This is a genomic window from Celeribacter halophilus (genome assembly GCF_900114135.1).
Taxonomy (GTDB): Bacteria; Pseudomonadota; Alphaproteobacteria; order Rhodobacterales; family Rhodobacteraceae; genus Celeribacter; species Celeribacter halophilus.
In genome coordinates this window covers 1-56,544 of sequence record NZ_FORY01000017.1, presented here as the reverse complement: position 1 = coordinate 56,544, position 56,544 = coordinate 1, and the positions used below count along the sequence as shown (strand labels likewise).

55 protein-coding genes, 1 tRNA gene, 1 other RNA gene and 1 riboswitch are annotated in these 56,544 nt (G+C 56.8%); of the genes, 23 read left to right on the top strand and 34 right to left on the bottom strand.

From position 1 onward, the window contains the following. Positions 1-17: 17 nt before the first annotated feature. The 3 genes from BM152_RS15180 to thiB are packed head-to-tail and all read right to left on the bottom strand — an operon-like array spanning position 18 to position 3,200. On the bottom strand, positions 18-713 hold the full coding sequence (locus BM152_RS15180) for a thiamine ABC transporter ATP-binding protein (RefSeq protein ID WP_066602283.1): 696 nt from the start codon (positions 711-713) through the stop codon (positions 18-20). After that, the gene (locus BM152_RS15175) at positions 706-2,250 is read right to left on the bottom strand and encodes an ABC transporter permease family protein (RefSeq protein ID WP_066602285.1); all 1,545 of its coding nucleotides are present in this window, start codon (positions 2,248-2,250) and stop codon (positions 706-708) included. Before BM152_RS15175 ends, BM152_RS15180 begins: the two co-directional genes overlap by 8 nt. Then, entirely contained in the window at positions 2,226-3,200 is a 975-nt protein-coding gene (thiB, locus tag BM152_RS15170) for a thiamine ABC transporter substrate binding subunit (RefSeq protein ID WP_066602287.1), read from the bottom strand. Before thiB ends, BM152_RS15175 begins: the two co-directional genes overlap by 25 nt. 40 nt (positions 3,201-3,240) lie before the next feature. Continuing rightward, positions 3,241-3,346, bottom strand: a riboswitch (TPP riboswitch). A 194-nt stretch (positions 3,347-3,540) separates the two neighbouring features. Here thiB and BM152_RS15165 point away from each other — a divergent pair. Beyond that, the gene (locus BM152_RS15165; RefSeq protein WP_158527964.1) at positions 3,541-4,410 is read left to right on the top strand and encodes an META domain-containing protein; all 870 of its coding nucleotides are present in this window, start codon (positions 3,541-3,543) and stop codon (positions 4,408-4,410) included. 100 nt (positions 4,411-4,510) lie between these two features. Here BM152_RS15165 and ilvD read toward each other — a convergent pair whose 3' ends face one another. The 8 genes from ilvD to BM152_RS15125 all read right to left on the bottom strand — a co-directional run bounded on the left by ilvD (position 4,511) and on the right by BM152_RS15125 (position 14,327). Further along, on the bottom strand, positions 4,511-6,358 hold the full coding sequence (gene ilvD / locus BM152_RS15160; RefSeq protein WP_066602293.1) for a dihydroxy-acid dehydratase: 1,848 nt from the start codon (positions 6,356-6,358) through the stop codon (positions 4,511-4,513). A 163-nt stretch (positions 6,359-6,521) separates the two neighbouring features. Next, positions 6,522-7,580 (bottom strand): LacI family DNA-binding transcriptional regulator, encoded by a 1,059-nt coding sequence (locus BM152_RS15155; protein WP_066602301.1) that lies wholly within the window; start codon positions 7,578-7,580, stop codon positions 6,522-6,524. Positions 7,581-7,720: 140 nt separating this feature from the next. Beyond that, positions 7,721-7,797 (bottom strand) — tRNA-Arg (locus tag BM152_RS15150). A 105-nt stretch (positions 7,798-7,902) separates the two neighbouring features. Further along, positions 7,903-9,510, bottom strand: a complete 1,608-nt coding sequence (locus BM152_RS15145; protein WP_066602304.1) for an ABC transporter ATP-binding protein — start codon at positions 9,508-9,510, stop codon at positions 7,903-7,905. After that, on the bottom strand, positions 9,507-10,613 hold the full coding sequence (locus tag BM152_RS15140) for an ABC transporter permease (protein WP_066602307.1): 1,107 nt from the start codon (positions 10,611-10,613) through the stop codon (positions 9,507-9,509). Before BM152_RS15140 ends, BM152_RS15145 begins: the two co-directional genes overlap by 4 nt. After that, entirely contained in the window at positions 10,610-11,707 is a 1,098-nt protein-coding gene (locus tag BM152_RS15135; protein WP_066602310.1) for a microcin C ABC transporter permease YejB, read from the bottom strand. Before BM152_RS15135 ends, BM152_RS15140 begins: the two co-directional genes overlap by 4 nt. 50 nt (positions 11,708-11,757) lie before the next feature. Then, positions 11,758-13,629 (bottom strand): extracellular solute-binding protein, encoded by a 1,872-nt coding sequence (locus BM152_RS15130; RefSeq protein WP_066602315.1) that lies wholly within the window; start codon positions 13,627-13,629, stop codon positions 11,758-11,760. Between the two features lie 179 nt (positions 13,630-13,808). Next, positions 13,809-14,327 carry a c-type cytochrome gene (locus tag BM152_RS15125; protein WP_066602318.1) on the bottom strand — a complete coding sequence of 173 codons (519 nt, stop codon included), beginning with the start codon at positions 14,325-14,327 and terminating at the stop codon, positions 13,809-13,811. Positions 14,328-14,449: 122 nt separating this feature from the next. Between BM152_RS15125 and BM152_RS15120 the strand changes: the two genes are divergently transcribed. After that, positions 14,450-15,280 carry a prephenate dehydratase gene (locus BM152_RS15120; RefSeq protein WP_066602327.1) on the top strand — a complete coding sequence of 277 codons (831 nt, stop codon included), beginning with the start codon at positions 14,450-14,452 and terminating at the stop codon, positions 15,278-15,280. A 40-nt stretch (positions 15,281-15,320) separates the two neighbouring features. Here BM152_RS15120 and BM152_RS15115 read toward each other — a convergent pair whose 3' ends face one another. Continuing rightward, a complete protein-coding gene (locus tag BM152_RS15115) occupies positions 15,321-15,794 on the bottom strand; it encodes an SRPBCC family protein (protein WP_066602332.1) in 474 nt (157 codons plus the stop codon). A gap of 39 nt (positions 15,795-15,833) precedes the next feature. Further along, a complete protein-coding gene (gene nudC / locus BM152_RS15110) occupies positions 15,834-16,781 on the bottom strand; it encodes an NAD(+) diphosphatase (RefSeq protein WP_066602448.1) in 948 nt (315 codons plus the stop codon). A gap of 262 nt (positions 16,782-17,043) precedes the next feature. Between nudC and BM152_RS15105 the strand changes: the two genes are divergently transcribed. The 9 genes from BM152_RS15105 (at position 17,044) to recR (ending at position 26,116) form a co-directional block, all read left to right on the top strand. Next, positions 17,044-19,020 carry a bifunctional 2',3'-cyclic-nucleotide 2'-phosphodiesterase/3'-nucleotidase gene (locus tag BM152_RS15105; protein ID WP_066602334.1) on the top strand — a complete coding sequence of 659 codons (1,977 nt, stop codon included), beginning with the start codon at positions 17,044-17,046 and terminating at the stop codon, positions 19,018-19,020. A gap of 188 nt (positions 19,021-19,208) precedes the next feature. Then, positions 19,209-20,216, top strand: a complete 1,008-nt coding sequence (locus BM152_RS15100) for an ABC transporter substrate-binding protein (protein WP_066602341.1) — start codon at positions 19,209-19,211, stop codon at positions 20,214-20,216. A gap of 72 nt (positions 20,217-20,288) precedes the next feature. Continuing rightward, positions 20,289-21,083, top strand: a complete 795-nt coding sequence (locus BM152_RS15095; protein ID WP_066602344.1) for an ABC transporter ATP-binding protein — start codon at positions 20,289-20,291, stop codon at positions 21,081-21,083. Beyond that, entirely contained in the window at positions 21,083-21,847 is a 765-nt protein-coding gene (locus BM152_RS15090; protein WP_066602347.1) for an ABC transporter permease, read from the top strand. The genes BM152_RS15095 and BM152_RS15090 overlap by 1 nt, the downstream gene beginning before the upstream one ends. Before the next feature lie 64 nt (positions 21,848-21,911). Then, positions 21,912-22,008: signal recognition particle sRNA small type (ffs, locus tag BM152_RS15085), an RNA gene on the top strand. A 103-nt stretch (positions 22,009-22,111) separates the two neighbouring features. Then, positions 22,112-23,155 carry a ribosome small subunit-dependent GTPase A gene (gene rsgA / locus BM152_RS15080; RefSeq protein ID WP_066602354.1) on the top strand — a complete coding sequence of 348 codons (1,044 nt, stop codon included), beginning with the start codon at positions 22,112-22,114 and terminating at the stop codon, positions 23,153-23,155. A gap of 217 nt (positions 23,156-23,372) precedes the next feature. Then, the gene (locus BM152_RS15075) at positions 23,373-25,136 is read left to right on the top strand and encodes a DNA polymerase III subunit gamma/tau (protein ID WP_066602357.1); all 1,764 of its coding nucleotides are present in this window, start codon (positions 23,373-23,375) and stop codon (positions 25,134-25,136) included. Between the two features lie 31 nt (positions 25,137-25,167). Continuing rightward, the gene (locus tag BM152_RS15070; protein WP_066602450.1) at positions 25,168-25,512 is read left to right on the top strand and encodes a YbaB/EbfC family nucleoid-associated protein; all 345 of its coding nucleotides are present in this window, start codon (positions 25,168-25,170) and stop codon (positions 25,510-25,512) included. A gap of 7 nt (positions 25,513-25,519) precedes the next feature. Further along, positions 25,520-26,116, top strand: a complete 597-nt coding sequence (gene recR / locus BM152_RS15065) for a recombination mediator RecR (RefSeq protein WP_066602358.1) — start codon at positions 25,520-25,522, stop codon at positions 26,114-26,116. 51 nt (positions 26,117-26,167) lie between these two features. Here the strand turns inward: recR and BM152_RS15060 are convergent, their stop codons facing one another. Continuing rightward, a complete protein-coding gene (locus BM152_RS15060) occupies positions 26,168-26,899 on the bottom strand; it encodes a DUF1013 domain-containing protein (protein WP_066602366.1) in 732 nt (243 codons plus the stop codon). 142 nt (positions 26,900-27,041) lie between these two features. Here BM152_RS15060 and BM152_RS15055 point away from each other — a divergent pair, with 142 nt between their 5' ends. Further along, positions 27,042-27,683 carry a ribonuclease T2 family protein gene (locus BM152_RS15055; RefSeq protein WP_066602369.1) on the top strand — a complete coding sequence of 214 codons (642 nt, stop codon included), beginning with the start codon at positions 27,042-27,044 and terminating at the stop codon, positions 27,681-27,683. Positions 27,684-27,734: 51 nt separating this feature from the next. Here BM152_RS15055 and BM152_RS15050 read toward each other — a convergent pair whose 3' ends face one another. Both BM152_RS15050 and BM152_RS15045 read right to left on the bottom strand, forming a co-directional pair. After that, positions 27,735-28,715: an NAD(P)H-quinone oxidoreductase gene (locus BM152_RS15050; RefSeq protein WP_066602451.1), complete on the bottom strand. Its 981-nt coding sequence runs from the start codon at positions 28,713-28,715 to the stop codon at positions 27,735-27,737. A gap of 2 nt (positions 28,716-28,717) precedes the next feature. Continuing rightward, positions 28,718-29,428: a COQ9 family protein gene (locus BM152_RS15045; protein ID WP_066602371.1), complete on the bottom strand. Its 711-nt coding sequence runs from the start codon at positions 29,426-29,428 to the stop codon at positions 28,718-28,720. A gap of 112 nt (positions 29,429-29,540) precedes the next feature. Between BM152_RS15045 and rpsU the strand changes: the two genes are divergently transcribed. Next, the gene (rpsU, locus tag BM152_RS15040; protein ID WP_066602373.1) at positions 29,541-29,747 is read left to right on the top strand and encodes a 30S ribosomal protein S21; all 207 of its coding nucleotides are present in this window, start codon (positions 29,541-29,543) and stop codon (positions 29,745-29,747) included. A gap of 179 nt (positions 29,748-29,926) precedes the next feature. Here rpsU and BM152_RS15035 read toward each other — a convergent pair whose 3' ends face one another. The 6 genes from BM152_RS15035 to mscL all read right to left on the bottom strand — a co-directional run bounded on the left by BM152_RS15035 (position 29,927) and on the right by mscL (position 36,357). After that, the gene (locus BM152_RS15035) at positions 29,927-31,837 is read right to left on the bottom strand and encodes a DEAD/DEAH box helicase (protein ID WP_066602376.1); all 1,911 of its coding nucleotides are present in this window, start codon (positions 31,835-31,837) and stop codon (positions 29,927-29,929) included. Positions 31,838-32,067: 230 nt separating this feature from the next. Beyond that, positions 32,068-32,436 (bottom strand): DUF779 domain-containing protein, encoded by a 369-nt coding sequence (locus BM152_RS15030; protein ID WP_066602379.1) that lies wholly within the window; start codon positions 32,434-32,436, stop codon positions 32,068-32,070. Between the two features lie 112 nt (positions 32,437-32,548). Then, positions 32,549-34,069 carry an aldehyde dehydrogenase gene (adh, locus tag BM152_RS15025; RefSeq protein ID WP_066602382.1) on the bottom strand — a complete coding sequence of 507 codons (1,521 nt, stop codon included), beginning with the start codon at positions 34,067-34,069 and terminating at the stop codon, positions 32,549-32,551. A 135-nt stretch (positions 34,070-34,204) separates the two neighbouring features. After that, complete coding sequence (locus BM152_RS15020; protein ID WP_170845881.1) at positions 34,205-35,161, bottom strand: GAF domain-containing protein; 957 nt, start codon at positions 35,159-35,161, stop codon at positions 34,205-34,207. A 110-nt stretch (positions 35,162-35,271) separates the two neighbouring features. Then, positions 35,272-35,727 (bottom strand): Lrp/AsnC family transcriptional regulator, encoded by a 456-nt coding sequence (locus BM152_RS15015; RefSeq protein WP_066602458.1) that lies wholly within the window; start codon positions 35,725-35,727, stop codon positions 35,272-35,274. Between the two features lie 195 nt (positions 35,728-35,922). Next, positions 35,923-36,357 (bottom strand): large conductance mechanosensitive channel protein MscL, encoded by a 435-nt coding sequence (mscL, locus tag BM152_RS15010; RefSeq protein ID WP_066602384.1) that lies wholly within the window; start codon positions 36,355-36,357, stop codon positions 35,923-35,925. 166 nt (positions 36,358-36,523) lie between these two features. Between mscL and BM152_RS15005 the strand changes: the two genes are divergently transcribed. The 3 genes from BM152_RS15005 to BM152_RS14995 all read left to right on the top strand — a co-directional run bounded on the left by BM152_RS15005 (position 36,524) and on the right by BM152_RS14995 (position 40,350). Next, positions 36,524-37,225, top strand: a complete 702-nt coding sequence (locus tag BM152_RS15005) for a glutathione S-transferase N-terminal domain-containing protein (RefSeq protein ID WP_066602387.1) — start codon at positions 36,524-36,526, stop codon at positions 37,223-37,225. A gap of 143 nt (positions 37,226-37,368) precedes the next feature. Continuing rightward, positions 37,369-38,853 carry an ArnT family glycosyltransferase gene (locus BM152_RS15000; RefSeq protein WP_066602391.1) on the top strand — a complete coding sequence of 495 codons (1,485 nt, stop codon included), beginning with the start codon at positions 37,369-37,371 and terminating at the stop codon, positions 38,851-38,853. Positions 38,854-38,868: 15 nt separating this feature from the next. Continuing rightward, positions 38,869-40,350: an ArnT family glycosyltransferase gene (locus BM152_RS14995; RefSeq protein ID WP_066602399.1), complete on the top strand. Its 1,482-nt coding sequence runs from the start codon at positions 38,869-38,871 to the stop codon at positions 40,348-40,350. A 50-nt stretch (positions 40,351-40,400) separates the two neighbouring features. Here BM152_RS14995 and pheT read toward each other — a convergent pair whose 3' ends face one another. The 7 genes from pheT to pyk all read right to left on the bottom strand — a co-directional run bounded on the left by pheT (position 40,401) and on the right by pyk (position 46,885). Then, positions 40,401-42,794 (bottom strand): phenylalanine--tRNA ligase subunit beta, encoded by a 2,394-nt coding sequence (gene pheT / locus BM152_RS14990; RefSeq protein ID WP_066602402.1) that lies wholly within the window; start codon positions 42,792-42,794, stop codon positions 40,401-40,403. Continuing rightward, positions 42,791-43,303: a hypothetical protein gene (locus tag BM152_RS14985; protein ID WP_066602405.1), complete on the bottom strand. Its 513-nt coding sequence runs from the start codon at positions 43,301-43,303 to the stop codon at positions 42,791-42,793. Before BM152_RS14985 ends, pheT begins: the two co-directional genes overlap by 4 nt. Further along, a complete protein-coding gene (gene pheS / locus BM152_RS14980; RefSeq protein ID WP_066602409.1) occupies positions 43,300-44,370 on the bottom strand; it encodes a phenylalanine--tRNA ligase subunit alpha in 1,071 nt (356 codons plus the stop codon). The genes BM152_RS14985 and pheS overlap by 4 nt, the downstream gene beginning before the upstream one ends. Before the next feature lie 117 nt (positions 44,371-44,487). Next, positions 44,488-44,850, bottom strand: coding sequence for a 50S ribosomal protein L20 (gene rplT, locus BM152_RS14975; protein WP_066602411.1), 363 nt, complete (start codon positions 44,848-44,850; stop codon positions 44,488-44,490). A gap of 14 nt (positions 44,851-44,864) precedes the next feature. Further along, entirely contained in the window at positions 44,865-45,065 is a 201-nt protein-coding gene (rpmI, locus tag BM152_RS14970) for a 50S ribosomal protein L35 (RefSeq protein ID WP_066602414.1), read from the bottom strand. Between the two features lie 119 nt (positions 45,066-45,184). Next, positions 45,185-45,421, bottom strand: coding sequence for a hypothetical protein (locus BM152_RS14965; RefSeq protein ID WP_066602416.1), 237 nt, complete (start codon positions 45,419-45,421; stop codon positions 45,185-45,187). A 15-nt stretch (positions 45,422-45,436) separates the two neighbouring features. Then, positions 45,437-46,885, bottom strand: a complete 1,449-nt coding sequence (gene pyk / locus BM152_RS14960) for a pyruvate kinase (RefSeq protein ID WP_066602424.1) — start codon at positions 46,883-46,885, stop codon at positions 45,437-45,439. 136 nt (positions 46,886-47,021) lie between these two features. On the opposite strand from pyk, the gene BM152_RS14955 reads away from it, so the two are divergent. Genes BM152_RS14955 through BM152_RS14935 form a run of 5 tightly spaced genes read left to right on the top strand, consistent with a single transcriptional unit; the run spans position 47,022 to position 49,477 of the window. Further along, positions 47,022-47,795, top strand: coding sequence for an N-formylglutamate amidohydrolase (locus tag BM152_RS14955; RefSeq protein ID WP_066602463.1), 774 nt, complete (start codon positions 47,022-47,024; stop codon positions 47,793-47,795). Between the two features lie 2 nt (positions 47,796-47,797). Continuing rightward, positions 47,798-48,142: a 5-carboxymethyl-2-hydroxymuconate Delta-isomerase gene (locus tag BM152_RS14950; protein WP_066602430.1), complete on the top strand. Its 345-nt coding sequence runs from the start codon at positions 47,798-47,800 to the stop codon at positions 48,140-48,142. 12 nt (positions 48,143-48,154) lie between these two features. Next, positions 48,155-48,475: a DUF1244 domain-containing protein gene (locus BM152_RS14945; protein ID WP_066602464.1), complete on the top strand. Its 321-nt coding sequence runs from the start codon at positions 48,155-48,157 to the stop codon at positions 48,473-48,475. Continuing rightward, on the top strand, positions 48,472-49,098 hold the full coding sequence (locus BM152_RS14940; RefSeq protein WP_066602431.1) for a DUF5671 domain-containing protein: 627 nt from the start codon (positions 48,472-48,474) through the stop codon (positions 49,096-49,098). The genes BM152_RS14945 and BM152_RS14940 overlap by 4 nt, the downstream gene beginning before the upstream one ends. After that, positions 49,088-49,477, top strand: a complete 390-nt coding sequence (locus tag BM152_RS14935) for a hypothetical protein (protein WP_066602433.1) — start codon at positions 49,088-49,090, stop codon at positions 49,475-49,477. The genes BM152_RS14940 and BM152_RS14935 overlap by 11 nt, the downstream gene beginning before the upstream one ends. A 58-nt stretch (positions 49,478-49,535) precedes the next feature. Here BM152_RS14935 and BM152_RS14930 read toward each other — a convergent pair whose 3' ends face one another. The 3 genes from BM152_RS14930 to dgcN form a co-directional block, all read right to left on the bottom strand. Then, a complete protein-coding gene (locus tag BM152_RS14930; RefSeq protein WP_066602434.1) occupies positions 49,536-50,396 on the bottom strand; it encodes a D-amino-acid transaminase in 861 nt (286 codons plus the stop codon). Positions 50,397-50,415: 19 nt separating this feature from the next. Then, positions 50,416-51,384, bottom strand: coding sequence for an N-acetyl-D-Glu racemase DgcA (gene dgcA / locus BM152_RS14925; protein WP_066602435.1), 969 nt, complete (start codon positions 51,382-51,384; stop codon positions 50,416-50,418). Between the two features lie 63 nt (positions 51,385-51,447). Then, on the bottom strand, positions 51,448-52,449 hold the full coding sequence (dgcN, locus tag BM152_RS14920) for an N-acetyltransferase DgcN (RefSeq protein WP_066602438.1): 1,002 nt from the start codon (positions 52,447-52,449) through the stop codon (positions 51,448-51,450). A 282-nt stretch (positions 52,450-52,731) separates the two neighbouring features. On the opposite strand from dgcN, the gene BM152_RS14915 reads away from it, so the two are divergent. Beyond that, positions 52,732-53,691, top strand: a complete 960-nt coding sequence (locus BM152_RS14915) for an L-malyl-CoA/beta-methylmalyl-CoA lyase (protein ID WP_066602439.1) — start codon at positions 52,732-52,734, stop codon at positions 53,689-53,691. Positions 53,692-53,897: 206 nt separating this feature from the next. Beyond that, positions 53,898-54,860 carry an acetyl-CoA carboxylase carboxyltransferase subunit alpha gene (locus BM152_RS14910; protein ID WP_066602441.1) on the top strand — a complete coding sequence of 321 codons (963 nt, stop codon included), beginning with the start codon at positions 53,898-53,900 and terminating at the stop codon, positions 54,858-54,860. A gap of 194 nt (positions 54,861-55,054) precedes the next feature. Here BM152_RS14910 and BM152_RS14905 read toward each other — a convergent pair whose 3' ends face one another. Next, a complete protein-coding gene (locus tag BM152_RS14905) occupies positions 55,055-55,978 on the bottom strand; it encodes an N-acetylneuraminate synthase family protein (RefSeq protein WP_066602442.1) in 924 nt (307 codons plus the stop codon). Between the two features lie 252 nt (positions 55,979-56,230). Further along, a partial coding sequence (locus BM152_RS14900; RefSeq protein WP_139222517.1) for a transposase domain-containing protein occupies positions 56,231-56,544 on the bottom strand: 314 nt, incomplete at its 5' end.

Sequence of the window (56,544 nt, the reverse complement as noted above, 5' to 3'; positions counted from 1 at the left end):
GATTTGGGGCGCTTTTTTCATGTTCCAATGTAGCTTTTGAGCCCCTGTGGCGGATTGGCTTTCATCTCACCCCAGTCGCGCGGTGGCTGACACTGACCATCCTCGATCCAAATCACCAGATCGGCAAACCGGTCCACATCCGCAATGTCATGGGTGACCATCAACATCGTCGCGCCAAGACGTTCACTAACCTCTTTGGCCAAACCGATCATCTCGCCGCGCATGGCTGGCCCGAGTGCCGAGAACGGCTCGTCCAGCAGGATGATAGGCTTTTCCTGCACCAGCACCCGCGCAAGCGCGACACGGCTTTGTTGCCCGCCGGACAGCTCTGCCGGGCGCCGCCCCTCCAGACCGGACAAACCAACCGCAGCCAGTGCATCCGTGACGCGGGCTTTCTCCGCTTCGGTTAGGCGCAGATTTGGCCTTATCCCCAAGCCGACATTTTCAGCCGCCGACATATGAGCGAAAAGGTTGTTATCCTGAAACAGATGCGCAATCGGGCGCTCATGCGGCAACGCTTGCGTCAGGTCCACCCCGTCCCATAACATGCGGCCTGCGTCAGGGGTTTCAAATCCGCCGATCACGGACAGCAACGTGGACTTACCCGCGCCAGACGGCCCGATCACCGCCACGCGCGCACCCGCAGGAATCACACAATCCGCAGATAGTGTGAAATCCCCCTGCGTGAGGCGGATGGATTGCAATTCAAGCACGATGCTTCCCCCAACGATCAAAGATATAAAACAGACCCAAACTCAGCCCTAGAAGCAGCAATGCCGCTCCCATCGCTTGGTCTATGCGATAGGACCCCATGAGACGGTAGATTTGCAAAGGTAGTGTCGCAGCTTCAGGTCTGGCGAAAAGCGCGATCACTCCCAAGTCACCCATCGAGAGGGCCGCCGCCAATCCGGCAGAGAACCCCATCGCAACGCGCAAACGCGGCAGAAGGATGAGACGCAGCCGGTTCAGCCCCGTCACGCCAAGACTATTCGCCAAACGCCCGTAATCCCGCTCAGCACCCGCCAGCGCCGGCCCCAATGCGCGCAAGATAAACGGCATCGACATCACCGCATTGACCAGAGCCGTGATGGGCAGCGCCCAATCCGCCGGATCGGTCAAGGCAAAGAGCACGATATAAAGCCCTGTGCCCATCACCAGAGGAGACGCGGCAATAGACGACATGCCGATGATCTCCAGCCCTCGCCAGCGCATCGCAGAAAGCGCCAGAGCGAGCGACAGGAGAATCGCCAAAGCAGCAGAGCCCAATGCCGTCGCAATGGATCGGAGCGCCGCCCCCCAGATCGAGGCAGGCAGATCGGCCATCCCCGCCGCACCACGCAGCGCAATGGCCAGAAGCGGCATCAGGAGGAACAGGCTGACAGCGACAATCCAGAACAGATCAACCACTCGCGTCCGCAAGGTCATGGCATCAAACCTCTGCACCACCCTGTTGAGACCGCCCGCACCCATCTGTGGCACTCTGAATTTAAGCGAGGCAGCAACAGCCAGCGCACAGATCACTACCTGAACAAGCGCGAGGAGCGATGCTTTTCCGAGATTGAAGTCATAGCGGAAGGCCTCGTAGATCGCGAGTTCAACAGTCGTCGCCTTCGGCCCTCCACCAAAGGTCAATGCTACGGCGAAAGATGTTGTGCAAATCAGGAAGATAACGGTGAAGGCGCCGGGGATAATCTCTTTGAGCATCGGTCGCTCAATATGGCGAAAGACTTCCGACGGTCCGAAATGCAGGGAAGATGCGAGACGAAACCGCTCTGCGGGGATCGCCCCCCAGCCCTGAAGGAGCAGTCGCGTTGCCAGTGGCAGGTTGTAGAACACATGCGCCAAGATCACGCCGTGAAAACCATAGATAGAAATCGGCTCCAATCCGGCCCAAAGCAGCAGTTTGGAGACGAAACCGGACTGGCCGAATACAGCCGTCAAACCGAGGATTGCAACAATCGTCGGCAGGATAAACGGTGCGCCCAGCAAAGTAATCAACACACCCCGCCCCGGAAAGCTCCGACGCGCCAAGGCACGGGCGGCGGGGATGGCGAAAGCGACCGAGAGAAACGCCGAGAGCAGCGCCTGCGCCACGGTAAACCGCACCGCCATCCAGTCGAATTCCGAGAGCGCAGAGAAACTCTCCGCGCGCAAGGCAACCGCAACCAGTGTCCCGAAACTCAAAGCGGCGACCAGAGCCGCCGCAATGAGACCAGGCCAGAGCGCTATCGGGAAAATGCGGCGCGCCATTCGGCAATCGCTTCATCGCGCAAGGCCGCAGCCTCGTCTTCTCCCAGAAGGATGGCTTTCTCCGGATAGTTCAACTGTGAAAAAGCATCAGGCCATTGTTCCTTCGGCAAGGCCGCAGGATAGGACCAGTTGGCGGTAGGGATGATCTCCTGAAACGCGGGGGAGAGCACAAAATTCATGAAGGCATCCGCCAGTTCCGGCTGATCCGTGCCCGCAAGCTTCGCGGTCAACTCAACCGACATATAATGCCCTTCGTCGAACAAAGCCGCCGACTTGGTCTCGTCCTCTTCCGCGATGATATGATAGGCAGGCGAGACGGTATAGGAGAGCACCATATCCACCTGCCCGTCGGTGAACATGCCATAGGCTTCGGACCAGCCCTTGGTCACGGTGGTCACTTTGGGGGCAAGCTTGGCCCATGCCTCTTCCACATCATCGCCAAAGACCTCATGCCCCCACAGCACAAGCGTCAGACCAGAGCTTGATGTGCGCGGGTCCTGAATGGCAATTTTCCAGTCTTCTTCCGAATTCACCAATTCCTCGAAAGACGTCGGCGGATTGGTGATTTTCGTATTGTCATAGACGAAAGCCGCAAAAGACCAGTCAAACGGCAGGAATGTCTCGTCTGTCCACTCAATCGGCATGGTCAACGGCGACAGGTCAACGTCGTGCGGCGCAAAGAGCCCCGTTTCGCGCGCCTGTTTCATCGCATCCACATTGATACCAATGGCGACATCGGCCTTCGTGCGCGCACCTTCAAGACGCAGACGCGGCAGGACATCTCCGGTCACATATTCAAGTTCGCAATCACATTGCGCCTCGAATGCTGCCTTGATCGCAGGACCGGGGCCCCATTCGGAAGCAAAGTAATCTGGCGCATAAACAGTAAGCGTTTCTGCCGAAGCAGAGGTCGCAGCCAGCATGGCTGCTAGGGTTAGACCATATTTCATGGCTCGCTCCATACAATATGGGCGAAGAAAAAGGGCAGCCGTAAAGTGCTGATACCTTCCCTCCGCCGGTGTTAGCCGGTTCAGGTTCAACGGGTTCGCAGTGTGCATCTCAGCCGTGTCAGACACGGGCACCCCGAGGTGAGGGCGAAGCTAGGGCGCATTTGACAGAAGTGCAAGCCCTACGCGGCTTTGTGCCTGTGGCGGGAAATGACCGACGCAAAGACGTGATGTGTCTCATCATGGACGCCCTTCGGGCTTTCCCCTATTCTTCGAGGGGTTTGATATAAGTGAGGACGTCATGCAGGTTTCTGGTCTTTTTTATTGTCTTGGTTTTTTAACTGTGTCCGCGCCGGCTCTGGCGGGCGGTATGCCGACAGGCTTTAACACACAGGTTCTTTGTGATGGCGCCTTTGGTCGTGTCGGATTTGCACAGGACGCAGCGATCCTTGATCTGGGCGGACGTGTTCTGATTTTGGAAGAGGCCATCTCTGCCTCCGGTGCCCGCTATGTCAACGAGGCGGAGAAAGCCGAATTCTGGAGCAAAGGCAATAAAGCGCGTTTGACATGGGGGGAGGCGGATATGGACTGCACCCTGCAAACATCCGATCACCCGTGGGTGGCGCATGGCAATGAACCCGGATGGCGTATCTCTGTTGAAGAGGGCCGGTTTCGCGCCGAATTGGACTATGGCGAAACGGTAATTGAGGGCGATCTGCCGCCCGCACAGGTTGCCGTGCATGGGCTGACCTATGACATGGAGACCTTCGGCCTCACGATCCGTTCCGAAATCTGCCACGACGACATGAGTGGCCAGACCTACCCCGAAAGTGCTGTCCTCAGTCTGGGCGAAACCACGCTGCGCGGCTGCGCCGGTGCGCCCGCCGATTTGCTATCCGGCCCTGAATGGCAGATCGAAGAAGTTGCCGGAACCGAGGTTATCGACGCCACTCCTGCCACCCTCGCCTTTCAGGACATGCAAGTGTCCGGCTCCACAGGCTGCAACCGTTTCACGGGCGGCTTCGAACTAACCGGCGAAGGGTTGAGGTTCGGTCCTTTGGCTGCAACGAGAATGATGTGTCCGGAAGCGCAGATGCAGCAGGAGGCTCGTGTTCTGGACGCTCTGTCCAACGTAGACCGCTTTGACATTGACGAAACGGGTGCGCTGATCCTCTACGGTGCCGATCAGCCATTGATGACCGCCCGCCGCTAAGGCCCGCGTGAGAACCAGCAACACCGAGTTGGTGAGGCCCCAAAGCAAAACGCCGCCCTGAACAGAGCGGCGTTTCGTAATCTATGACAGGATAAAAGCCTTATTCCGCCTCATCCGGCAAGATTCGCACACCGCCCTTGTCTGCCGAAGAGGCAAACATCGCGTAGGCCTTGAGGGCGGTGGACACGGCACGCGGACGCGGTTTCGCGGGTTTCCATGGTAGCGGACCTTTGGCCTCGCGGCGCGCGGCCAGTGTGGCATCGTCAACCTTGAGCTGGATCGAGCGGTTCGGAATGTCGATCTCGATCACATCGCCGCTCTCGACCAACCCGATCACACCGCCCTCGGCGGCTTCGGGAGACGCGTGTCCGATGGAAAGACCGGAGGTCCCGCCAGAGAACCGTCCGTCGGTCAAAAGCGCGCATTTCTTGCCGAGACCTTTGGATTTCAGATAGGAGGTCGGGTAAAGCATTTCCTGCATCCCCGGACCGCCTTGCGGACCTTCGTAGCGAATGATGACAATCTCGCCGGCTTTGACCTTGCGCGTCAGAATGCCTTCAACAGCGTCGTCCTGTGATTCAAACACATGAGCGGTGCCCGTGAATTTCAGGATGCTGTCATCCACACCCGCCGTTTTCACGATACAGCCACGCTCGGCGATATTGCCGAACAGGACAGCCAATCCGCCCTCTTTAGAGAAAGCATGTTCGACGGAACGGATCACGCCGTTTTCGCGGTCGGTATCAAGTTCCTTGTAGCGGTTCTCCGTGGAGAATGCCTGTGTCGTGCGTACACCACCGGGCGCCGCTTTGAACAGCGTCTCGGCCTCGGGATTGTTGGCAACCTTGATGTCCCACTTGGCAATCGCAGCCGCCAGGCTTTCCGAATGCACCGTGCGGGCATCTCCATGAAGTAAGCCGCCGCGCAACATCTCGCCCAGAATGGAGAATATACCACCTGCACGGTGCACGTCTTCCATATGGACGTTCGGAATGTTGGGGGCGACCTTACACAAACAGGGCACTTTGCGAGACAAGCGGTCAATGTCCTGCATGGTGAAATCGACCTTACCCTCATGCGCAATTGCCAAGAGGTGCAGAACCGTGTTCGTGGAGCCGCCCATCGCAATGTCCAAAGACATGGCGTTCTCGAAGGCTTCGAATGTCGCAATCTCGCGCGGCAAGAACCCTTTTTCCTCGCCCTCATAGTGGCGCTTGGTGATCTCGACGATCTTGCGACCGGCTTCGAGGAACAGGTTTTTGCGGTCCGCATGGGTTGCAAGCGTCGAACCGTTCCCCGGCAGCGCGAGACCCAGCGCTTCGGCCAGACAGTTCATCGAGTTGGCGGTAAACATACCCGAGCACGACCCGCAGGTCGGGCAGGCATTCTCTTCAATATGTTGAACCTGCGCATCGGTGAAATCGTCATTGGCCGCCGCAACCATTGCATCGACGAGATCGACCTTTGTCATATCGAGGTCGGCAATATCGATTTTGCCCGCTTCCATCGGACCACCGGAGACGAAGATCACAGGAATGTTCAGGCGCATCGCGGCCATCATCATACCAGGCGTGATCTTGTCGCAGTTGGAGATACAGACCATCGCATCCGCACAATGGGCGTTGACCATATATTCCACGCTATCCGCGATGACTTCGCGCGACGGCAGGGAATAGAGCATCCCGTCATGCCCCATGGCGATGCCATCATCGACAGCAATGGTGTTGAACTCCTTCGCCACACCGCCGGACTTCTCGATCTCGCGGGCAACCATCTGGCCGAGATCCTTGAGATGGACGTGGCCGGGCACGAATTGCGTGAAGGAGTTCACGACCGCGATAATCGGCTTACCAAAGTCTCCATCGGTCATGCCGGTTGCGCGCCAAAGTCCGCGGGCACCGGCCATATTCCTGCCATGGGTCGAGCGGCGGGATCTGTAATGTGGCATGGTGTTGGCTTTCGTTATGTGTACGTCATTTATCCGCCTTAACGGACGGGGTTGTCGTTGCATAAGGCTTTCGTCGCGACATTTCCAGTCACGAACGCCTGTGCGCAGATGAATAAAGTTGCTGGAATCGTCGCAAATGCAGACAGTTTGCGGTCTTAACGTCTCAAACCGGCTTTTTCTTCCGCTTCAACGTATCACCGATTTCGAGCGATGGCTCCAATGTGATGATCTCGCCGCCGGCGGACCCGTCACTTTCGACGCGCTTGGCAATAATCTCCGCCGCAGCACGCCCGATTTCAAGACGACAGGCATCCATCGTCGCCAGCTTGCGCGGCAAACCGTCGAGAAATTCGATCCCGTTGAACCCCGCAAGCCCGATGTCCCCCGGCACATCTATGCCGTTGTCGAGACAATACATAAGGCCGCCAGCTCCAATCATATCGTTGGAATAATACAGGAAATCCAAAGGCTCTTCGACGTTTCTCTTGAGAATGGCCTCGGTCATCTCGCGCCCCTTCTTGAGCGCGGAGCCGCCGGAATAGAATTCGCTATCGGAGATCTCCAGACCGGATTTGGCGAGAACTTCGGTGAAGCCCTCGAACCGTTTGCGGGCACGGTGATCAAGCGGCATTTTTGTGCCCAGAAACCCGATCCGCTTGTAACCCGCATCAATGATCGCCTGCGCCATTTTCCGGCCCGCGCGCCGATGGGAAATGCCGACTGCGGAATCGATCGCCTCACCATCAGTATCCATGATTTCGACAATCGGAATACCCGCTGCGCCCATCATGGCTTTGGCCGCTTCGGTATGTTCCAACCCTGCGATGATCACACCGGAGGGGCGCCACGAGAGCATCTGATACAAAACCGTTTCTTCGCGCTCCGGTTTGTAATTCGTGATGCCCACAACCGCCTGAAGCTCCGTTCCCTCAAGTACGTCATTGATGCCGGTCATTACTTCTGGAAAGACCATGTTCGACATGGACGGGATAATCACGGCCACAAGGTTCACCCGACTGGACGCAAGTGCGCCCGCAATCTTGTTCGGCACATACCCGAGTTCCCGGGCCGCTTCCAAAACTTTCGCGCGTGTAGCCTCGGAAACATCACCGCGATTTCTGAGGACGCGACTGACGGTCATCTCGGAAACGCCGGAAGCTTCGGACACATCGCGGAGGGTAAGCGGCCTTTTGGGAGGTGTATTTCCTGAACCTTGCGACATGACCTGACCCTCCAGCCTGTTTATAACATCTACAGTTTACATCAAAAAACGGGCTTGTCCATCTGGGGCGCATAAAAGCCGTTAACGCTAACATGCTGTAGTTGAGGCTATTACCCTTAACGCGCACCGTTATGCGGGAATGGTGGGCCGTGCGGGACTCGAACCTGCTGCCTCCAAATTAGGAATTTGGCGCTCTATCCAGATGAGCTAACGGCCCTGAAACCTGTTATCTTTTCAGGGAAGAACCAAGCGATGTCAATGGTCACAACCCGTCACGTTTCAACACACGCACAGTCAAGGTCGCAAAAGAGACAGGTGGTTCTTAGACCCCTGCCCCGTCTTCCACCTTCAAATCCAGCGCTGCACTGACGAGCGCGCGGGTGTAGGGTTCTTTCGGCGCATTGAAAATCTCTTCGGCCGAGCCCGCCTCGACCACATCGCCGCGTTTCATCACAAGCACCTTATGAGACAGCGCCCGCACCACGCGCAGGTCATGGGAGATGAAGAGATAGGCGAGCTTGTGGCTTACCTGAAGGCGGCGCAACAGTTCCACAATTTGCACCTGAACCGTCATGTCGAGCGCCGATGTCGGCTCATCCAGCACCAGCAGACGCGGACGCAGGATCATGGCCCGCGCAATGGCGATCCTCTGACGCTGACCGCCGGAAAACTCATGTGGATACCGGTGGCGCGTTTCGGGATCGAGACCAACCTCACGCATAATGTCGATCACGGCCTGCTCTTGCGAGGCATAGCCCTCGACATGATGCACCCCCAGACCCTCGGCAATGATCTGCTCCACCGTCATACGGGGCGACAGAGAGCCATAGGGATCCTGAAACACAATCTGCATATCCGCCCGCATCGCGCGCAATTGACGGTTGGACCAGCCCTGAATGTCTTTGCCCAACACCACCACAGGCCCTTGCGACGAAATCAGCCGCATCATGGCCAGCGCAAGCGTGGTTTTGCCCGAGCCGGATTCCCCGACAATGCCGATGGTCTCGCCTTCGCGCACAGAAAGGGTCGCGGCATTCACCGCCTTCACATGACCCACAGTTTTGCGCAGGAAACCGCGCTGGATCGGGAACCAGATGCGCAAATCCTTGGTCTCGGCCACGACCTCTGCGCCTTCGGGCACGGGGGCGGGGTGGCCCGTGGCCTCGGCGGCCAGAAGCATTTGCGTGTAAGGATGCTGCGGATTGTCGAAAATTTCCGTCGTCACGCCGGTCTCGACAATTTCACCATCCTTCATCACACAGACCCGATCCGCGATTTTGCGCACGATGTTGAGATCGTGGGTGATGAAGAGCATGGACATGCCCAACTCGCTTTTGAGATCACGCAAGAGTTCGAGAATCTGCGCCTGAATGGTCACATCAAGCGCCGTGGTCGGCTCGTCCGCAATCAAGAGATCAGGCCGGTTCGCAAGCGCCATAGCAATCATGATCCGCTGCCTCTGCCCGCCGGAGAGCTGGTGCGGGTAGTCTTTGAGACGGCTTTCCGGCTCATGTATGCCGACCTGAGTGAGCAATTCGATCACCCGCTGACGGGCAGGCTCTCCGGTCATGCCGTGGTGGATCAGCAAAACCTCGGTCAACTGTTTTTCCAGCGTATGCAGCGGGTTGAGCGAGGTCATCGGCTCTTGGAAAATAAAGCTGATGTCATTGCCCCTGAGCTTGCGTAGAGCTTTCTCCGAGGCTCCCACAAGCTCTTGGCCCTGATAGGTGATCGAGCCGGTGGTCACGGAAGTGTCCGGCAAGAGGTTCACACAGGACAGCGCGGTCACGGATTTGCCGGAACCGGATTCGCCCACAAGCGCCACGGTTTCGCCCTTCTCGATGGAAAAGCTCACGCCTTTCACCGCCTCGACGGTCTGTCCGTCCTGCTGGAATCCCACACGCAGGTCTTTATATTCCAAAAGGCTCATCGAAAGGTTTTCCTTGGATCAAACGCATCCCGCACGCCTTCGAATATGAAGACCAGAAGCGAGAGCATGATGGCATAGGTGAAAAAGGCCGTGAAACCGAGCCACGGGGCCTGAAGGTTCTGCTTGGCCTGTAGAGTCAACTCGCCCAGAGAGGGGTAAGAGCTAGGCAAGCCGAAGCCCAGAAAATCCAGCGCGGCCAGCGTGCCGATATTTCCCGTCACGATGAAGGGCAGCATGGTCAGCGTTGCCACCATCGCATTGGGCAGCATGTGACGGAACATGATGGTCCAGCTTCCAACCCCCAAGGCCCGCGCCGCGCGAATATATTCGAAATTCCGCGCCCGCAGGAATTCGGCACGCACCACCCCGACCAGAGCGGTCCAGCCGAACAGAATGGTGACAAAGACCAAGAGCCAGAAACTTCGCCCCAGAATGGCAAAGAGAATGATGATCACATAGAGCGAGGGCATCGCCCCCCAGATTTCCAGCACGCGTTGGAAAATCAAATCCGTGCGGCCACCGAAAAAGCCCTGAATGGCGCCTGCGACAACCCCGACAAGCGAAGACGCGACGGAGACCACAAGTGTGAAAAAGATCGACAGGCGGAAGCCATAGATCACCCGCGCGACCACATCGCGCTTGGTGTCATCCGTGCCCAGCCAGTTCTGCGAAGTGGGCGGCGATGGCGCGGCTCCCGGTCCTTCGACCTGGGTGTTGAAGGAATAGCGAATGGGCGGCCAAAGCATCCAGCCCTTCTCGATCTTCTCGCCATTGATCTCGCCGTCTTGCGCGTCTTCGATATAGCCTTCGGGATCGTCGAAACAGTCCACCAGACCACCCGTTTCAATGAGACATTGCACTTCGGGATAGCGGTAAACGGCTTCCGTCCTGAAATCGCCGCCAAACTCCGTCTCGGGATAGAATTTGAAGACCGGCGTGTAGTAGCTGCCGCGATATTGCACGAGGATCGGTTTGTCATTGGCCAGAAACTCGGCAAAGAGCGAGAGGCCGAACAGGATCGAGAAGATGATCAGCGACCAATAGGAACGCCGGTTCGATTTGAAATTCCGCCAGCGGCGGCGGTTGAGTTCGGACAGTCTCATGTATCCCTCCGCTCAAAGTCGATACGCGGATCCACGAAGACATACATCAGGTCCGAAAGGATGCCGATGAGCAAACCGATGAGACCGAAAAAGAACAACGTCCCGAAGATCACCGGATAGTCGCGGGCGAGTGCCGCCTCATAGCCCATGCGGCCCAAGCCATCCAAAGAGAACAGCGTTTCGATAATCACCGAACCGCCGAAAAAGACCCCGAGGAACAGCCCCGGAAAACCCGCAATCACGATCATCATCGCATTGCGGAACACATGACCATAAAGAACGCGGCTTTCGGGTAGCCCCTTGGCCTTGGCCGTCACCACATATTGTTTGCGGATTTCGTCGAGGAAAGAGTTCTTCGTCAAAAGCGTCAGAGTTGCGAAAGACGAGATCACAGAGGCCACCACAGGCAGGGTGATGTGCCAGAAATAGTCCCCGATCTTGCCCAAAAGCGACAACTCGTCCCAGTTGGGCGAGGTCAGGCCACGCAGCGGGAAAATCTGCCAATAGGAGCCACCGGCAAAGAGCACCAGAAGCATGATGGCAAACAGAAACCCGGGGATCGCATAGGCCGCGATGATGATGCCGGAGGTCCATGTGTCGAATTGCGACCCGTCCTTCACCGCCTTGCGGATGCCAAGCGGAATGGACACGAGATAGGAAATCAGCGTCGCCCAGAGCCCCAATGACACCGACACTGGCAGCTTGTCCCAGACGAGATCCAGCACTTCCTCCGATTTGAAATAGCTCTCGCCAAAATCAAAACGCATATAGTTCCACATCATCGACAGGAACCGCTCCAGAGGCGGCTTGTCGAGACCGAATTGTTTCTCCAGATCCGCGATAAACTCGGGCGGCAAACCGCGCGCGCCGGCGTATTCGCTTTGATAGGCCGTGCTCTCCAGATCTTTCGCACCGATGGCATCACCCTGCCCGCCTGTAATCGATTCGAAGACATCGCCCTCGCCTTGCAAATTGGCGAGCACCTGTTCGATCGGACCACCGGGCACGAATTGTGTCAGCGCGAAATTGACCACCATAATCCCGATCAATGTCGGAATGATCAGCAGCAAACGCCGTAGAATATAGGCTCCCATAAACCGTCCTTACCGGATTGTTATCTCTGCTTCGGTCTTTCCGGACCCTCTTACTTCAATGCACCCTCTGCACGCAATTCGGCTTCGCGATCCGCGTTCGCCCACCAGAAGTCCAGATAGCCAAGGGCCAGAGGCGGCATTTTGTCTTCAGACGGGTGTTCATACATGTCGTAATACGCCACCCAGTAGCTGTCGTTCATATGCGCGGGCACAATGAAATAGTCATGACGCATGATCCGGTCCGCCGCACGCACCATAGCGGCCATGTCTTCATAGCTGTCCGCCTTGAGGATTTCCGCGCCGATATGTTCGATAGCGGGGTTACAATATCCCGCAGGGTTGAAAATATCGCCCACTTCCTCGCAGCCGTATTTTTGCAGGAAGCCTGACCCTTCTTCGAATCCGTTGTTATACCCGTCATAGATCATATCATAATCGAAGCTCTGCTTGCGGGCCTGATACTGGTTCGGATCAATCCGGTTATATGCCGCATCCACGCCCAGCGCATTCAGGTTTTCCACATAAGGCTTGATGATCCGGTCCCAAGACGGGTTGTAATGCAGGATTTCGACGGAAAGCACCTCTCCCTCAGCATTGCGCATCTTGCCATCATCTCCGGGCGTGTAGCCCGCCTGCTCCAACAGGGCCATCGCCTTGCGCATGTTGCGCCGGTCCAGAGACCGCTCGCCGGAGGTATGGGGCAAGAGTGCCTCTTCAGTGAAAATCTCTTCGGGCAGGTCGTCTTTCACCGCTTCGAGAATCTCAAGCTCCTTGCCCTCCGGCAAACCTGTCGCCATCAGCTCCGGCGACTGCCAGAAGCTCTCGCGCTGTGAAAACAGCCCGTATTGCAGCGTGTCATTGGTCCATGTGAAATTATACATCATCCCAAGCGCAAGACGCACATTGCGGTCCTGAAACTTGTCGCGTCGCAGATTGAAGAGAAAGCCCGATGCCCCCGGAATATTCCCGTTGTGCAGGCTCTCCTTTTTCACCCAACCCTTTTCCAGCGCGGGGAAATCATACCCCGTGGCCCAGTTCAGAGACGAAAACTCCTGGCGGAAGGTAATTTCTCCGGCTTTGAACGCCTCAAAGGCCGCTATGGTATCCCCGAAATAGACCACCCGGATGGTGTCGAAATTGTATTGCCCCACATTGAACGGATGATCCGCCCCCCAATACTCGGGGTTGCGTTTGTATTCGACCCACTGGCCGGCATCATAGGCCGTCAACATATAGGGCGCAGTCCCCGGCGGGGTTTCGTAGCGTTTTTCGTCCAAACGCCCGCCGGTTTCATCGAACCATGCCTTCTTCATGACGATTGTCGCTCCGGCCTGACCGATCAGACCACTGCGCGGGATGTCCGGCTGGAACGTGAATTTCACCGTATGCGCGTCCAGCGCCTCAACCGATTTGATCATAGCAGACACGCCTGCGCGCCATGACGGTGTGCCTTCGGCAATGAACTTATTATGGGTAAAAACCACATCTTCGGCGGTCATCGGTGTGCCATCGGAAAAGGTGACATCATCGCGCAGGTGGAAAACCACCCAGTCCTTGCTCTCCGGATACTCAATCGTTTCGCACAGCAGGCAATAGCTCACCGCCTTATATTCATCCGCCGTCGAGGTCATAAGGCGTTCATACATGGACGAGGACAGAGCCGCCGGCGTTCCCGACAGGGTCGAAAACGGATTCAGACTGTCGAATGTCCCCACCATGCCGATAGAAATCTCGCCGCCTTTCGGAGCGTCCGGATTCACATATTCAAGATGATCGAAAGGCTCGGCATATTTCGCCTCGTTCCAGTCGGAATACCACGTCGAGGTGATGACCTCCGGCTCTTGTGCCCATGCGCCTCCCGACAAAAGGCCAAGCGTTGCCAAAACAGGTGCAAAGACGCGGGCTAAAGGGCGTTGGATCATATTCATGTCTCCGGTAACCGAGGCGATTGGTCAGTTTCTACTTGGGGTGACGGTAATGTGCCACAGCCACGGGATGCAAGTTACATACGCTCGAATTTCCGTGATCTCGTAGCTGTGCACAAACAAAACCCCCACCGGTGCGGCCGATGGGGGTCTCGTCAAGTCTATGTGTTGGCCGTTCAGCCGGAGATCGACTGGAGATAGGCCACCAGATTTGCACGATCTTCGATTTTCTTCAGACCGGCAAAGGACATTTTGTTGCCGGGAATCGCATCTTTCGGGCTGGTCAGATAGACGTTCAGAGCCTCTGCATCCCAAGCACCACCATGCGAGGACATCGCATCGGAATAAGCGAAGCCATCAACCGAAGCCAGTTCGCGCCCGAACACACCATCAAGATGCGGTCCGGTGCCGTTGGAGCCATCAATCTTGTGACAGGCTCTGCACTTGCCAAAGACTTTCTCGCCTTTTCCGGCGTCGGCGGATGCCAGAAGTTCCTCGAAACTCACTTCGACCACGTCTTCTTCCACAACCTCTTCATCGCCCGTGGCGATAACGTAGGCTTGGACGTGTTCGCCGTCGTGTCCGGCGGCGTCCATGGCGTAGATAGAGGAAGCGGCCCAATTGCCAAGCAGGAAGATCAAGAATGTGCCGCAGATGCCGCCCACGATCTTGGTAAGGGTCATAGTGTTGAACATATTGCGTTCCGTTCATATAGGTTCGTCGCGCGATATCTACCCGCTTCCAATGCTTCATTTCAAGGTATAAGACCAAAGCTCGGACAAGTTAGCGCAGTACAAACGAACAAAAAGGGGTCGAAATGACCGGTCGCATCGCATTTCAGGGAGAACCGGGGTCTTATTCCCATCAAGCCTGCACCGAGGCGCGCCCGGATTTTGAGCCCCTTCCATGCCCGTCTTTCGAAGATGCGATGGAGGCGGTGCGCTCCGGCACGGCCGATCTCGGCATGATCGCCGTCGAAAATTCCACCTACGGACGTGTGCAGGATGTCTATCACCTGCTGCCGGATTCGGGGCTTCATATCATCGACGAAACCTTCGTTCGGGTGCACGTGAACCTGTTGGGCCTGCCCGGCACCAAAACATCCGACATCAAGACCGTCCGCGCCATGTCTGTCCTCTTGGGGCAAGCCCGCGGGTTCTTGCGCGATCATGATCTTGCCACCGCGAACTGGTCCGACAACGCCGCAGCCGCCCGCTCCGTCAAAGAGGCGGGAGACCCCAGCATCGGTGCCTTTGCCTCCGAACTGGCCGGCGAGATTTTCGGCCTTGATGTGCTTGAACGCCACATCGAAGATCACAAGCTGAACACCACGCGCTTTCTGATTATGGCCCGTGAGCCTGATTATACCCGTCGCGCCGACAAAATGGTCACGGCCTTCATGTTCCGCGTCCGCAACATTCCCGCCGCGCTTTACAAAGCAATGGGCGGTTTTGCCACAAATGGCGTCAACATGACAAAGCTGGAAAGCTATATGGTGGATGGCGGCTTCACGGCAACACAGTTCTATGCCGATATCGAAGGCCATCCGGAGGACGAAAATGTCCGCTTCGCCCTTGATGAATTGGGGTATTTCACGGAAATGGTGGAAATTCTTGGCGTCTATCCGGCAGACCCGCGACGGGCTTGAAACAAGCGATTGACAGGCGAGGCAGGCACGCGCGGTGCGTTCAGCCCCTCTGCGCCCCTTGGTATTGCTCCGACAGGTTTTGGCAATAAGTCTTCACCCGCTTCTCGAAGCGTTTCTGCAAGGTTGATTTTGCGAATTTCACCGACTGCACGAGAATACGCGCCGACAAAGTCGTAGGACGCACATCGTAGCCGAAGGTCACCCGTGTGCGCTGCGCAGACAGGGGCACAAGCTCAGTCGTGATCTCCATATTGAGGCCGCCGGATTTAGCCATCGCCATCAGGACATTCGGCGCGTCAAACTCGGTGATTTCCGCATCCAGATCACGCATCTTACCACGAAACGGGACTTTGAGCGTCCATCCCGCGCCGACACCACGGGGCTGCGTCGGAGACTTGCGGGAAAAATCAATCCCACGCCGCATGGCCTGACGCTCCAACCCCTCGAAATCCGTGATGTGACCGAAGACAAAATCTGCGGGCGCTTCAATATCTTGACGGGTCGAAAATTTCATACCTGATTACCTGTTAGCTTACCCAAAGCATTTATTCCTTTATTCCCAAGAATCCGCAAGCCACTTGGACATGAGAACCTGCGCAATTGCGCCTTTTCTTGGCGGGGAAATCTCGGGGTGCTGACCCGCCATGGCGCAGGCCAGCTCCTCGCGCCGAACCCAGCGGGCATCCTCGATCTCAACGGGATCGACAGTGATCTCTGTGCTCACTGCCACCGCCCGACAGCCCAGCATCAACGATGCCGGAAAAGGCCACGGTTGGCTTGTGACATAGTCCACCTGCCCCACGCGCACCCCCGCCTCTTCAAAAACCTCGCGCCGGACGGCTGCCTCGATTGGCTCTCCCGGTTCGACAAACCCCGCAAGCAGAGAATACATCCGGTCCGGCCAAGCGGGATTGCGGCCTAGCAAAACAGAATTGCCGTGAGTGACCAACATGATCACTACCGGATCAGTGCGCGGATAATGGGAGGCAGAACAGGACGGGCAATCCCTTTGCCATCCGCCCTGAGACATCTCCGTGCGCGCACCACACGCGGCGCAAAAACCGTGTGTGCGGTGCCACTCGCACAAGCCTCTGGCGGTTCCTGCAATCTCTGCCTCCAGAGGCGTCAACTCCGTCATCACAACCCGCAGATCGTAAAACGTAATATCCGGCAGTTCGGCACATTCGACACTCACATGCGACCACGGCGAAGACTGCACAGGCTCAGATTTGGTCTCTTCGGCGTCCAATTCACTGACATCGCGAGAGAAGACGGGCTGCCCGTTTGGCAAAACTCCGAGGAACAGGTCATTCCTAATGATTTCGGGAAATGCATCTTGCGTCAGAAACGCAAGTTTGCCCGCAGCATCCAAAGGCACCCGCCCGCGCCAGTAAGGCACGAACACGGCATCTTCCCGCCCACACAAATCTGCAGCATTCGCTCTCAGATGCGCGGCCCTGTTCAACTCTCCGCCCGCAAGCGGCACCAAATTCTGTTTCATGGCCTCGCCATATGCCCCGTTTCCTTTGCAAACCACGCCGCTCTTCATACCAGCGGCCCGGACACCACTGCCCTGTTGCACTTTTGCGACAAGGAAACGCCCTAGATCACGGACACATAGCGCCTCAAAAGACAGCCCGAACAGAATGTGATGACTGTTTTTGCTTGATAATTTCGGCCCTGTCACATCTTTTTCTTGTGATGATCCTATGGCCGTATCACACTGTTTCCGAAATCGATGTTTCCAAGCAAGGAGAAGCCCGATGGACCACCCGAACACCCATATTCATCGCCGAGACTTTCTATCCGGCACAATTGCAGGATCTGCCTTGATCGCACTTCATCCCTTCTCTGCGCGCGCCAATGCCAACCAAGCCCATTTGCGGATCATGGAAACCACGGACCTGCACGTCCATGTATTCCCTTATGATTACTACGCCGACAAACCGGTGGACACGGTTGGCCTCGCTCGCACCGCAGCGCATATCAATGACGTGCGCGCCGAAGCCACCAACACAATGCTGTTGGACAATGGCGACTTTTTGCAAGGCAACCCGATGGGCGACTACATCGCCTATGAGCGCGGCATGAAGGAAGGCGACATGCATCCGGTCATTACCGCCATGAATACGCTGGGATTTGACGCTTCGACCCTTGGCAATCACGAATTCAACTACGGCATCGACTTTTTGATGAAGACGCTGGCGGGTGCAAATTATCCGGTGATTTCCGCCAATGTCGTCAAGGAAATGGGCGCGACGCCGCGCGAGGACACAACGCTGGTTCCGCCTTATATCATCCTTGATCGCGAGATCACCGATGGCGCGGGTGAGACCCATCAGATCAAGGTCGGCCTGATCGGCTTTGTTCCGCCACAGATCATGATGTGGGACCGCAAGAACCTCGAAGGCACGGTTGACGCCCGCGACATCGTGGAAACCGCCCGCGCCTATGTGCCCGAGATGAAAGAGAAAGGCGCGGATATCATCATCGCGCTGAATCACTCGGGTATCGCCTCCGCCGACCACACGGAAGGGATGGAGAACGCCTCGGTTCCGCTGGCCGAAGTCGAGGGGATCGACGCGCTTTTGACCGGCCACTCGCACCTCGTCTTTCCGTCACCGACCTTTGACGGCTTTGCAGCGGTTGATAGCGAGAAAGGTCTCATCCACGGCAAGCCGGCGGTCATGGGCGGTTATTGGGGCTCGCATTTGGGGGTCATGGACCTGATGCTCGAATATGAAAGCGGCGAATGGCGTGTCGTCACCAGTTCCGTCGAAACCCGCCCGATCTACCAACGCAACGAAGACCGTTCGATCACGCCTCTGGTCAAAAGCGTCGAACCTGTGCTGAACTCGGTGCAGGACATTCACGATCAAACGCTGCGATATGTCCGCCGTGCGGTCGGCAAGACAACGGCACCGCTGCACTCCTATTTCGCGCTGGTGGCCGACGATCCCTCGGTCCAGATCGTATCCAACGCCCAGCTTTGGTATATCTCCGAGATGATGAAAGGCACCGAACATGAGGGACTGCCGATCCTCTCTGCCGCTGCTCCGTTCAAAGCAGGTGGCCGTGGCGGACCTGAGTATTACACGGACGTTGCGCCCGGTGATGTGGCGATCAAGAACGTGGCCGATCTCTATCTCTACCCGAACACGATCCGCGCCGTCCGCATCAACGGTGCGCAGCTCAAAGGCTGGCTGGAACGCTCCGCCGGCATGTTCAACCACGTGGAGAAAGGCGCGAAAGATGCGCTCCTGCTCAATCCGACATTCGCGTCCTACAATTTCGACGTGATCGACGGGGTGAGCTATCAGATCGACATCTCCCAACCTTCGCGTTTCGATTCAGACGGCGAGCTTTTGAATCCGAACGCCTCCCGCATCACCAATCTCACCTTCAACGATGCGCCCGTCACGGATGACATGGAATTCATCGTTGCGACCAACAACTACCGCGCGGGTGGCGGCGGGTCTTTCCCCGGCGCAGATGGCTCGACCGTCATTTTTGAAGGGCCGGACACCAACCGCGACATCATCGTGCGCTATATCATCGAACAAGGCACGGTGAACCCGACAGCAGATAACAACTGGTCGCTGGCCCCTCTCGGCGGCACCACGGTTCTGTTCGAGACCGGAACCGCAGCTCGTGCGCATCTGGCCGATCTCGAAGAGCTGACCATAGAGGATGCAGGCGAAGGTTCTGACGGATTCGCACAATTTCGCATTTCGCTTTGAGCCAACACTGACTTGCCAAAGCGGCCACCCTCCGGTGGTCGCTTTTTTTGTTTACCAAATGGGCAAAAACGCAATCACCTGCCTGTTTTCTGTGCGACTGCCGGAATTGTATACACGATTGTAAACTCGAAACTCGCCGTAGGACCTCTCACAGGTCATGCTTTTCAAGAACGATACAGGGGAGTTTCATGTTCAACAAATCCATCACCACTATGGCCGCCCTCGCGCTCAGCGCGACCGCCGCCTATGCCGAGACCGCGATGCCTTTCGCCCTCGACTGGAAATTCGAGGGCCCCGCAGCGCCCTATTTCACAGCCGTTGAAAAAGGCTATTTCGCCGATCACGACCTCGATGTGGAAGTCTCCGCGGGCCAAGGTTCGCTTGACGCCATCCCGAAAGTCGCCACCGGCGCTTTCCCTGTCGGCTTTGCAGACATCAACAGCCTTGTGAAATTCCTCGACCAAAACCCCGGCGCACCCGTCACCGCGATCATGATGATCTATGATGCACCGGCTTTCGCTATTGTCGGCCGCAAGTCCTTGGGTGTCGAAGCGCCCAAAGACCTTGAAGGCAAAGTGCTGGGCGCACCGCCGCCCGATGGCGCGTGGGCGCAATTCCCGATCTTTGCCGCCGAGAACGATCTCGACATGGACAAGATCACCGTGGAGCCGGTCGGCTTCCCGACCCGCGAGCCGATGCTTGCCGAGGGCAAAGTGGATGCTGTGACTGGCTATAACTTTTCCTCGTTCCTGAACCTTGTGCGCCTTGGCGTGCCGGAAGATGACATTTCCACCATCATGATGTCGGATTACGGTGTGGACCTTTACGGCAACGCCATCATCGTCAACACCGACTTTGCCGCCGAAAACCCCGAAGCTGTAACCGGTTTTCTGACCGCCGTTGCGGCCGGTTGGAAAGATGCGGTTGCAGATCCTGCCGCCGCTGCGGAAACGCTGGCGAAATACAATCCGGCGTCCGATCTGGCCCTGGAGACCCGTCGTCTTGAACTGGCCATCGAAGGCAATGTTCTCACCGACTATGTGGCAGAAAACGGTCTGGGCGGCATCGACGAAGACCGCCTCGCGGCCTCCCTCGAACAGCTCAAACTGGTCTATGAATTCAAGGCAGAGCCGGATGCAAGCCTGTATTTCACAGAAGAATACTTGCCTGCCGCTGACGCGCGCATGCTGAAGTAATCTCGGAGTGAGTATTTGGCGGGCGCGGGTCTTTCGGCTCGCGCCCGTTTTTGTGCGGGCAAAAGGTGATACATGACCAATCTCATAGACATCAAAGGCGTCATCCACGCCTATCAAACCGAAAACGGCCCCCTGCCCGTTCTCGACGATCTCAATATCTCTGTGCCTGAAGGCGATTTTTGCGCCGTGGTCGGCCCGTCCGGCTGCGGAAAATCGACGCTGACGCGGCTCATCGCCGGACTGATGAAACCCGATCAGGGCGAAGTCTGGCTGCACGGGGAAAAAGTCACCTCACCACGCGCAACCGTGGGCATGGCGTTCCAAAATCCTGTTTTGCTCGAATGGCGCACGATTTTGCAAAATGTTCTGTTGCCACTCGAAATCGTGCCGAACAAGATGACCAAAGCGCAGAAAGAAGAGCGCGGGCGGGAATTGTTGACATTGGTCGGCCTCGAAGGGTTCGAAGACAAGCGCCCCTCGGAATTGTCCGGAGGTATGCGCCAACGCGCCTCGCTCTGTCGTTCGATCGTTCACAAGCCCGACGTGCTGATCATGGACGAGCCTTTCGGCGCTCTTGATGCCTTCACCCGCGAAGACCTCTGGCAAACCATGCACCGGCTACGTGAGGAAGAACCTTTCACCGGCGTGCTCATTACCCATGACCTGCGTGAAAGTGTCTATCTTGCCGATGAGGTTGTTGTGCTCTCGGGCCGCCCCGCAACCACACAGCATGTCGAAAACGTGAAACTCGGCGGGCGCACCGACCTCGAAGTGATCTACACCACCGAGGCCACCGACATCCTGCACCGCCTGCGCCACCAGATCGAGATCGCCCAAGGCCGCGCCAAAAGTGAGGAGGCTGCGTGATGAAACATTGGAAGCAAATCGCCACCCCGGCCCTCGCCATCGTGCTGTTCATCGCGTTCTGGGAGTTCATCGTCTGGGTGAACCAATGGCCGAATTACAAAATGGCCTCGCCCTCTGATCTGATCCCCGCCTATGCGAAATACTGGAATCTGTTTCTGATCTACGGCTGGCAAACACTGTGGCGCACGGTCGTTGGCCTGTTGGTTGCGGTCGTTTTCGGCACGCTGATCGGCATGATCATGGGCTTTTCACGCACCATGCGCGATGCGCTCTACCCGCTTCTGGTCGGCTTCAATGCCATTCCGAAAGCCACGGTTGTCCCCGTGCTCGCGCTGATCCTGATCGGGCACCATGATCTCAACACCGTGCTGATTGCCTTCATGATTTCCTTTTTCCCGATCTCGGTCGCGGTTTCCATCGGGTTGTCGACACTGGAACCGGAGTATCGTGACATTTTGCGCGCACTGGGGGCCTCAAAATGGACAATTTTCTGGAAAATCGCCCTGCCAAAGACGCTGCCGGAATTTTTCGGCGCACTCAAAGTCGCGGTTACACTGGCGTTTATCGGCACAAACCTAATGGAGATCGTCGAGCCACACGGCAAGGGGCTGGGGCATCTGTTCGACAGCGGCAAGATCAACGCAGACTACCCGCTGATGTTCGCCGTATTGATCGCTTTGGCCTTCCTCGGCATCCTGCTTTACTACATCGTCGTAGGGCTTGAGAAAATCTTTGCCGGATGGGCGGAAAGACCGCAAAGCTGAGCGGATATGCGCAAGAGTTCACAAGCTCTTGCGAATCCGCGCTGTCATCACTATGTAACCCCTTGAGAGGTTGGCGCGGGCGAGCGCCTCGCCAACCCGGTCAGGTCCGGAAGGAAGCAGCCGTAACGAGCCCCGCTTGGGTCGTTGTCCAGCCTCTCACCCTTTCCCCCAAAGATGCAACAAGTGCGAAACAACGTGCCGTGCCCACTTGTTCTTGGCCGGATACGCGGCAATATAGGTAAAACCCTCTGACAGCGTGGCACAATGCATCCGACCCTTTCCGATCTGGGCTGGTCCCAATTCTTTACCGACCAACTCGATAGCAACGAAATCGATACCCTGACACCTGTGCGCCTCTCCGGAGTGCGGCGCCGCTCTGTTGTGGCGCTGACGGCCGATCTTGATCGGAAAGAGATCGCATTAACCGGTGATCATGTGGCCACCGACATGGCGGTTGGAGATTTTGCCCTCACCGATGGCGAACGCCTCATCCGTGTGCTCGACCGCAAAACCGTGATCTCGCGCAAGGCCGCCGGTCTCGCAGCACAGGCCCAGTTGATTGCAGCCAATATCGACACGCTCATCATCACCACCTCATGCAATCAGGATTTCAACGACGCACGCCTTGAACGCTACCTCGCCATTGCGATCGAGGCGGAGACCACCCCCGTGATTGCCATCACCAAAGCCGACAAACCCGAAGGGCTCACAGCAGAGGCCTATGCAGAACGTGCAAAGGCGCTCTACGACGGGGCCGATGTGTTGCTGATCAACGCCAAGTCTCCGGACGACATTGCCCGTCTCGAAGGCTATTGCGGCACAGGTCAGACGATTGCGCTGGTTGGCTCGTCCGGTGTGGGGAAATCTACCATTGCCCGCGGGTTGACGGGCGAGGACATCGCAGTTGGCGACATTCGCGATGATGATGCGAAAGGGCGCCACACCACCACAGCACGCTCCATGCACCGGATGCATGCGGGCGGATGGCTGATCGACACACCGGGGATGCGGGAACTCGCGCTGCATGACGCCTCAGAGGGCATCGCGACGCTGTTCGAGGACATAACCGACCTCGCCGCCCAGTGCAAATTCTCCGACTGCCAGCACCGCACCGAACCCGGCTGCGCCGTCCAACGCGCGGTCAATGCCGGCACACTCGACCCCGAACGCCTGGAACGGTGGCGCAAACTCGTGGACGAGGACACCCACAATTCCGAAACCATCGCGGATGCACGCGAGCGGGGCCGGAAGTTCTCCAAAATGGTCAAGTCCACCATGAAGGCAAAAAAGGCCCGTCGCGGAGAATAGCCCGTCGCGCAACACGACAACTGCACAGATGCAAATTCGGTCAATTCAGGTTGCGGGGACACGCCCCCGCCCTTACCTTAGCCGCAACGATAGCCTTTCGCGGCAGACTTGAAACAAGAGCTGCCTGCGAGAGCCTGTCCACATCAATACGTCGCACGGCGTTTTCCGGAACTCTGCACGTCAGATTCTTAGCAAAACGCTTCAAGGAGGCTCGCGCATGACCGACACAAATTCCGGCTACAAGGTGCTGGCGCGCAAATACCGTCCGGAGACCTTTGCCGACCTGATCGGTCAAGACGCCATGGTGCGCACGCTCAAAAATGCCTTTGCCGCGGACCGCATTGCGCAGGCCTTTATCATGACCGGTATTCGCGGCACCGGCAAAACCACCACCGCGCGGATCATCGCCAAGGGCATGAACTGTATCGGGCCGGACGGAAACAGCGGACCGACAACTGAACCCTGTGGTCAATGCGAACATTGCGTGGCGATCTCCGAAGGCCGCCATGTCGATGTGATGGAGATGGACGCTGCATCGCGCACAGGTGTGAACGACATCCGCGAGATTATCGATTCTGTGCATTATCGCGCCGCCTCCGCGCGTTATAAAATCTATATCATCGACGAGGTGCACATGCTCTCCACGAGTGCGTTCAACGCGCTCCTGAAGACGCTTGAGGAACCGCCCGCCCACGTCAAATTCATTTTTGCGACCACAGAAATCCGCAAGGTTCCGGTCACCGTTCTCTCCCGCTGCCAGCGTTTTGATCTGCGACGGATTGAGCCGGAAGTGATGATGAACCACCTTGCCTCGATTGCCGAGAAAGAAGGCTCGAAAGTGGCGCAAGACGCCTTTGCGCTCATTACAAGGGCCGCCGAAGGCTCCGTGCGAGACGCGCTTTCGCTGCTGGATCAAGCAATTTCCCACGGCGCAGGCGAGACCACGGTCGATCAGGTCCGCGCCATGTTGGGCCTTGCCGACAGAGGCCGCGTTCTCGACCTGTTCGACATGATTATGATGGGCGATGCCGCCAGTGCGCTTGAAGAACTGGGCGGACAATATGCTGACGGAGCGGATCCGCTCGCTGTGCTGCGCGATCTGGCAGAGATCACCCACTGGGTCTCGGTCATCAAGATCACGCCCAATGCCGCCGATGATCCGACGATTGGTCCCGATGAACGCGCCCGCGGCTTGGCCATGGCGGAGAAACTACCGATGCGGGTGCTGTCGCGCATGTGGCAGATGCTCCTGAAAGCCATAGAAGAGGTCGCCGCCGCGCCCAACGCCATGATGGCCTCCGAAATGGCAATCATCCGCCTGACCCACGTGGCCGATCTGCCGATGCCCGAAGACCTCGTGCGCAAGCTCAACGAACAAAACCCGCCACCGCGTCCGCCTTCCGGTCCTGCCGGCGGTGGAGCCCCTGCTGGCGGAGGCTCTGTGAATGCGCAAGGCAGCACGAGTGCTCCACGCAGTCCAGTGCATGGTCCGACCATGTCCTCCGGCGCCGCCACCGCCACAGCACAAGCGCCCGACCTTGCCTTGGCGCGCTACACCAGCTTTCAATCACTTGTCGATCTCGTGGGCGAACACCGCGACATGAAGCTCAAAATCGACATGGAAACCCATATGCGGATCGCAAATTACCGTCCGGGGTTTATCGAATTCGAACCGGCAGGAGATGCGCCTTCCGACCTAGCACAGCGCCTGCAAAGCCGCCTCTTTGCCTTTACCGGCCAGCGTTGGGGCGTGACCATCGCCAAAGCGCCGGAAGGCACGGAAACCATCCGCGAAGTCGCAGATGCCGAGCGCCTCGCTCTCGAAGAAGAGGCCAAGCAGCATCCGGCAATTGCGAAAGTGTTCGAGCTTTTCCCCGACGCGAAAATCACTGATATACGCACACCGGAACAGATTGCCTCCGAAGCCGCCATCGAAGCGCTTCAGGAGGTTGAGGATGAATGGGACCCGTTCGAAGAGTGAACGCCCACAAGACAGATGCAGGAGCATGAACATGTTTAAAGGCCTTGGCGGTCTCGGCGATATGGCCGGGATGATGAAAAAAGCGCAGCAAATGCAAAAGGATATGGCAGAGCTGCAAGAGAAACTCGACTCGGTGGAAGTGGTCGGGGAAAGCGGTGCGGGCCTTGTCAAAGCGACAGCCACGGCCAAGGGTAAGCTGACCGCGCTCGACATCGATCCGTCGATTTTCCATCCGGATGAAAAGGAAGTGGTCGAGGATCTGATCCTCGCCGCGATCAAGGACGCACAAGCCAAAGCGGCCGAAAAGTCCGAAGAAGAAATGAAATCCCTGACCGAGGGCCTCGGCCTTCCGGCTGATTTCAAAATGCCGTTCTGACCAGCCCGTGAGTGGTCGGCAGGACATAGAAGATCTGATTGATCTGATGGCGCGTTTGCCGGGGCTTGGCCCGCGGTCGGCACGCCGTGCTGTCTTGCACCTCATCCAGAAACGCGGCCGCCTGATGCAGCCTCTTGCCCAAGCCATGCAGCAAGTCGCCGACAGCGCCCGCGAATGTGTCCATTGCGGCAATATCGGCACTGCCGACCTGTGTGATATTTGCACCGACGACCGCCGTGCAAATGGCGAGATTTGTGTGGTTGAAGACGTCTCCGACCTCTGGGCGATGGAGCGCTCCGGCGTGTTCAAAGGGCGGTATCATGTGCTGGGCGGGACGCTTTCCGCGCTGGATGCAATCGGCCCGGAAGACCTTCGCATTCCCCTTCTGGTGCAACGCGTGGCAGAGGAAAACATCAGCGAAGTCATCCTCGCGCTAGGCGCGACCGTCGATGGCCAAACCACCGCGCATTATATTGCCGATGAACTCGCCGGACGATGCTCGGTTACCTCTTTGGCGCAGGGCGTGCCTGTGGGGGGCGAGTTGGATTATCTTGACGACGGCACAATCACCGCCGCCCTCACCGCCCGCAAGAGCCTCTCATAGAAAAAGCCCGGAACTTGCGCTCCGGGCCTTCTGTTTTGACTGTGACCGAGATTACTCGTCGTCGTCTTCATCGCCATTGTCCGGCAAGTTGAAGAAGCTGTCCGCATCGGGCACCTTGTCTTCTTTTTCCTCTTCGTCACGCGACAAAGAGAACCCTTCCAGTCCGGAAATCGCGGTCGGGATTCTCGGTTCCGCCTCGGCAGACAGGGAATCTTCGGTCGACAGAAGCTTGCGACGCTCGTCATCCGTCATATTCGCTTCGCGGTTTTTCGCGGCTTTCTGCACGGCTGCATCCAACTCGGTCTGCTTACACAGGCCCAGCGCCACCGGATCAATCGGTTGCATATTGGCGATATTCCAGTGCGTGCGCTCACGGATCGACTGGATCGTCGGCTTGGTGGTGCCCACCAGTTTCGCGATCTGACCGTCGGACAGTTCAGGGTGAAACTTCACCAACCAGAGAATCGAATTCGGGCGATCCTGGCGCTTGGACAAAGGCGTATAACGCGGGCCGCGACGCTTTTCTTCGCCCTGTGCAGCGGCGTTGAACTTCAGCTTGAGCTTGTGCAGCGGGTTGTCTTCGCCAGCCTTGATTTCCTCAGCCGTCAGTTGGTTGTTGGCAACCGGATCGAAGCCACGCACACCGCCCGCGACATCTCCGTCGGCGATGCCCTGAACTTCGAGTTCATGAAGACCACAGAAATCGGCGATCTGTTTGAAGCTCAGCGTGGTATTGTCGACCAGCCAAACAGCGGTGGCCTTTGCCATAATCGGTTTTGCCATGGGTCACACTCCTTAAAAATGCGGCTCTCCCCGGATACACCTTCTCCGTCGCCTGAAAGGGCTTTCCCCGGCTGGGGACGGTTCTCGTTGTCGGGGAACTTGGGCGCTGTATAGTGCGGATCGCAATCGGAGGAAAGAGAAAATGCGTCAATGGATCGTGACCACGCTGATCGGGCTGAACCTGATCTGGAGCACCCCCGGCTTTGCCGATGGCGAAAAGGCAGGAGATTTCGACTATTATGTGCTGGCCCTCTCGTGGTCCCCCACATGGTGCACCCTTGAAGGCAACGCCCGCAATTCCCCGCAATGCGATCAGGATTTCGGCTGGGTGCTCCATGGGCTCTGGCCCCAATACGAAAGCGGCTGGCCCTCCTATTGCAACACCACTGCGCATGACCCGTCGAAACGCGAAACCGCTCGCATGGCCGACATCATGGGCACATCCGGAGCCGCTTGGTATCAGTGGAAAAAGCACGGGCGCTGTTCCGGACTGTCACCGGACGATTTCTTCGCCCTCTCTCGTCAGGCCTATGAAAGCATCACCCGACCTGCGGTTTTCCGCAAACTTGATCGAGACGTAAAACTGCCCGCCTCCGTTGTCGAGGATGCCTTTCTCAAGGACAACCCCGCGCTGGAGGCCAATGAGATCACCGTGACCTGCGAAAGCCGCCGCATCCAAGAGGTCCGCATCTGCCTCACACGCGATCTGGAGCCGCGCACATGCGGGACAGATGTGATCCGCGACTGTTCGCTAGACGATGCGCTTTTCGAAGCCATTGATTGAGTATTTAAACCATCAGAAAACTGCCCTCCTGCTTTCTGATGGTCCAAATACTCACATTTCCAGCACGATCTTTCCGATATGCGCACCGCTTTCCATATGCGCATGCGCCTGCGCCGCATCCTCCAGAGCATAGGTGCTATCCATCACTGGCCCGACCTGCCCCGCTTCGATGAGGGGCCAGACCTTCGTCAAGAGTGCCCGAGCGATCCCTGCTTTGACTTCATCCGATTGCGGACGCAACGTCGATCCGGTGAGCGTCAGGCGCCGCAGCATGATCTGCGCGAAATTCACTTCGGCTTTCGAGCCTTGCAAAAACGCGATGTTTACAAGGCGTCCTTCCATAGCGAGTGCTTTGATATTTCGCGGGATATAACTTCCGCCCACCATATCCAGAATAAGGTTCATCCCGCCTTCGGCTTTTGCCACCTCGACGAAATCTTCCTCGCGATAGTTGAACGCCCGCTCTGCTCCAAGTCCGGTGCAGGCTTTACATTTCTCATCAGATCCCGCCGTCGCGAACACCCGTGCGCCAAAGGCACGCGCCAGCTGGATTGCCGTTGTGCCTATGCCCGAGGAGCCGCCATGCACGAGAAAACGCTCCCCCGCCTGCAAACCGCCACGCATAAAGACGTTTGACCAGACCGTGAAGAATGTCTCCGGCAGACAGGCAGCCTCTTGCATGGACATGCCTTTCGGTACGGGCAAAGCGTGAGCCGCAGGACAGGCGACATATTCCGCATAGCCACCACCAGGCAGCAACGCACAGACCTGATCTCCGACACTCCAGTCGCTCACAGCAACCCCCACAGCCACGACCTCTCCTGCGCCTTCAAGACCGGGCAGGTCGGACGCCCCCGGCGGAGGATTGTAGAGGCCGGCCCGTTGCAGCGCATCAGGCCGGTTCACGCCGGCATAGGCCAGTTTGATCACGATCTCGTCGGCGCCAGGATGCGGGACTGGACGGGTGCAAGGCGTGAGCACATCGGGGCCGCCCGCCTTGGAAATTTCAACAGCACGCATGGTTTCTGGCAAGCTCATTGGGCAGTCTCCCCTTCTGTTGTCTCCGTTCCGGGCACATCCGCCCGTCTTGCCCCAGCGGGCGCTTTCACCAAAGACAATGCAGCGCTCGGCAGCGCGAAGAGCGTGGACAGGGCCTTGTTCTCCCGCACGGTTGCCTTGGCTTTCTCGATCTGCATCACATCGTCGATCCGGCGATCAAGGAAGTCCTTGGTATCCACGAAGCCTTCGCTGTCATCCCCAAGCCAGAAAAGCACAGTGGAAGCAAAAACACCCGCCAGCGTCGCGCGTTTCGTATACCAGTTCACATCGTCCGAATGATCCCCCAGCGCATTCCAGATGGCATCTGCGGTTTCCCAGACCAGTCGCGTGCCCTCGGGTGCATAGATCGGCAAGGAGAAGAGCGACATACCGCGCCGCACCGCTTCGCGATCAACCGCCTGAAGACGCAACCAGACCGCGTGGGCAATGCGGTCGCGAAAACGCATACCGGACAGGTCCGCCGCCTCAAGTGACTTGACCATCTCGCGGTCGCCACGTTTATGAAATGCGGCTGCCAAATCAACGGACCCTCGCGGAGCGGCCACTTTGGCCAAGGCTTCGGACACACCCGAATCAGCCACTGCCGCTTTGAAGGTCTCTGGCCCCCATCCGTCGAAAACCACATGGATCAGCGCCGCATCCAGCAGTTTTTCGCGGGTTGGATCGGGATAAGCGGTGGTTGGCATGTCTTTGTCCTCCTTCAGAGTCTTGCGCATAGTAGACAAGCTAGAGTGACTTTGCTATACGGCCAATTCCTGCAATTCATGCAAATCTAACTTAGGAAGGTGGTGACACCACATGCAGGTTAGCGTTCGTGATAACAACGTCGATCAGGCACTCCGTGCTCTGAAGAAAAAACTTCAACGTGAAGGCGTTTTTCGTGAAATGAAGCTCAAGCAACATTTCGAAAAACCATCCGTGAAGAAAGCGCGCGAGAAGGCCGAGGCCATCCGCCGTGCCCGCAAGCTGGCTCGTAAAAAAGCTCAGCGCGAAGGGATGCTTTAAGTTCGACGTTTCGAACCGTCCCACATGACTTTGCGTGATGTGAGACATATAAAAATACAACCCCCGGAAGCGAAAGCTCCGGGGGTTTGTTTTTGTCATCTACGTCTTTGTACCGACGTGTTTCACGGGAAACCTGAGACACAGATTTTCGCGAAACGCGTAACAGCCAAGGGACCTACTCAGCCTTTGCGCGAAGGCTTGGCGTCTCCGCCACGCACAGGCGTTTTGGCACCTTTGCGATGGGGCTTTTTGCCGCCCGGTTTGGAACGGTCGAATTTCGGCTTTTCAAACTTTGCCTTCGGCTTTCCAGCGGCACCCTCACGCGGCTTGCGTGGTTTGGCTGCGGAATGGGTGGCCTCGTCGCGTTCTTTGTGCGGTTTTTTCTCATAGGGTTTCTTCGGGCGGTCCTGACCGTCCAGAAACTCCTTGGAAGACGTGTTGCCACGCGGCTTGTCGAACCGTTTCTTCGGCCCGCCTTTTCCCGGTCGCCCCGCAGGATTGCGATGTTGCGAAAATTCCGGCGCCCCCGCGAGTGGCTTGACCGTGATCTCGCCTTCGAGTTGCGCTTTCGGCCCAATATGGTCGAGGAAGCCAGCCAAAGCGGACTCTTTCAGCTCCACATAGGTCTCGTTGTCTTCCATGCGAATCTTGCCGATCTGGGTCTTTTCCAGATTGCCTGCACGACACAAAAGCGGCAGCAGCCAACGCGGCTCTGCCCGCTGGGTGCGCCCCACCGACAGGGAAATCCATGCCGAAGGGCCAAATTCTGCACGCGGGTCTTGCGGACGTTTTGCCGTATGGACATTCAACTCTTCGGGTGCGGACAGACCTGCGCGATAGAGACGCAAGCAAGCGACAGCAACCTGTTCGGGGCTGTAACGCTCCAGCAATTTCGCAGCAAAAGCCGTATCAGAGTCACTCAACTCCTCTGCCCAAGCCGCATCTTCCATGATCCGGCTTTCGTCAAGCGCAAGGATGTCTTCCGCCGTCGGCGCATGTTTCCACTCGGCGTCAATTTTCGCCCATTTCAACAGGCGCGCAGCTTTCTTTGCCACGTTATCCGGCGCGATCAGAACCGAGGTGCCTTTTCGTCCGGCACGACCTGTCCGACCCGAACGGTGCAAAAGCCCCTCGGTATTGGTCGGCAAATCGGCATGGATCACCAGTTCCAGATTGGGCAGGTCAATCCCGCGCGCCGCCACATCAGTGGCCACACAGACACGGGCCCGACCGTCACGCAACGCCTGAAGCGCATGGGAACGCTCGTCCTGAGACAGCTCGCCCGACAGGCTCACCACAGAGAACCCGCGATTGGCAAACCGTGCCGTCAGACGCGCCACTGCGGCGCGGGTGTTTGCAAACACGATCGAGGTCTGGCTGTCGTGAAACCGCAGCAGGTTGATGATCGCATGTTCGGAATCACGCGGCGCACACTGGATGACCTCATAAGAGATATCTGCGTGCTGACTCTTTTCCGAAACCGTTGCGACACGCACAGCATCGCGTTGATAGGTCTTGGCGATATGGCTGATGGATTTGGACACGGTTGCCGAGAACAGGAGCGTGCGACGATCTTCGGGCGCTTCGCCCAACATGAACTCAAGATCTTCGCGAAAGCCGAGATCAAGCATCTCGTCGGCTTCATCAAGAACAATGGCGCGAATGCTCGACAAATCCAGCGCGCCGCGCGTGATATGATCGCGCAGGCGTCCGGGCGTGCCCACAACAATATGCGCACCACGTTCCAAAGCCCGACGCTCGGTGCGGGCGTCCATACCGCCGATACAGGTCGCTACCCGCGCGCCGGTTTTGGCATAAAGCCACATCAATTCGCGGCTGACCTGCATCGCAAGCTCGCGTGTCGGCGCTACAACAAGCGCCAAAGGGCTACCTGCGTGGTCAAAGCGTTCGGCTTCCCCCAAAAGCGTTGGCGCAATGGCAAGACCAAAGCCCACGGTCTTGCCGGACCCCGTCTGGGCGGAAACCAGCAAATCGGCCTGAGCAAGCTCGGGTGCGGTGACGGCCGTTTGAACGTCGGTCAGAGTGTCATAGCCACGCTCGGCAAGCGCGTCGGATAGGGGGGTCAGCATAAAGGGAATTCCGTTAGGGCGCCTAAATTCAGGCGCAAGATATGATTGTCTACCGGATTTTTCGACAAGAGTCCACAGCATAGAAATCGACATGCCCGACAATCTGCCGAACATGCGAAGGCTCACGCCAGAATGAAATCCCTAAATACGTCCGATCCAGCATTCAGATCGAGCATTCAGGTTCATGAGACAAAGGTTAACGCACGGAAAGGCGCGTTGTGCAATACTGTTCAGGCCTCGGTCGGCTCAAATTCCGCCCATTCCTCATCCGTAAACACCCGTGCTCTGGACAAAAAACAGGCGCCGCGCCCGGTGTCCAAAGAGAATCCCGCGCCATTGCCCGGCCCGGCATCCAGAATCATCTGGCTATGTTTCCATATCTCGAACAAGCTCTCGGAAATCCACACGGGCGCCCCCTCGACCTCACCAAGCTTTATATCCCGAGCCCCGATCATATAGTCACCCTCTTTAAAACACATGGGCGAAGAGCCATCACAACAGCCCCCCGATTGCACAAACATCACGGGGCCATACTCGGCAACAATCTCGGCAAGGAGGGCACGGGCGGCATCAGTCATCGTAACACGATCAAGAGGCATTCTATCCTGCTTTCAAAAAAACGGGGCATATACGCAACTCAGGGGGGAGGGAGAGGAATGCGTATATGCCCCAAGACAAGCCCGTAAAGGGCTTTATGAAGTTGGGCGGAACCTAGAAGAAACCCAACTTGTTCGGATTGTAGCTGACCAACATGTTCTTGGTCTGCTGATAGTGGTCGAGCATCATCTTGTGGTTCTCGCGCCCGATACCCGATTGCTTATACCCGCCAAAGGCCGCATGGGCCGGATAGGCATGGTAGTTATTGACCCAAACACGACCCGCCTGAATATGACGCCCGAAGCGGTAGCAGGTGTTCATATCCCGCGACCACACGCCCGCACCGAGACCATACATGGTGTCATTGGCGATATGGAGCGCCTCTTCTTCGTCCTTGAAGGTCGTGACAGAAACAACCGGCCCGAAGATTTCTTCCTGGAACACACGCATTTTATTGTGACCTTTGAGGATCGTCGGCTGGATGTAATAGCCACCGGCCAGATCACCGTCGAACTTGGCCGCATCACCGCCGGTCAGAACCTCGGCTCCCTCTTCGCGGCCAATAGTCAGGTAAGAGAGGATTTTCTCTTGTTGCTCAGCACTGGCCTGCGCACCGACCATCGTGTTGATGTCCCGTGGGTCACCTTGCTTGATGGCTTTCACGCGGGCAATGCAGCGCTCCATGAACTCTTCGTAGATGTCTTCCTGAATGAGCGCACGGCTCGGACAGGTGCAGACCTCACCCTGATTGAAAGCGAAGAGCACAAAACCTTCGACAGCCTTATCGAGGAAGGCATCATCTTCGCGCATCACATCGGAGAAGAAGATGTTCGGGGATTTTCCGCCCAGCTCAAGCGTCACCGGAATGAGGTTTTCGGTGGCATATTGCATGATCATACGACCGGTTGCCGTAGACCCTGTGAAAGCAATCTTTGCAATACGCGGGGAACGCGCAAGCGGTGCGCCCACCTCGGCGCCATAGCCGTTTACGATGTTGAGCACCCCGTCAGGCAGCAGATCGGCAATCACTTCCATCATTACCAAAATCGCCGCAGGAGTCTGTTCCGCTGGCTTGAGCACGATGCAGTTACCCGCCGCCAGAGCCGGCGCAAGTTTCCATGCCGCCATCAGAATGGAAAAGTTCCACGGGATGATCTGCCCAACAACGCCCAGAGGCTCGTGATAGTGATAAGCAACCGTATCCGCGTCGATCTCGGACATGGTGCCTTCCTGTCCGCGCAGAACCCCTGCGAAATAGCGGAAGTGATCGACAGCAAGCGGAATATCTGCCGCCATGGTTTCACGGATCGGCTTGCCATTGTCCCATGTCTCGGCGGTCGCGATGAGTTCGAGATTTTCCTCGATCCGGTCTGCGATTTTCAACAGGATGTTGGAGCGCTCGGATGCACTCTTACTGCCCCATGCCTCTTTCGCCGCATGGGCCGCATCCAGCGCAAGATCAACATCTGCGGCATCAGAACGCGCGACTTCGCACACTTTCTCGCCGGTGATGGGGGTCACATTGTCAAAATAGCGACCATTCACAGGCGGGGTATATTTACCGCCGATAAAGTTGTCGTAACGGGGTTTGAAAGGCGATGTGTAAATCGCACTTGTCTCGGATTGTACGTTCATGAATTTCCTCCTCATAGTCGGCATGACGTCCTCCACGCCAGCCTATGAGAGAAACTTGACCGCTCGCAGAAATCCGGTCACCCCCGAGTCACCTAGCCGCAGCGCAGCAATGTCTCACCCCTGAGACAGGTGGCCTCAGTTTTCGCCGTTTTCACCAATTCCGAGACGTTTCATCCGGCGATAGAGGGTCGCGCGACCAATCCCCAGCTCACGCGCCGCCGCCGACATATTGCCGCCCGCCCGCGCAATCGCGCGTTTGAGCGCCGCCCGCTCGGCGCGTTCCAGCGCGGAACTCGTCGAATCCCGTCCCAGAATGTCCGAAGCCGGACGTGGGTCAATCTTGCCACCAAGCCCCAAGCCGAAGGCCCGCCGCGCAGCGCGGGTCGCGCCCACGATCAGATCATCCTGATCCACCGCAAGAAGAACCGCCCCTTCGGGCCGCTCTTCGGGACCGGTGATGATCCGTGCCTTCGGGAACGCGGCGCGGAATGCCTCCGTCTCGATCTGTTTGGCGGTTTGCGCCACAACGCCAGAGATCAGCCGAGTATAGGCCTCCGTCTGGTCCGCACGACAAGAGGACACATCAAGCGCTGCGATCAACTCTCCGTCCGGCCCGAAAATCGGCGCATCCATACAGGACATGACCGTGTTCCGGCTCATGAAATGTTCGTCACGGTGAATGATGAGGCTGCGCGCCTCCGCGATGCAGGTTCCGATCCCGTTGGTGCCCTCGGATTTCTCAGACCAGTCGAAGCCCGCCCACAGGCCCCAGTCCTGAAACGTATCACTGTCGGCATCCTTGGAGCGCTGATCGAGAATGACCCCGTCCCGATCCGTCATCAAAACGGAACAGCCCGTGTTTCCGACCATCTGGAACAGATGGTCAAGCTGTGGCGTTGCAAGGTCCATGAACCCTCCAAGCCGCGCGCGGCGTTCCTGTATTTCCATGTCGGAAAACCGCTTCGGCGCAGGTGTTCGGGTCGGGTCCAGCCCATGTTTCACCATAGAGCGACGCCAACTGGCCGTCAGACGTGTCCCGACGTGATCCGATTCGACGGTAGAAATGATGTAATCTGCGTGACTTTTGCTCATCTAAGTCGCCTCCTCCCAAACGCGACGGCGATAAGCCTTACCATAGGGAAGGCCCAATCGCCAAATCGCGGTGTCGTGACCTCGTTGCATTGGCGGTCTCAATGAAAGGATCAAACGGGAAGCGCCGTGGTTTTGAACACCGTGCGCATGGCAAAGGAAGATTGCATGGTCTGCACGCCGGGCAAGCGAACAAGCTGGCGATGCACCTCGGCAAAATGATCGGTGTCGGCGGATACGACCTTAAGGATATAATCCGCTTTGCCCGCCATCAGATGACATTCGAGCACATCAGGCATATTTTTCACGGCCTTCTCGAAAGCCGCCAAAATATCATCCGCCTGACTGTTGAGCGTCACCTCGACAAAAACGGTCGCGCGACGATCCAGGTGACGAGGATCGAGCAGCGCCACATAATCACGGATAATGCCCTCCGTCTCCAGTCGCTGCACCCGACGATGACAGGCCGAGCTTGAGACATTGGCCTCTTGCGCCAGATCAGCGTTTGAAATCCGCCCTCGCCGCTGCAAAATCCGCAAGATGCGGCGGTCTGTGTCATCCATCTTGATCATTGCGCACACCTCTCCCGTTCAGAGCCGAATATTCGCAACAATGTCCCACGAATGATCTTTTTCGGCAAGCCGCGTCGGAAACATGTCTGCGTCGCGTATGACAAATGTATGGCCCAGCCGGAACGTCTTTGGTCCAGCAAAAAAGCCCGCTGGATCACTCCAACGGGCCGTTTTTTCAAAATCTCAACGCTCTCACTTCTTGAGCGAGTCGCGGATTTCCAAAAGCACTTCCAACTCGGTCGGCCCTTTGGGCTCCTCGACGGCGGGTGCTTCCTCCTCTTTGGATTCGGCAGCTTCTTTCACCTTGTTGACATAGCGCACCAACAAGAAGACCACCAAAGCAATGATCAGGAAGTTGATCACGGCCATGATGAACGAGCCGTAAGCGAACAGAGACGCGCCTGCTTCGCGTGCTGCTTCCAGCGAAGTGCCCGGAGCCACTTCACCCGAAATCACAACGTAACGGTTGGTGAAATCCAAGCCACCGGTGAAGACGCCGATGATCGGGTTGATCAGATCCGCAACCATGGATTTAACGATGGCGGTGAAGGCCGCACCGACGATGATACCAACAGCCATGTCCATGACATTGCCTTTGGCGATAAAATCTTTGAACTCTTTGAGCATTTTCTTTCCCTCTTTTGTCCCTTGGGGCCTGCCCCCCTGATTGCAAGCGCTTTGAAACCATTTGGCGCACAGTGCGCTCCGCAACCTTGCACATGCCTACCTGTTTTTTCGCAGAAGCAAAGCGCTATTTTAGGGGAAATCACCTGTTTTTATCCCCGGAGCTTTCATGTCAAATTCAGTCAATCACCCCATCACCAAACGCTGGCCCGCACAATTTCCCGAGAAAATCCAACTCTACTCCTTTCCCACACCGAACGGGGTTAAGGTCTCTATCGCGCTTGAAGAAATGGGGCTCGACTACGAGGCTCATCTGGTGACCCTCTCGGATTCGGATGTCAAAAGCCCCGAATTTCTCGCGCTCAACCCGAACAACAAAATACCGGCAATTATCGACCCGAACGGGCCGGGTGGCGCACAGATCGAATTGTTCGAATCCGGTGCCATCCTGATCTACCTCGCAGAAAAAACCGGGAAGTTCCTCTCAACTGATTCGAAAACCCGCTACGAGACCCTCCAGTGGCTGATGTTCCAGATGGGCGGCGTCGGGCCAATGTTCGGTCAGCTCGGCTTTTTCTACAAGTTCGCTGGCGCAAAGATGGAAGACCCCACAGCACGCGACCGCTATATCAACGAAGCCAAACGCCTTCTGAACGTCTTGGAGCAACGCCTTGAGGGGCGCGATTGGATTATGGATGCGTATTCCATCGCAGACATAGCCATCGCACCATGGCTCAACGCGCTGGATTTCTATGGCGCAAAAGAGGTTCTCGGCTATAACGACCTGAAAAACGTGCCGGCCTATGTCGAACGCTTCTACGCGCGACCTGCCGTTGCAAAAGCAAAGAACATTCCCCCGCGGCCTGAGTAATCGAACGGAATCTATCCGCACAGAACGGCATCCGCGTCCCGTACTTGGGGCGCGGAGATTTCGTGAGAACTGCCTGACATCAGGGATTCAGGTTTCGTGCAAAACACAGTAGGTTGTTCTCAGAAACCTCCGAGAGAGCCCCCATGACAGATTTCTCATCCAACAGCGCCAGCAGTCCGACAAGCGGCACTTGGACCTCACAACAGGTCACGCGACTGTTTTTCTTGGCGATTACGGCCTACTTTCTCGCACAACTGGCTCTGCGCCTGATCCTTGGCGGCGCACTGGAAACAGATGAAGCGGAAATGTTGTTGATGACGCCGGGCCTGCGTTGGGGCTATGGCCCGCAACTCCCATTGTATAACTGGCTTCAGACCATCCTGTTTTCCGTGTTCGGGGAAACCCTTTTCGCTCTGTCCCTCCTCAAGAACCTGCTGCTCTGGTCCACCTATGCCTTGTTGTTTGTCGGGCTTCGCGCCTTTGTCCCCGCACGGGTGGCCGCGCTGACCGCTCTGTCCCTGTTCCTTATTCCGGATATTGCCTGGGAAGCGGAGCGTGCAACGACCCATTCCAACATGCTGCTTGCGACAATCTCTGCAAGCATTGCGGCTTTTCTTTGGGCGCTGAAAACCGGTCATTTGCGGCATTGGGCTTTGTTTGGTCTGGCTCTGGGGCTGGGCGGTATTGCCAAATACAACTTCTGGGCCATTCCTGTCGGGCTGGTGCTTGCGTCCCTGTCGATCGAACACGCGCGCCGGAGCCTGCTCTCGATGCGCGCGCTCATCGCACCAGTGATCGCCGCAGTCGTCGTCGCTGGCCCCTATGTGTGGATGTTCAAAAATCCGGACCTCGCGCTATCCTCCGTCGGAAAAATGGACCTGTCCGAAGCAGCTCATAGCCTTATTCCCGAGGGCGTCCCCCTCTATTTCCAAGGCATTGCCGCGCTTTTGATCCTGCCTGCGCTTGTTGCTGTCATATTGTGGCTCGCCTCACGCAAGCGTCCCGCCTCCGTCGACACCCGCTGGCCCGCCATCCTGTTTCTAAGAGCCGGAGCAATACTCGCCGTGATCGGCCTCACAACAGTCTGGCTGGCAGAAGTGGGCCATATCACGCCACGCTGGCTCCTGCCCATCGTCTTGCCTGTGGTGGTCGGCCTTTTCCTGCGTCTCTCACCCCGCCTCTCTCGACGCGCAGCACTTGGCTACCTTACCACACTCTGCCTCTTTGCTGTGTTGGTCTTTGTTGGCCTGACCTTCGATCGCTACAAGGACGGTGCAAGACGCGACCTTGACTTTGAACCGCTTGCCCAATTCATCGAAGAAATGAACCTGCCGGAAGACACCCTGATCATCGCGGATTTCTACATCGGCGGCAATCTGGCCCACATCCGTCCGGACTGGAACATTCGACCGGACCTGCCTGCAAATGCCAAATCCGAACAAACAAAGCAGATCTTGCTTCTGAGCCGCACCGCAGGCAAGGGAAGCCATATGTCGAAACTCGCATCACAAGTCGGCTGGCCTTTTGCGGACCATGTAGACTATGGCGAAGAGCACCAGATCACACTTCCTTTTCTCCACGGCGAACGTACATTGCCGGTCCGACTGCTTTACGGCACCTCACAATAAAAGAAAGCTGTAACCATGCAGACGTCTGAGGACACCCAACTCTCAAGAGCCTTCTTTCTTATTCTTCTCGCATATTTCAGTGTCCACGTCGTATTGCGCACCGCGCTCGGTGGCACATTTGAATACGACGAGGCGGAAATGTTCGTTCTCGCGCAAGAGTATCATCTTGGTTATGGGCCTCAGACGCCGCTCTACAATTGGATTCAGGCGTTCACCTTTGATGTGTTCGGCCCCACAACTTTTGCAATCGCCTTACCCAAAAATATCCTGCTCTTCGCCACCTATGCTCTGACATTTGATGGCTTTCGACGTCTCCTCCCTGTGCGGACAGCCATAGCCGTAACGCTGGCGCTTTTGCTCTTGCCGAACGTATCATGGGAAGGTCAACGCGCGGGATCACACAGTATTGCAATGCTGGCCTTAATCGGTGCGACGCTGAATATCCTTGCTCGACGTATTGCCGCCGCACGAAGGGGAGATCACTTCCTGTCCCACGCGATCTTGCTTGGTGTCGCACTGGGGCTGGGAGGCATTACAAAATACAATTATTGGCTTTTTCCCCTGCCTCTCCTCCTGACAGCAGGGCTTTTCCCCGACATCCGTCAGGCGCTCTGGCGCAAGGACCTCTGGCTAACCGTATTGGTAGCCGCGTCTCTTCTTGCCTTGCCAATGCTCTGGGCCGTAACCCATATCGAGATGACGGTCTCCTCGGCGGACACTCTCTATCACCCGCCAGCTTTCAATGCGTTGCCTGCCCCGCTTCTGGGCGTGGCAACCATGTTTGCCGAAACGCTTGCGGCCCTTGCTCTGCTTCTACTCACACTACTCGCCACACGCCTGCCCTTTGGGCGCCAGATGTTTGCGGCGGGACGCCCCGCCACCTTATCTCTCTGGATGCTCACTTCCGGAATAACGGGACTTATTGCAATCGCCTTTCCAGTAATCGGCTTCGGTGTCACCGACGTGCAGGCCCGTTGGCTCATTCCGTTGCTGATTCCTCTGGCCTTCGGACTGATGATTTGGGTTACACCCACACTGTCACCACGAATCTTGCGTAATTTTTTCCGGTTTTGTGCCGCTCTTGCGCTTTTGATCATCGTCGCAATAGCAGACACCCGTCTACGCGGGGCAGGCAGCGACTCACTGGACATCGAGACCCTTGCGCAAGCGATCGAACAAGACCTTCCTGAAAACTCCAAGCCTCCAGCCGTAATAAGTTTTAATTTTTATTTTCCCGGAAACCTTAAATTCCTGCGCCCGTCATGGACAGCTCTTCCATCCCATCCCGGCGGAACAATTCCAGAGGATTTAACGCATGTTGTCGTGGTCGGCACCACAAATCCGGAAAACATCATGGCCAAGCTCGCGATGCATGGGCTGATAGCATTGGATCCTGAACTTGGCCCTTTGCATACTGTTACCTTGCCCTATCGTTTCGAGGACGAAGAAACCCGCGATGTGCCATATGTCATCATCCCGCTGAAAAATAACAAATAAAAAACGGCGCCCAATAGGCGCCGTTTTTCTAGCTTAGCTCGAACAAAACCTCAGCCGCGCAACACGCCGCCGGTGGATTTCTCCACTTTCGCGATGATTTTCTGCGACAGGGCTTCAATGTCTTTCTCTTTGAGCGTTCCCTCGACCGGCTGGATACGCACGGTGATGGCCAGAGACTTTTTGTCTTCGCCCAGAGAGCCGCCGATGAATTCGTCAAAGATACGGACATCTTCGATCAGAGATTTGTCGGCCCCGCCAGCAGCATTGATCACATCCAGCGCGCGCACATCCTTGTCCACGACAAAGGCGAAATCGCGTTCTACCGCCTGAAGATCGTTGGTGAAGAAAGCAGAGCGGGCGATCTTGTTCGTCTTCGGCATGGGCGCTTCTTCGAGATAGACGGTGAAGGCCACAGCCGTGCCTTTCACGCCCATTTCCTTGAGCACTTTCGGATGCAGCTCACCAAATTCCGCCAGAACCTTCTTCGGGCCGAGGCAGATTTTACCGGAGCGTCCCGGATGGAACCACGCAGACGTGTCACGCAGGATTTGCGCTTTGGCGGGCGCACCGATGGCGGCCAGAACGGCTTCGGCATCGGCCTTGGCATCGTAAAGATCCACCGCACGACGCTCGCCATGCACGTCTTTCGGCCCCGTTGCCCCGACGCGCACACCGGAAATTTGCCGACGCTGTTCACCCGGTTCGCCGCCAAAGAACGCCGGTCCACATTCGAACAGGTTCAAATCCGCAAACCCGCGTGCCTGATTGCGTGTCGCAGCCGCCAGAAGTCCGGGCAAAAGGTCCGGACGCATGTGGCTCATCTCCGAGGAGATCGGGTTGTCCAGTTTCACCGCATCCGTGCCACCACCAAACAGTTCAGCGCTTTTCTGGTCGATGAAGCTGTAGGTCACACATTCGTTGAACCCGAGCCCCGCCGCCTGATGGCGCGCCTTGCTTTCGCGCACCTGCATGGGGGTCAGGATTTGCTTAGCCACACCAGAGGGCCGTGTCATCGGCTTCGGCTCAAGATGGGTCAGGCTCTCGACACGGGCGACCTCTTCCACGAGATCGGCCTCGCCCAACACATCCGGACGCCAGCTTGGCACCTGCGCCATGTCGCCATCCATCACAAAGCCCAAGGCCTCAAGAATAGCCACCTGACGTTCTGCCGGAATGGTCATGCCGACCAGAGATTGCACACGGTCGGTGTCGAGATGATAGGCGCGGGACACGTCCGGCACCTCGCCTGCGACAACGGCTTCGGACGCCTCGCCACCGCAGAGCGCCAAAATCATCGTGGTCGCGTCATCGAGCGCCTGCATGTTGTAGGCCGGATCAATGCCGCGTTCATTGCGATAGCGCGCGTCGGAATTGATCTTGAGCGCACGCCCCGCCTTGGCGATGTCGAGCGTGTTCCAGAACGCCGCCTCGACAAACACATCCACGGTCTCGTCCGTGCAGCCGGTTTCAAGCCCGCCCATGATGCCGCCAATGCTTTCGACCTTCCCGCCGGAGAAAATACACATCGCCCCTTCGGGCATGGCGTAGGTCTTCTCGTCGAGCGCCAAAAGCTCCTCGCCCCCTTTGGCGCGGTCGATCACCAAACCGTCTTTCACCGTCGCCGCGTCAAAGACGTGCAGCGGGCGGTTGCGGTCATAGGTGAAGAAGTTGGTCACATCGACCAAAATGGAAATCGGGCGCAAACCAATGGCGGTCAGGCGGTCCTGCAACCATTTCGGAGAGGGGCCGTTCTTCACACCTTTGATCACACGACCGGCGAAAACGTGACAACCGTCTTTGGCGGCCTCCGTGATCTCCACCGAAATCGGGCTGGGAAATTTTGCGTCCACCGTCTCGGCCTTGAGCGGTTTCAACGTCCCGAGACCACGCGCCGCCAGATCGCGGGCAATGCCATATACGCCCAGCGCATCGGGGCGGTTCGGCGTGATGGCAATCTCGATCACCGGATCGACTTTGGCCGGATCATGTTCGGCCAGATAATCGGCAAACTCCATGCCGACCTCGCCGCCCTCAAGCTCGATAATGCCGTTATGCTCGTCGGAAAGCTCCAACTCGCGCTCAGAGGCCATCATCCCGTGACTTTCAACGCCACGGATCTTGCCGACGGAAATGGTGATGTCGAGGCCGGGGATATACATGCCCGGCTTGGCCAAAACAGCCGTGATCCCCGCCCGCGCATTGGGTGCGCCGCAGACGATCTGGGTCATGCCCTCGTCGGTCTCGACCTGACACACGCGCAGCTTGTCGGCGTCGGGGTGCTTCTCGGCCTCTTTGACCTTGACCAGCTTAAAGCCCTTGAGCTTTTCACGCGGGTTCTCGACGCCTTCGACCTCAAGCCCGAGATCGGTCAGGGCGTAAAGGATGTCATCGAGGCTCGCCTCGGTTTCCAGATGCTCTTTGAGCCAGGAGAGTGTGAATTTCATTGTTTACTCCATTTGGCTACGACTGTTTTAACAAGCGCTTTCCTCCGAAAACGCGTGTGTGATGCCAAATCTTTTTTCATTTCCTTCAACAAAGCCCTCTGACTTTGCATCAAATTCTCATATTTCGCGCGAACAATCCCTCGCCCTTCCTCAAAAGACGAGTAATTTGTATTGAACGAAATTTTCCATGCACGGAAGGCTTCGTCACATTTGTCCAGAGCTGTGACAACATTGTCCGGTGCCAACAAGAACACTTGATCTCTCAAGCAATAAAGGCCGACTTCACGCTCTTCCATCCCGAAGAATTGTTTAGCCTTTTCCGCGAAATCATCATCGTCCAGCATAGGTTGAGCAAACCGGAGTTCTGTTAGAGCAGCGGTATACTCTGCATAAAGGCGGCGCAATTCTTCCTTTTGCTTAGTCTCATGATCAATGAGCTTCTGCCAACGATAGACAAAAGTCGCCACGATAATTGTGACTAAGCCAAGAAAGAACTGGCCTATACTCACCCGTGAATCCCCCCGGCCAAAGTCGGGGTCCCCAGCGCGCTAAAGCCATAGTGGCGCAGCCAGCGCAGGTCGGAATCAAAGAACGCCCGCAGGTCGGGGATGCCGTATTTCAGCATCGCCAGACGGTCGATCCCCATGCCGAAGGCAAAGCCCTGCCATTCCTTCGGGTCGATCCCGCCGGATTTCAGGACATTCGGGTGCATCATGCCGGAGCCCAGAACTTCGAGCCAATCATCGCCCTCGCCCACGGTCACGGTGCCGTTTTCCCATTTGCACTGCACATCCACCTCGGCGGAAGGTTCCGTGAAGGGGAAGTGCGATGCGCGGAAGCGGGTTTTCACCTTGGTGCCGAAAAAGGCGGTGTAGAATTCTTCGAGCACCCATTTCAGGTTCGCCATAGAGATGTCCTTGTCGATGGCCATGCCTTCGACTTGGTGGAACATCGGCGTGTGTGTCTGGTCATAATCCGACCGATACACGCGGCCCGGCGCGATGATGCGGATCGGTGCGCCTTGGTCGAGCATCGTGCGGATTTGCACCGGCGACGTGTGGGTCCGCAGCACGTTGGGCGCACGTTCGTCGCCTTCGGCGCGGTGCATGTAGAACGTGTCATGCTCCTGACGGGCCGGATGGTGCGGCGCGATGTTGAGCGCGTCGAAATTGTGCCAGTCATCTTCGATCTGCGGCCCTTCGGCCACGGCAAAGCCGAGATCGGCGAAGATGGCATAGATTTCTTCGGACACGCGGGAGATCGGGTGGATCGTGCCTTGCGGACGCCCGCGCCCCGGCAGGGTCACATCGAGCCATTCCTCCGCCAGACGTGCATCCAGTGCAGCATCCTCCAGCGCGACCTTTTTGGCGGCCAGAGCGGAGTTGATTTCATCTTTGAGTGCGTTGAGCTTCGGCCCCATGACCTGACGCTCTTCGGGGGTCATTTTCCCCAATTCACGCATCTTGAGCGCCACTTCACCCTTTTTACCGACCGCTTGCAGACGAATGTCTTCGAGCGTGGCCTCGTCCCCCGCTTGCAAAATCGCGGTGAGATATTTGTTCTTCAGATCGTCCATCCCGAACCCTCTGTTCCATGTCCCCCGCTTGGTATCACGGGAGGCCCAAAAGACAAGAAGCCGCGAGACCTCGAAAGGTCCGCGGCTTCAAAAATGTTCGTTCCCGAGTAGGGGAGCTTACGCGAGCGCGGCCTTCGCCTTTTCGACGATGGCTTCAAACGCGGCAGGCTCGTGCACGGCGAGATCGGCGAGAACCTTACGGTCCACTTCGATACCGGCGAGCGACAGGCCGTTGATGAATTTGGAGTAAGTCAGCGCTTCGTCATGCGAACGCACAGCAGCGTTGATACGCTGGATCCACAGGGCGCGGAAGTTACGCTTGCGGGCCTTACGGTCACGCGTTGCGTATTGGTTCGCCTTGTCGACGGCCTGCGTTGCGGTGCGGAAGTTCCGCGAACGTGCGCCATAATAGCCTTTTGCGGCTTTGATGACTTTACGGTGACGGGCGTGGGCGACGGTACCACCTTTGGTGCGGGACATGTGTCTCTCTCCTCTTAGCGGTCGTAGGGCATGTAGGACTTCACGATCTTCGCATCAGGTGCGGAGAGCGTGGTCGTTCCACGTGCGTCACGGATAAATTTCGTGGTGCGTTTGATCATGCCGTGGCGTTTGCCGGCTTGACCCGCTTTGACCTTGCCAGAGGCGGTCATTTTAAAGCGCTTCTTGGCGCTCGACTTCGTCTTCATCTTAGGCATTTCCATCTCCTTATAGTTTCGATGGTTTATCGCGCGACTCGGCATGCCATACCGCCGGACGCGCCCCATGAGCCGGTGCCATTACAGGCCTTGAGCAGCCTTGGCAAGGCTTGAGAGGTTCATTTCCTCAAAAAATCCATGATTCCGACCATCACACGCAAGACGGCATGTGGAATATCGGCAAAGCTGTAACCGACCGGATGCAAGATCAGTGCTGCGACGAACATCACACCACCGATCACAATCATACCTGTGGCAAATTTCGGGGACAGGCTTTCGGAATAGGCTTTGATGGCATTGGGCACGGCGAGCAAACAGATCACCATGCCCAATACAAGAAGAAAGTCCGTATTCATCGCGACCCGCGCGCCTTATTCAGGATCGGAGTTGAAGATCAGGCGCTCTTCACAGGGAGCAACACGCAGGATGTTGGTCGAACCCGGCTGGTTGAACGGAATCCCCGCGACGACGACGATCTTGTCCTCCTCGGTCGCAAAGCCCGAAGTCCGCGCCGCGCGCGCTGCATTGACCACGGCCATTTTGAATCGCTCGACTTCGCCCGTCATGACGCAATGCATCCCCCAGTAGAGGCAGAGCTTGCGTGCAGTGTTCCGGCGCGAGGTCATGGCAATGATCGGCACATGCGGACGTTCGCGGGCGGTCAGCGCCGCCGTTGTGCCGCTCTCGGAATAACAGACGACTGCTTTGACATCGGTGTTTTCCGCAATCTCGCGGGCTGCCGAAACAATCGCGTCAGCCGTAGTGGTTTTCTCGATCCCCGCACGCGAGGCATCCAGAACATCGCGGTAAACCGGATCACTCTCCACTTCGACAGCAACGTTGTTCATCGTGGTCACAGCTTCGATCGGATAATTGCCCGCCGCAGATTCAGCCGACAGCATGATCGCATCCGCACCCTCATAGATGGCGGTCGCCACGTCGGACACTTCGGCGCGTGTCGGCATCGGGCTTTCGATCATGCTCTCAAGCATCTGGGTCGCCACGATCACAGGTTTCGCAACAGCACGACACCGGCGCGTCAGGCGTTTCTGGATCGGCGGCACGGCTTGCACAGGCAGTTCAACGCCCAAATCGCCGCGCGCGACCATGATGCCATCGGAAACGGCCAAAATATCTTCAAACGCATCAACGGCGGACGGCTTCTCGATCTTCGCCAGAACCGAAGCGCGGCCCTTCACAAGATCCTTGGCTTCGAGCATGTCCTCGGGGCGCTGCACAAACGACAGCGCGAGCCAGTCGACACCCAGTTCACAGACAAATTCGAGATCCTTACGATCCTTCGGCGACAACGCGGCAAGCGGCAGCACCACGTCCGGCACGTTGACCCCTTTGCGATCAGAGATCGTCCCGCCGACCATCACGATGCAATTCGCGTAATCGTCGCCGCAATCCTCGACCTTAAGACGGATCTTGCCGTCATTGACCAGAAGAGACGCGCCCGGTTTGAGTGCTGCGAAAATCTCGGGATGCGGTAGCTGCACACGGTTCCCATCACCGGGTGTATCATCGAGATCAAGGCGGAATTTATCGCCATCTTCGAGATCATGTGCGCCGGAGCCGAATTTCCCCACCCGCAGCTTCGGCCCCTGAAGGTCGGCCAGAATGGCAATCGGACGGCCAAGGTCGGTCTCGATTTTGCGGATGATGGCATGTCGCGCACGAATTTCTTCGTGATCACCGTGGCTCATGTTCAGACGGAAGACATCGGCACCTGCTTCAGTCAAGGCGCGGATGGTCTCGTAATCATTGGAGGACGGGCCCAACGTGGCCACGATCTTCACATTCCGAAGGCGTCTCATATTGCCTAAAGTCCTTTTCGGTCGTTTCAACTTGTCACGGGCCATCTTCTCTATGCCCCAAATGTTAGCGCTGCACAACTGGCCCTGCGGCGCGAAAGGGCTTAATGGAGGTATGAAACCAAAAGGTGACGCGAAAATGACCTCTAACGCTCCTTATCACATCGAAGGACAGGATCGGCCGGGCCGCTGGCTCATCACCTGCGATCATGCAACCAACCGCGTGCCCGAAGAAATCGGTCCCGATCTTGGCATCAGCGCCGAGGATATGGCCCGTCACATCGCCTATGACATCGGCGCGCTGGGACTAAGCCGCAGCTTGGCTGACAAACTCGGCAGCCCGATGATCCACACCGATTTCTCCCGGCTTGTGATCGATCCCAACCGCGGCGAGACAGACCCGACACTGGTGATGAAACTCTATGACGGAACCATCATCCCGCGCAACCGCCATGCTGACGCGGCAGAAGTGGAGCGGCGGCTGGAGTTGTTCCATCGCCCCTATCACAACGCCTATGAAGCGCTTTGCGCAAGGCGTGACGACGTGGTCATCTGCGCTGTCCATAGCTTTACCCCGCAACTGCAAAACCGTCCTCCCCGCCCGTGGCAGATCGGTATTCTTTCGGCCTATGATCGACGTTTCACCGATCCGTTCATTGCCGCGCTTGAAGCCTCCGAAATCCTTCAGGCTGAAGCCGAAAAGTTTGGCGAGCGACTTATCATCGGCGACAATGAGCCCTATGACGGGCACCTACCCGGCGATGCCATCGACCGCCACGCCCTTCACCACGGGCGGCTCAACCTATTGATCGAACTGCGCTCCGATCTGATCGAAACACCTGCGCAGCAAGCACACTGGGCCGCACTTCTGGCCCCCGTTCTTCAAGACACGCTCCAAAAGACAGGATTGTAACCATGCCCCATGTTGTCATCGATTTCGCAGAAGGTCTCGAACGAAGCCACGATATGTCACGGCTTTGCGAAGAGGTTTTCGACGCACTTGTTCTTGACGTCGAAGTGAATGCGCCCGCGCTCAAAGTGCGCGCGCGTCCTCAACCCTATTTCAAGATCGGCACCGAACCGGACACTTTTGCCCACGCAACGCTCTATCTGCTGGAAGGCCGCAATGATGCGACAAAGGCACGGCTTTCCGATATTGTGCTCAAAGCGATGGACGGGGTGTTGCCCACGGTCGGTAGCCTCTCCGTCGACGTGCGCGACATGAACACCGCCGCCTATGCCAAACGTCTGAAGGGATGAGACATGCCGGAGATTGACGACAAGACGATGGTCGAGATCGAAGCCGCGGCCTTCCGCACGCTGCGCGACCATCTGATGAACAAGCGACCCGATGTGCAGAATATCGACATGATGAACCTCGCCGGTTTCTGTCGTAACTGTCTATCACGCTGGGTGCAGGAAGCTGCCAACGCGCGTGGGATCGAAATGTCGAAAGCCGAGGCCCGCGAGCTTTATTACGGCATGCCCTATGAGGACTGGAAAGCACAAAGCCAGACTGAGGCCACACCCGAACAGAAAGCGGCATTTGAAGTCGCCTTTGCCGAAAATGTCGGCCCGAAAGAGACATCATGAGCCCTATTGACCAGCTTGCGCAATTCACCCGCGAGGCATTGCTCGCCGGTCAAAGCCGCGACGAGATAGCCACGGCGCTACGCGAGGCCGGATGGGCCGAAACCGAGGTGCAGGATGCTTTGGGCGCTTGGGCAGAAACCGATCACATTCCGCCCGTGCCGCGCCCGCGCCCTTATGTGTCGGCAAAAGAGTCCTTCTTTTACGCGCTGATGTTCGTGGCTCTGGCCATGACCACCTGGCATATCGCGTCTATAGGCATGGAGCTTGTGGAGCGGCTTTTTGACGAAGGCCATGCCTATATGCTCAATCGTTCGCTGCGCTGGTCCATCGCGGCCATCATCGTATTTTTTCCGCTCTTCATGTTCCTGCAACGCAACGAGGCCCGCACCTTACGTCAAGACGAGAGCCGTCGGCGATCCGTTGTGCGCAAGTGGTTCGGTTATATCGCTCTCTTCGTGTCCTCCATGGCGCTATTGGGCGACCTCCTGAGTGTGATCTATGCCTTGCTAAACGGCGATCTGTCCCTCGTTTTTGCCTTAAAACTTGCGGTTGTCGGTGCCGTTGCTGGCACGATCTTCGGCTATTACCGTAATGCGATGAAAGACGCTGAGAATGACCTCTGAAAACTGGCCGCAAATCGCGCTAACCGTACTGGCATTGGGCGCGGTGGTTGCGGGGATTGCCTCGGTTGGCGGACCGAACGCCGCGCGGATCGAAAAGCGCGATAATCAACGCCTCTCGGAATTGCGTGGGCTTATCTGGCACACCCAATGTCTTGCGCGAGAAAACGGGAACACACTGCCAGATATGCTGACCGTAACCGATACATGTCCGGACAAACTCGCCGAGGATGCCCTGTTGCGCACCGAAGGGTATCGCTATTTCAAGGTCGACGAGACCTCTTTCAAAATCTGCGCCGATTTCGAAGACATTGTAGCGTTGCAAAAACGGCGTCCCTCAGAGGCGCTTGATGAGGCGGGCTGTCACTCAGCAAACCTCTGAACGCAACGAAAAAGGCCCGCCAAACAGGCGGGCCTCTTTGCATTAATATCTGCATCCATCAGATCGCAGTTTTCAGCATCTCTTCAACGTAAATTTCACGCAGGCGCTTGGCGATCGGACCCGGCTTGCCATCCGCCACAGTCGCTCCGTCAATTTCGATCACCGGCTGGGAAAAGCCGGTTGCAGAGGTCACAAAAGCCTCATCCGCAGCTTGCGCTTCAGCAATTGTGAAGGGGCGCTCTTCGATCTTGATCTGCGCTTCTTTGGCAAAGCGCAAAATCGCTGCGCGGGTGATGCCGTGCAGAATGTCAGTGGACAGCTGGCGGGTGATGATCGTGCCGTCTTTGACGATATAGGCGTTGTTTGCATAGCCTTCGGTGACAAAACCGTCTTTCACCAGCCACGCATCGGAACAACCGGCTTTTTTCGCCTTCATTTTTGCCATCGACGGGTAGAGCAGCTGGGTGGTCTTGATGTCGCGGCGCGCCCAGCGCAGATCCTCGACAGAGATGACCTTGATCCCCTCATCCATGACTTTGGAATTCAAAAGCGGCTTGGCGAAGGTGAAGAGCACGATACCCCCAGAGACTTCTTCCGGATCAGGCCAGACAAAATCGCGATCCGTACCCGCGCCGCGTGTGATCTGAAGGTAGATACCGCCTTCGTCGAGATCATTTTTCGCAATCAATTCACGATGGATCGCAAGCAGCTCATCCATCGTGACGGGGGAAACCATTTCAAGCTCGGACAAGGAGCGTTCCAGACGGGCTTTGTGCCCTGCGAAATCAATCAGCTTGCCGCCGATTACAGAGGTCACCTCATAGACCGCGTCCGCCATCAGGAACCCGCGATCAAAAATGGATACTTTAGCCTCGGTTTCCGGCAGGTATTCGCCGTTCACATAAACGGTGCGGGTCATGTCTTTCTCCTTGAATGAGTTAGCCCCAAAGCGCACGGACAGGCGGGTGAACGCCTTCCGCATCAAATTGCAAAGGTTCGGGACGGTCTTCTGCCAAAAGCAAAGGACCGTCAAGGTCCACAACACGCGCCCCTTGCGCGACGATTGTGGCCGGCGCCATCGCCAAAGAGGTGCCGACCATGCAGCCAACCATGATGTCATAGCCCTCGGCTAGCGCCGCCTTGCGCAGTTCCAGCGCCTCCGTAAGCCCCCCCGTTTTGTCGAGCTTGATGTTGATCACATCATATTTGCCCTTCAAATCAGGGAGGCTCTTGCGGTCATGACAGGACTCATCGGCACAGACCGGAAGGGGTCTCTCAATCTCCGCCAACATATCGTCCTGCCCCGCAGGCAAGGGTTGCTCCACAAGTTGCACGCCAAGCCGCACCAGATGCGGCGCGAGGTCTGCATAGACCTCGGCGGACCAACCCTCGTTCGCATCAACGATAATCTTTGATTTCGGCGCACCGCGACGCACGGCCTCCAGTCGCCCCATGTCATCCGCCGTACCCAATTTGATCTTGAGCAACGGGCGATGTGCATGTTTCGCCGCCGATTTTTCCATCTCTTCGGGGGAAGCAAGCGACAAGGTATAAGCCGTAATCATCGGAACCGGAGCCGGAAGGCCCAACAAGTCCCAAACCCGTTTGCCAGCTTTCGAGGCTGCCAAATCCCAAAGCGCACAATCCACCGCGTTCCGGGCGGCCCCCGGAGAAAGCGCCTCTTGCAGTGTTGCGCGGGTGATGTCCTCCGGCAACCCTTCGATCTCGGCGGCCACGCTTTCAAGGCTTTCGCCATAGCGCGCATAGGGCACGCATTCGCCCCAGCCACGTTGTTCGCCCTCAGTTGCCCGCACTGTGATCACTTTGGCCTCGGTGCGTGATCCACGCGAAATGGTAAACACTTCGGCGAGACGAAAACTTTCAGCGGTGACGGTCAACTTGGGCATGTGATCTTCCTGAATGGGAGCAGAACAGTGTGAAGAGGCGTCCGAAGACACCTCCTTTTATCCTTAAACTTCTGCCAAGGCATCAGCCAGACGGTCTGCACCCTGACGGAACGGATCAACAGTCGGCAGACCCATCTCTTTTTCCACTTTCGCGAGATAGGCCAACGCCTCGTCTTCGGACATGTGCTGGGTGTTCACAGAAATCCCGACCACCTTACAGTCCGGATTACCAACTTTCGCCAGTGTCAGCGCCGTGTCACGCAACGCTTCAAGCGTCGGGAGTTTGAACCCCGGAAGACCGCGCATGTGTTCGCGAGTCGGCTCGTGGCAGAGGATCAACGCATCCGGTTGCCCCCCATGCACCAGCGCCATAGTCACGCCAGAATAAGACACATGGAACAAGCTGCCCTGCCCCTCGATCAGATCCCAGTGATCCGCATCATTGTCCGGCGTAAGGTATTCAATAGACCCCGCCATGAAGTCCGCAATCACTGCGTCAAGCGGCACGCCATCCCCAGTAATCAGAATCCCTGTCTGGCCGGTCGCACGGAAGGTAGATTTCATGCCTTTTTCACGCATGGACTTGTCGAGCGCCAAAGCCGTATACATTTTACCCACAGAGCAATCCGTGCCGACCGCGAGACAGCGTTTGCCTGTGCGCTTCACACCATTTGCAATCGGGTATTTCACCGAAGGAATACGCACATCATGCAGCGTCCGGCCAAAGGTCTTGGCAACCGCCACAAGGTCTTCTTCCTCACGCAAGAGGTTGTGCAGGCCGGAGGCAATGTCGAAACCTTCTTCAAGCGCGTCGATCAGCACTCTTTTCCACGCCGGACTAATCACGCCACCACGGTTTGCCACACCAATGACCAAGGTCTTGGCACCTGCGGCCTTTGCCGCTTTGAGGTCCATATCGGGCAGTTTCATGTCGGCCTTACAGCCTTCCATACGGAATTGGCCGAGAGCATATTCTGGGCGCCAGTCCTTGATCCCTTGGGCCACTTTCGCAGCCAGTTGGTCAGGGGCGTCGCCGAGGAAAAGAAGATACGGTGTTTCAATCATGGTGCAGCACTCCGGTTGCGTTTGATTCACAGTGGCCGAGATTCGTTGCAAGGTGCTTCTGAAATTACGTTAGAAACTCTGACGTATTGGGAGATTGTCCCAAATTAGACTAAAAAATCGGGAGAAAAATTAACCTGATTACGAAACAAGCAGTTTGAAAACTCCAATTTCTTTTTGAAAACGGGAAATGCCGCAGGCGCAAAATCCTCCTTGCCACACTCAGCGCAAGATAATAACAATGCTGGATATATTTTGGAAACATCATTGCCGAGAGGAGCGCCAATGTCCTTCCGTCTACAGCCCGCCCCCGTGGATCGCCCGAACCGTTGCCAGCTTTTTGGCCCTGGCTCGAACACGAAACTCTTTCCGAAAATGGCAGCATCAGCGGCGGATGTGATCAACCTTGATCTGGAAGATTCCGTGGCACCCTCTGACAAAGATGTGGCCCGCGCCAATATTATCGAGGCAATCAACACGATTGACTGGGGGAAAAAGACCCTCGCCGTGCGCATCAACTCTCTCGACACGCCTTACTGGTATCGCGATGTGGTCGGTCTTCTGGAGCAGGCCAGTGAGCGTCTGGACCAGATCATGATCCCGAAAGTGGGTTGCGCCGAAGACGTCTATGCGGTCGATGCGCTTGTAACTGCAATCGAAGCTGCGAAAGGCCGCCAAAAGAAAATCAACTTCGAAGTTATCATCGAATCGGCCGCCGGCATCGCTCATGTCGAGGAGATTGCAAAAAGCTCTCCACGTCTCGTTGCCATGAGCCTTGGGGCGGCCGATTTCGCGGCCTCAATGGGGATGCAAACCACCGGCATCGGCGGCACTCAGGAGAATTACTATATGCTCCACGGTGACACGCGGCATTATTCCGACCCGTGGCACTGGGCCCAGACCGCCATTGTCGCCGCCTGCCGCACTCATGGCGTCTTGCCCGTGGATGGTCCTTTTGGTGATTTCTCTGATGACGAAGGCTATCGCGCACAGGCGCGCCGGTCCGCGACGCTTGGCATGGTTGGGAAATGGGCGATTCACCCGAAACAGATCGCGCTGGCCAATGAAGTCTTCACCCCGTCCGATGAAGCGGTCGCTGAAGCCCGCGAGATTCTCGCCGCTATGGAACAAGCCAAGGCCAACGGTGAAGGCGCAACTGTTTACAAAGGGCGCCTTGTCGATATAGCGTCAATCAAGCAAGCTGAAGTGATTGTGGCGCAAGCCGAGCTGATCGCGAACAGTTGATATTCCTCCAGTCGGGAGGGGAGGCCCGACTGTTGAGGGAACCGCGCCCCGAGGCTTATGTTTCGGGGCGCTCTTCCACCACAGACAGATCCTGAGGACATGACAGAAGGCAAAGGAGCAATTCCTGTGCCTTTACGAGCCTTGCCGAGTTGCACCTTTGGACGAAAATAGCCATATACGGGATCAAGTATGGTTCGGAGGTCCGCATGACTCACTATCTCGAATTCGAAAAACCGCTCGCTGAGATCGAGGGGAAAGCCGAAGAGCTGCGCGCTCTGGCGCGGAACAATGAAGAGATGGATGTCGAGAAAGAGGCCGCAGCACTCGACAAGAAAGCGGCTGATTTGCTCAAGGATCTGTATAAAGGTCTGACGCCCTGGCGCAAATGTCAGGTTGCTCGCCATCCCGAGCGCCCGCATTGCAAGGACTACATTGACGCCTTGTTTACCGAATACACCCCGCTCGCAGGGGATCGGAATTTTGCCGATGATCACGCCGTGATGGGAGGACTTGCCCGCTTCAATGACCAACCCGTCGTGGTGATTGGTCAGGAAAAAGGTCATGACACCAAATCCCGAATCGAACGCAATTTCGGCATGGCACGCCCCGAGGGCTACCGAAAAGCAATCCGCCTGATGGATCTTGCCGATCGTTTCGGCCTTCCGGTAATTGCATTGGTCGATACTCCCGGTGCCTATCCGGGTAAGGGCGCAGAAGAGCGCGGCCAGTCGGAAGCTATCGCGCGTTCAACCGAAAAATGCCTGAATCTCAAAGTCCCGATGATTTCCGTCATCATTGGTGAGGGCGGCTCCGGTGGTGCTGTGGCTTTTGCCTCCGCCAACAAGCTCGCCATGCTGGAACATTCCGTCTACTCCGTAATCTCGCCGGAAGGCTGTGCCTCGATCCTTTGGAAAGACGCGGAGAAGATGCGTGAAGCGGCTGAAGCCCTGCGTCTGACGGCACAGGACTTGCATAAACTCGGTGTGATTGATCAGATCATCCCCGAACCCCTCGGTGGTGCCCAGCGCGACCGGGAAGCAACAATCGCCGCTGTTGGCAAAGCCATTGAAGCAATGCTTACGCCGCTCAAGAAGAAGAAACCCGAAACGATCCTCAAAGATCGTCGCAAGAAGTTTCTTGAAATTGGCTCCAAGGGGCTGGCTGCCTAAATCAGCGTTTCCCTGTTAATCACTGCTCATTCTACGAAAGAGCTCTTCAAGGCCACATACGAAAGGTGGCCTTGAAGCGGGTTGTATGAATAGACAATAACCAACAATCCCACTGACTATAGGCAGAGAATAACTCTGCCTATATGTGTAATGGATGCTCCATTACATACAGTTTTGGCGCTCGCAACGATGCATCACGCAAAAGTACGTTCACGGTCAACCCATTTCAGCTTGTCACGCTGAACCTGCTCCACAGGTAGGATTTCCGTAGACTTATAACCGAGAGCCATATCTACATTCTTCAAATCGCGGCAAAGACGACGCAACCCATCCGGCTCAAGACTTGCCGCGTGGTCTGTGCCTTTCCATGTCCGGTCAAGGGTAAAGTGCCGCTCAATATGCGTGAACTTGCCTTTACCCTCAGCCTCCATCGCACGCCCAACCGCCAAAGCGGCTACATCAGCCGCAATTCCAAGATGGTGTCCGGAGAATCCGATTCCTTTCACCTGAGCGCCATATTTTTCCATCAGATTGCGAATTTCGAGCAGACAAATATCTTCAAATGCAACCGGATAGCCAGAGGTGCAGCTATAGACGACAAGATCCTCGGCACGACCTCGTTCACTATAGAATTTAATCAGGTCTGCAATCTCCTTGCCGGTGGACATACCGGTAGAAACGTGGATTTCTCCACCGAAGTTTTCGCAAAGATAATTCTGCAATTCATAATGCTGGTTTGTAGCCGACGGAATTTTTAGCAACGGCGGGTTAAGCGGCGCAATTTCTTTGGCCGAAGTCAGATCCCAGACGGACGTCGAGTATTTTATGCCGTTGATCTTGCACTCTTCTAAAAGCTCTTGATGCTGATCCTTATCGAATTCAAGAAATTCACGATGAGCGCCATATGTGTCCCCATAGGAATTTTCCGGCACAGGATGGGGTGCATTAAATTGTTCAGGCGAAAGCAGTTCACGGTTATGCCGTTTCTGAAACTTCGCTATATCTGCTTTGCAGACATGTGCAGCAACACGAATGAGCTCTTTTGCGATACTCATTTCACCTTTGTGATTGCAGCCAATTTCAGCGATAACTTGAACAGATTTTTTCTCGGTCGTCATATTTAGATCCATCTACAAATAGAGCATCCGGAAAATCTGTTTGCTCATCACCCAGACCTTCACATGTGCGTTGTGAAGAGACGTAGGTAATGACCAAATCCCGTATGCGTTCATCTGTGATGTTTATCGGCGACAGATATTTCTAAATGGTTAACAAAATCATTAACTCCCAACATTTGCGTTTACCATCTATGTCAGTTTTAATTTTTCCTGCATTATAGTGGTAAGCGTTCGCAGGACATCACATGCAGCTTAGCTTGACAGCTTGAAGTTCCACGGCAGCAGATCGTCTATGCTGTTTTGCGGATGGCCATTGGCGACCGCTGTCAGGGTGGCCTTGAGATAGGCAAAGGGTTCTATGCCGTTAATCTTGCAGGTCTCGATCAGAGAAGCGACACGGCCCCAGGCGATGCCGCCTTCGTCGTGACCCGCGAAGAGCGCATTCTTGCGACTGAGAGCGATCGGTCGGATCAGGTTTTCGACGCGGTTATTGTCGATCTCGACGCGCCCATCGGTCAGGAAGGTCTGCAACCCGTCCCAGTGATTATGGATGTAATTCAGCTTTT

What these genes read in the sequence shown, in the direction of transcription:
- dgcA (WP_066602435.1), bottom strand. Translation starts at nt 51,384, where the DNA reads ATGCCCAAGTTGACCGTCACCGCTGAAAGTTTTCGTCTCGCCGAAGTG.
- BM152_RS14935 (WP_066602433.1), top strand. Translation starts at nt 49,088, where the DNA reads ATGACCTCTGAAAACTGGCCGCAAATCGCGCTAACCGTACTGGCATTG.
- BM152_RS15120 (WP_066602327.1), top strand. Translation starts at nt 14,450, where the DNA reads ATGACCGGTCGCATCGCATTTCAGGGAGAACCGGGGTCTTATTCCCAT.
- BM152_RS14950 (WP_066602430.1), top strand. Translation starts at nt 47,798, where the DNA reads ATGCCCCATGTTGTCATCGATTTCGCAGAAGGTCTCGAACGAAGCCAC.
- BM152_RS15090 (WP_066602347.1), top strand. Translation starts at nt 21,083, where the DNA reads ATGAAACATTGGAAGCAAATCGCCACCCCGGCCCTCGCCATCGTGCTG.
- dgcN (WP_066602438.1), bottom strand. Translation starts at nt 52,449, where the DNA reads ATGATTGAAACACCGTATCTTCTTTTCCTCGGCGACGCCCCTGACCAA.
- BM152_RS14910 (WP_066602441.1), top strand. Translation starts at nt 53,898, where the DNA reads ATGACTCACTATCTCGAATTCGAAAAACCGCTCGCTGAGATCGAGGGG.
- pheS (WP_066602409.1), bottom strand. Translation starts at nt 44,370, where the DNA reads ATGGACGATCTGAAGAACAAATATCTCACCGCGATTTTGCAAGCGGGG.
- BM152_RS14995 (WP_066602399.1), top strand. Translation starts at nt 38,869, where the DNA reads ATGCAGACGTCTGAGGACACCCAACTCTCAAGAGCCTTCTTTCTTATT.
- BM152_RS15055 (WP_066602369.1), top strand. Translation starts at nt 27,042, where the DNA reads ATGCGTCAATGGATCGTGACCACGCTGATCGGGCTGAACCTGATCTGG.
- BM152_RS15155 (WP_066602301.1), bottom strand. Translation starts at nt 7,580, where the DNA reads ATGTCGCAAGGTTCAGGAAATACACCTCCCAAAAGGCCGCTTACCCTC.
- BM152_RS14905 (WP_066602442.1), bottom strand. Translation starts at nt 55,978, where the DNA reads ATGACGACCGAGAAAAAATCTGTTCAAGTTATCGCTGAAATTGGCTGC.
- BM152_RS15125 (WP_066602318.1), bottom strand. Translation starts at nt 14,327, where the DNA reads ATGTTCAACACTATGACCCTTACCAAGATCGTGGGCGGCATCTGCGGC.
- BM152_RS15060 (WP_066602366.1), bottom strand. Translation starts at nt 26,899, where the DNA reads ATGGCAAAACCGATTATGGCAAAGGCCACCGCTGTTTGGCTGGTCGAC.
- BM152_RS15130 (WP_066602315.1), bottom strand. Translation starts at nt 13,629, where the DNA reads ATGATCCAACGCCCTTTAGCCCGCGTCTTTGCACCTGTTTTGGCAACG.
- BM152_RS15070 (WP_066602450.1), top strand. Translation starts at nt 25,168, where the DNA reads ATGTTTAAAGGCCTTGGCGGTCTCGGCGATATGGCCGGGATGATGAAA.
- BM152_RS15105 (WP_066602334.1), top strand. Translation starts at nt 17,044, where the DNA reads ATGGACCACCCGAACACCCATATTCATCGCCGAGACTTTCTATCCGGC.
- BM152_RS15075 (WP_066602357.1), top strand. Translation starts at nt 23,373, where the DNA reads ATGACCGACACAAATTCCGGCTACAAGGTGCTGGCGCGCAAATACCGT.
- rpsU (WP_066602373.1), top strand. Translation starts at nt 29,541, where the DNA reads ATGCAGGTTAGCGTTCGTGATAACAACGTCGATCAGGCACTCCGTGCT.
- mscL (WP_066602384.1), bottom strand. Translation starts at nt 36,357, where the DNA reads ATGCTCAAAGAGTTCAAAGATTTTATCGCCAAAGGCAATGTCATGGAC.
- thiB (WP_066602287.1), bottom strand. Translation starts at nt 3,200, where the DNA reads ATGAAATATGGTCTAACCCTAGCAGCCATGCTGGCTGCGACCTCTGCT.
- BM152_RS15145 (WP_066602304.1), bottom strand. Translation starts at nt 9,510, where the DNA reads ATGAGCCTTTTGGAATATAAAGACCTGCGTGTGGGATTCCAGCAGGAC.
- pyk (WP_066602424.1), bottom strand. Translation starts at nt 46,885, where the DNA reads ATGAGACGCCTTCGGAATGTGAAGATCGTGGCCACGTTGGGCCCGTCC.
- BM152_RS15115 (WP_066602332.1), bottom strand. Translation starts at nt 15,794, where the DNA reads ATGAAATTTTCGACCCGTCAAGATATTGAAGCGCCCGCAGATTTTGTC.
- BM152_RS14940 (WP_066602431.1), top strand. Translation starts at nt 48,472, where the DNA reads ATGAGCCCTATTGACCAGCTTGCGCAATTCACCCGCGAGGCATTGCTC.
- BM152_RS15100 (WP_066602341.1), top strand. Translation starts at nt 19,209, where the DNA reads ATGTTCAACAAATCCATCACCACTATGGCCGCCCTCGCGCTCAGCGCG.
- BM152_RS15000 (WP_066602391.1), top strand. Translation starts at nt 37,369, where the DNA reads ATGACAGATTTCTCATCCAACAGCGCCAGCAGTCCGACAAGCGGCACT.
- BM152_RS15140 (WP_066602307.1), bottom strand. Translation starts at nt 10,613, where the DNA reads ATGAGACTGTCCGAACTCAACCGCCGCCGCTGGCGGAATTTCAAATCG.
- BM152_RS15005 (WP_066602387.1), top strand. Translation starts at nt 36,524, where the DNA reads ATGTCAAATTCAGTCAATCACCCCATCACCAAACGCTGGCCCGCACAA.
- BM152_RS15035 (WP_066602376.1), bottom strand. Translation starts at nt 31,837, where the DNA reads ATGCTGACCCCCCTATCCGACGCGCTTGCCGAGCGTGGCTATGACACT.
- BM152_RS14955 (WP_066602463.1), top strand. Translation starts at nt 47,022, where the DNA reads ATGACCTCTAACGCTCCTTATCACATCGAAGGACAGGATCGGCCGGGC.
- BM152_RS15095 (WP_066602344.1), top strand. Translation starts at nt 20,289, where the DNA reads ATGACCAATCTCATAGACATCAAAGGCGTCATCCACGCCTATCAAACC.
- adh (WP_066602382.1), bottom strand. Translation starts at nt 34,069, where the DNA reads ATGAACGTACAATCCGAGACAAGTGCGATTTACACATCGCCTTTCAAA.
- BM152_RS14915 (WP_066602439.1), top strand. Translation starts at nt 52,732, where the DNA reads ATGTCCTTCCGTCTACAGCCCGCCCCCGTGGATCGCCCGAACCGTTGC.
- BM152_RS15045 (WP_066602371.1), bottom strand. Translation starts at nt 29,428, where the DNA reads ATGCCAACCACCGCTTATCCCGATCCAACCCGCGAAAAACTGCTGGAT.
- nudC (WP_066602448.1), bottom strand. Translation starts at nt 16,781, where the DNA reads ATGAAACAGAATTTGGTGCCGCTTGCGGGCGGAGAGTTGAACAGGGCC.
- BM152_RS14965 (WP_066602416.1), bottom strand. Translation starts at nt 45,421, where the DNA reads ATGAATACGGACTTTCTTCTTGTATTGGGCATGGTGATCTGTTTGCTC.
- BM152_RS15175 (WP_066602285.1), bottom strand. Translation starts at nt 2,250, where the DNA reads ATGGCGCGCCGCATTTTCCCGATAGCGCTCTGGCCTGGTCTCATTGCG.
- BM152_RS15020 (WP_170845881.1), bottom strand. Translation starts at nt 35,161, where the DNA reads ATGAGCAAAAGTCACGCAGATTACATCATTTCTACCGTCGAATCGGAT.
- BM152_RS14930 (WP_066602434.1), bottom strand. Translation starts at nt 50,396, where the DNA reads ATGACCCGCACCGTTTATGTGAACGGCGAATACCTGCCGGAAACCGAG.
- rpmI (WP_066602414.1), bottom strand. Translation starts at nt 45,065, where the DNA reads ATGCCTAAGATGAAGACGAAGTCGAGCGCCAAGAAGCGCTTTAAAATG.
- BM152_RS15030 (WP_066602379.1), bottom strand. Translation starts at nt 32,436, where the DNA reads ATGCCTCTTGATCGTGTTACGATGACTGATGCCGCCCGTGCCCTCCTT.
- pheT (WP_066602402.1), bottom strand. Translation starts at nt 42,794, where the DNA reads ATGAAATTCACACTCTCCTGGCTCAAAGAGCATCTGGAAACCGAGGCG.
- rplT (WP_066602411.1), bottom strand. Translation starts at nt 44,850, where the DNA reads ATGTCCCGCACCAAAGGTGGTACCGTCGCCCACGCCCGTCACCGTAAA.
- ilvD (WP_066602293.1), bottom strand. Translation starts at nt 6,358, where the DNA reads ATGCCACATTACAGATCCCGCCGCTCGACCCATGGCAGGAATATGGCC.
- BM152_RS15135 (WP_066602310.1), bottom strand. Translation starts at nt 11,707, where the DNA reads ATGGGAGCCTATATTCTACGGCGTTTGCTGCTGATCATTCCGACATTG.
- rsgA (WP_066602354.1), top strand. Translation starts at nt 22,112, where the DNA reads ATGCATCCGACCCTTTCCGATCTGGGCTGGTCCCAATTCTTTACCGAC.